This is a genomic window from Halomonas sp. IOP_14 (assembly GCF_021021315.1).
Lineage (GTDB): Bacteria > Pseudomonadota > Gammaproteobacteria > Pseudomonadales > Halomonadaceae > Vreelandella > Vreelandella titanicae.
The window spans coordinates 1-57,331 of sequence record NZ_JAINWD010000018.1 but is presented as its reverse complement, the minus strand read 5'-3'; the positions used below and the strand labels follow the sequence as shown (position 1 = coordinate 57,331).

Sequence of the window (57,331 nt, the reverse complement as noted above, 5' to 3'; positions counted from 1 at the left end):
CGATGCGGGCATGGAGATCAACGACGATCCAGATATGGAAGCCTTCCAATCTGCCGTTGCGCCGGTGTATGAGAAGTACGGCGAACAGTTCGGTGATTACCTGCCGCGCATCCAGGAAGCGCTCAAGTAATTCGCTTCCCATCGAGGCAGCCCGACATTAGATACAGTGCTTTTACAGCAGTGGCTGAGGGCTGTTCCCGCGCCGGGACGGCCCTTCCAACCAAGAGACACGCCTGATGGCTGACACCACCCATACGAAGCTGGCGAACAGGCTCAATAAGATAAATCTCAATTTACTATTGGTTTTTCACACGCTGTATTGGAAAAGGAGTTTGACGCTCACCGCACAAGCGCTCTGCCTGACGCAACCGGCGGTCAGCCACTCGCTGAAAAAGCTCCGCCTGTTAATGGACGACCCGCTTTTCATTAAGACGCTGGACGGCATGCAACCGACCCCGCTTGCCCGGCAGATGGATGCCGCCGTAGCCAAAGGGCTGTTCTACCTTGATCAGGCAGTTCACAGCAATAACGAGTTTTCGCCAGCCACATCAAAGCGGGAGTTTCGTGTCAGTTTGGTGGACTATGTCAGCCAACAGCTGCAACCCAAGCTTATCCAGCACTGCTTGGAACACGCGCCAGATTTGTGTTTCAACATGCTCTCCACGCGCATCGCAAGTGCAGAAGGCGCCCAACAAGTCCTTCAAGAGCACGATATCGACCTGGCAGTGGTGCAGTTCGAAACCTTGCCGCTCACCTCTCATCATGAATACTTGTTTGACGATGTGATTGGCTGTGTGGGCGATGCGACATTTCATGGCGAGAGCAGCGCCATTACCCTTGAGGCTTTTCTAAACTCCCCCCAGGTCGCTTTGTCCCATCGTGAAGACAGCCCGCTGTTAATCAATGAAAAACTGCGGGAGCTGGGGTTAGAGCGGAAAATCGTCGCCAAGACGCCCTACATCAATCCGCTGCAGGAAATATTGGCATCCACAGCACTGCTTTGTGTGGTGACAGAGAGCGCGGCCAGGGTCATTTGCCGCAACAATAGCTTGAAGTTCTACGCTCTGCCCCTGGACGTACCGGCGTTCAAAGTCTGCCTGTGCTGGGATGAAAGGAAGGATCACGATCCTGGCATACACTGGTTGCGGCAATTAACCCGGGAGCTGATGACACCAGCCCCCTCCGCCCTGGGCGACCCTTAATCAAACCTCCAAACTCACTCCACCGCCACGACTTTGCCTCGATTCAATAACAGCTTGGGATCCAGGGCGACTTTCATACGCTTCATTAAAGCGATCTCCTCGCTGGAGCGGGAAATACTTAGGTAGTCGCGCTTTTCGAGACCAATGCCGTGCTCGGCAGAGATCGAGCCGCTGTACTCTTTAAGGGGCGAGTAAACCAATTGCTCAACTTGGCGGCGGCTCTGCGAGCTGTCGTCGCGCACCGTGATCATGATGTGCAGGTTGCCATCGCCAAGATGGCCGAACACGATCATTTTTCCTGTTTGGGGAAACTGCGCCTTGAGGTTTTGCTCCAGGGTATCAACGTACGCGTCCATATGGGGAATCGGCAGGCTGATATCATAGGAGAACATCGGCTTCAGCTGGTGCACCAGCACTTCGATATCCTCTCGGATCGCCCAGATGCCCTGGCGCTGGGCACCGGAACTGGCCAGCACGGCATCGGTGATCAAGCCGTCTTCCATCGCCTTTTGCAGAATCTCAGAGAAATGCTCCGCATCCTGGGCGTCATCAAGCCCCAGGGTTTCGATGATCGCGTAGAAAGGCGAATCGTCGGCCAGCGGGGGCGCGTGCTTGCCGCTCTCGGTGGTCACCAGCTTGTAGTGGCTATTCCACAATGCCTCGAAGGCGCTAAGGCTATTGGCGAGCTCTTGGGAGACCCTGCGTAACAGCTGGGTCAAGGCATCGAAGGAGGGCACCGCAACCAATGCGGTTTGTTCGCTGGGCATATGTGGCTGCAGGCGGAGCACGGCGCGGGTGACGATACCCAGCGTGCCTTCGCTACCGATAAATAGCTGTTTGAGGTCATAGCCAGCGTTATTCTTGAGCATTTTGTTCAGCGAGCTGACCACGGTGCCGTCGCTGAGTACGGCTTCCAGCCCCAGCACTTGCTGGCGCATCATGCCGTAGCGAATGACCCGTATGCCGCCTGCATTGGTGGCAATATTGCCGCCAATGGTGCACGAGCCCCGGGCGCCAAGATCGAGCGGAAACTGCATATCGATCTCCGCCGCGGCTTCCTGCACACGCTGGAGCGTCACCCCGGCCTGAACCTGAATCGTAGAGCCGACCAGGTCGATCTCTTCGATCTGGTTCATCAGTTCCAGGGAAACCACCAGTTCCTCGGGGCTGGCTTCCCCACCGTGCACAATGCCGGTCATGCCGCCATGGGTCACCACCAGCTGGTCGGCCTGGTAGCATAAGGCCATCACCCGGCTGAGCTGTTCGGTATTGCGGGGCCTTACAATAGCCTTGGCACGACAGGGCGCCCCGGTAAACCAGTCGACGCTACGCTGGGAGACATCTTCACCGAGCAGCACACCTTCTGGGCCGACTACCGCTACTAGGTCGTTAAGCAACTTATCCATTGGTTATTCCTGTTTTAGCTGGCGTTGCCATGGTTAGTAAGAGCGTGGTTATAAAGAGCAAGGGTAGCAAGACTTAGCCACCGACTAGGCCTTACAATTACCTTCCAAGGCATTTAATCAATCGTAATGTTTGCAGGCTAGCGCTAACCATCACCACTCTCAAGCCCCAGATCTATAAAGATTTTTTGGATTATTATCGCGAATAGTGGAATGAAAATAAGTAATTTGCCCTGTTAGTTCGATGTGATATAGATGAAGCCCAATAAGATAATAAGAACAGCCATCACTAGGAGATAATGTGAATCACAACGCCCGCTTCACCGCTCACGCCGCATCCTGTTATACAAGTAAATTCAAACAGTTAAACTTAACATTGCTATGCGCTGGCCTGCTTGGTTTACCGCTCATGGCCCACGCCGAGGAAATAACGCCTACCAATCTGCGCTTAGCGACCGTGGTGAATACAGAAGATACTTACCATATCGCCGCCGAGCGCTTTCAGCAGTTAGTCAGTGAACAGACCGACGGTGCGGTCTCCGTAGAGATCTTCCCCAACGCCTCTCTGGGCGACGAGCGCACCATTCTGGAGGGTATGCAGATCGGCACTGTCGATATGGGCGTGATCACCAACGGGCCCGTGGCCAACTTCGTTGATGAATTCTCGGTTTTTGAGCTGCCTTTCCTCTTCCCTTCCGCCGAATCTGCCTACTCCGTGCTGGATGGTGAGATCGGCCAGGAAATACTGGGCAAATTAGAGGATGTGAACCTTAAAGGGCTGGCATTTGCTGAGCGCGGCTTTCGCAATATCACCAATAGCCAGCACGCGATTAATGCGCCTGAAGATCTCGACGGCCTGACACTGCGCGTCATCGAGAACGAGGTTTATGTGGATACGTTCCGGGAACTCGGCGCCAATGCCGTGCCCATGGCGTGGACAGAAGCGCTGACCGCCCTGCAACAAGGCACGATTGATGGTCAGGAAAACCCGGTTAACGCCATCCATGCCTTTAACCTGGCGGAAACCCAGGACTATCTCACCATGACACGGCATATCTATGCGCCAGCGATCTTCATTATGAGTTTACCCGCCTGGAACGGCCTTCAAGAGGAGGTTCAGGAGATCGTACTCGATGCCGCCAGCGAAGCTTCTAGCTATGCCAGAGAACAAAATGCCATCATGGAAGCCGAGCAGTTAGCCGAACTGGCTGAGGCAGGCATGGAAATAAACGAGTCGCCCGATATCGCCGCCTTCCAGGAAGCCGTTACCCCGGTGTATGAGAAGTACGGTGATCAGTTCGGCGACTATCTGCAACGCATCCAGGAGGAAGTGAAGTAAGTGCCCACTCACACGCATCCATTGGTAATGTTGCTACAGCGTACTGAACGCTTTCTGGACGCCATTCTACAGCCCGTGGTCTTTGCGGGCATGGCGGCGCTGATTGGGGTGATTACCCTGCAGATCGTCTCTCGTGTGCTATTCACCGCCGTCGGCTGGACTGAAGAGGTCGCCCGCTTTCTGTTGGTGTGGATCACCTTCTTAGCCGGCACCTTGGCGTTTCAGCGCGGGCGACACATTGCAGTGACCTTTGTGGTGGATGCCCTGCCCGGCCGCCTGCGCCAAATCGCACGTATTGCCGCCCTGCTGGTAGTGCTGGCGTTCATGATCACGCTGATCGTTATCGGCTACCGCTATATGCAGGTACAGAGCTTTCAGAAATCCGCCTCGCTGCGGCTTTCGATGACCTACGTCTACGCGGTGATGCCGATCTGCGCAGCGATTATGGCGTGGTATGCGCTGGTCGATATCATCGAGCTGCTGATTAACGGTGAAACCTCCCAACCCCAGGAGGAGTCGCTATGACGCTGCTGCTGTTTGGGTTGTTCTTCCTGTTTATGCTGCTGGGCGTGCCAATTGCCTTTGCGATTGGCGCCAGCACGCTCTATGCGCTCTATCAATCCGGCGTGCCGCTGATGGTGGTTACCCAGCAGATGTTCCAGGGCATCAACTCCTTTGCCCTGGTGGCTATCCCGATGTTTATCCTCGCTGGGGATTTAATGGCCCAGGGTAAGGTGAGCGAAAAACTGGTCAGCTTTGCCGATTCGTTAGTCGGTTTTATGCGCGGCGGGCTCTCGGTGGTCTCGGTGATGGCGGGCATGTTCTTTGCGGCAATCTCCGGTTCTGGCGCCGCGACCACTGCAGCGGTGGGTTCCAGTCTGGTGCCTGAGCTAAAACGCAAAGGCTATGACCCGGCATCGGCAGCCAGCTTGATCGCCGCCAGCGGCACCATCGGGGTGGTGATTCCGCCCTCGGTGCCGATGATCATCTACGCAGTGATCGCTCAGCAGTCCGTTTCCAAGCTGTTTCTAAACGGTTTTTTACCGGGTCTGGCGATGGGGCTAGGATTAATGGCCATTGCCATTGCTCAGGCGTATAAGCGCCAATACCCCAAAGGTACGCCGCTGTCGCTGGCAACCATCTGGACGACCTTTAAAGACGCCAGCTGGGGATTGATGACGCCGGTAATTATCCTCGGGGGTATCTTCTCGGGCATCTTCACGCCTTCAGAAGCCGCCGTGGTGGCAGTGAACTACGCCATGCTGGTATCGCTGTTTGTCTACCGCGACCTGACCCTGCCACAGATTTATAAGCTGCTGATCCGTTCGGCGATGACCACCGCGGTGATTATGCTGGTGATTGCCATGTCGGCGGTGCTGAGCTGGACGCTGTCTAGCTGGCAGGTGCCGGGAGCAATTGCCCAGGCCGTGTTGTCGCTGTCTACCAACCCTTACGTGATTATGCTGCTGATCGTGGGGATTATTCTGCTCACTGGGGTGTTTATCGAAACCGCCAGTGCGCTGATTATCCTCACCCCGGTGCTGTTGCCGCTGGTGCTGCAGTTGGGGATTGATCCGATCCACTTTGGTTTGATTATCGTGGTGGGGCTTTCCATCGGCATGATTACCCCGCCGGTGGCGATCAACCTCTATGTGGCCTCATCGATCACCCAGCTGCCGCTGGAGCGGATTACCCGGGCGATCATTCCTTACCTGCTGGGACTGATCGGGGTGCTGCTGTTAGTGGTTTACGTGCCGATTATGTTGGGTTGGTCGGGTGGTTAAGTCAGCGTTTGCACTTTTTAAAGAGAGCCTTATTGGCTCTCTTTTTAAGGTGACGCTTATCTAGCCTCAGTGCATTCATCGTGAATTCAAATAAGAAGTTCACATCGAATGTTCACCAGCTTGGCACGACTTTCGAAACTGTCCCGGTGTTACTTCAAAGAGCTGGTAAAAACAGCTGCGAAAATGAGAGATACTCACAAAACCGGTGGCAACTGCCACTTCGGCAACGGGCTTGTTAGTTTGCTGAAGAAGCTGACGCGCACGCGTTAGACGAAGTTCCATATAGTATCGAGAAGGACTAGCATTAACGTAATTACCAAACATACGTTCTAACTGGCGTCTCGAAATATTGACCCAATTAGCTATTTCAGATATGGATAAAGGCTCTTCAATATTATTTTTCATCAATTGCAGCGATATTTTCAATTTTTCTGGCAGAGTGAGGTTTTGATCGACACCTAACGTTGAAATATCTGGGGAGTCTAAGCCCTTATCACAGCTAAGCATCTCTTCAACTGCACTGACCACCTCATTGCCACAATCAGTTCTGACTACTTCAAGCATCATGCTCAATGAGCTACTCGCCCCGGCACAGCTGATACGATTACGATCCACAATAAAGCTACGGCTAGATACCGATACATCCCAGAACTGCTCTGCCATCATCGCGCGGCCATCAGGATGATAAGCACACTGGTAGCCGTTCAATAATCCCGCCTCTGCAAGGAAGTAGGCGCCGTTCCATAACCCTCCTAACATCATGTCTTTACTGTCAGCATGCCTCAGTTTGCTGCGCAGTAGGAGGGTTGTTTTAGGAAGTACACGCAGGCCACCGCATACAATCAACACATCAATATTGAGGCTTGTAGCATCAAACTGGTCTAACGAATAATCCGCGGCTACCTCAATACCTAAGTCAGAAACCGTTGCAGGCGCCTCGCTACCCACCACCAAGACCTCATACATCGTAGTAGATTGCATTAAATTCGTTGTAACGAGTGCATCCACAGCGCCAGTGAAAGCCATCATTGAAAAATTCTCTAGCAGTATAAAAGCTACTTTTTTTGTTATCTTAGGCTTCCCTAAAGAGTCAGTCGAAGAAATGTAAGCCATGTTTTTATTTTTCAATATGCTTGAGAATTTATCCTTCATGATGAACCTCAATTTTTTAAGTCATAGTTATTGTTAAGCAAAAATCACGCCTTGAAAAAATAAACCAATAAAATCAGGATAATTATAATTCACCAATACCACAAGATCTCAAACCCAACCATGTAAAACCTGCCCAACCTTGTATCAAGTTGAACAATTTACACGAACCCTACGTGACTGGTTAAAAATTAAAAAATAGTTATATTATTTAAAAACCTTATAGTAAAAGTACGAATTTCAGCCGTATTAGCCAATCGAGTATTACATCAGTCGGCTTTCACTGAACTTTTCGATATCGCACTGGGTAGAGATGGCTTTGTCATTTTCACTCATGAGCCTACTACTAACACAACCTTAGCCTCTAGCGTCCCGCGGCGCGAATCCTCCTCTCGCCTTACTTCGTCAGATAACAAAAACATACCCATCGCCACGTACTTTTTAAAAGTTCATCAAATGTCGCTATTTAGGCCCTTAGTGTCGCAAAAAATACCTTTTCGAAAGTCGTAACTGATTCAAGATGAAAATCCATCCCCCTGTCCTCTGAGAAATAAACTTATGAATAATCCTAAAAGCAAAAAAGTTACTCTGGGCGCTGCAACTCTTTTGTCCTTAACAACCATCGGGAGTGTCCAGGCAGAGAACATCTCGTTGAAATTCCATAGTGGGCTTTCACAATCTCGCCCTGAAGCAGAGCAGATCAACAGATTCGCTAGCTTAGTGAGTGAAAAGTCAGATGGCGAGCTTGACATCGAAGTCTACCATGCAGGCGCCTTAGGTCTTAAAGAAGCCGACATGCTGAGAGTATTGCAGCAGGGCATGGTCGATATGGCACTACTGTATGGTGAATATTACACACGTGATGCCCCTGCCTTGGCATCTGTATATGCTCAGGGCGCCATTACGGAATCTTCCCAACATGACGAAATTCTTGATGTAATCAGGGAACTCTATGAAGACGGCTTTTCAGATTGGGATATTCAAATCGTTGGTGGTGTCGTTGCTCCTATTTTCGATGTAGGTTTGCACTGCAAAGAGCCGGTAAACTCCTTGGCAGACCTAGAGGATAAAAAAGTCCGCGTCTGGTCCAGACACCTTGTGGATACTTTTGAATTATTGGGCATTTCAGCTCAAGTCATTCCGCAAAACGATATGTATATGGCACTTCAAACAGGCGTTGTAGATTGTGCCTATTACTTATCTACCGTGGCCCCCACCGTTTCGCTTCAAGAAGTCACCAAGTACGAGTCTTACTTACACCCTTGGGCAGCCTCCCCATGGCTCTTTGGTATCAGTGAACAAGCACTATCCCGCCTCAACGACAACCAACGTCAGGCTCTGGAAGAAGCCGGTGAAGAGATTTGGAACGAGACCCGCGCCACTGCGGTTGATCCAGAGCGCGAAGCGCAGGCGCGTCAAGAGCGTAAAGAATTGGGAATCACCATGCTTCCCGACTTCTCAGATGATGACGTCGAAACCTTTGTAGACGCCGCTTGGCAGGCGTGGCAAGCCATGGCGGAAAACGCAGGCGAGGACGGCACACGCTACTACGAGACAGTCACTCAAGCGATCTCCGAAGAGTAATGGGTACATAAACCAATCGAGAGCCAATACCTATTGGCTCTTTCTTCTTGGAGCTAGTCGTGATGATGAGAAAAATCAACACTGTACTGAACCATACCGCCTATGCCTCCTTTCTACTGGGCGTCATGAGCGGTATCGCAATGACGGCACTGATATTCGTCAGCACCTTGATGCGCTATCTGGGTGGTCATCCTTTGCGTTTTTCCGATGAGCTGGCGGGGCTGCTGTTCTTAACATTGACCTTCCTTTGTCTACCTTATGTGCTCAATAAGGGCCGCCACATACGCATAGAGATACTCGTCAACCTGATGCCAGCAGGGATCGCGAGGATAATGGACTTTATTGGCGTCGTCGTATTACTCACGTTCTGCGCCATCTTCGCCTTTGAGTCCTGGAATTTCATGAACTTCTCGTTCTCGCTCAATTCGCGTACGGATATCAGTAGCATTCTCTTATGGCCGTGGATGGCAATCATGCCTTTTTCCATGATGCTGTGCATCTTGATTCAGCTCAGCCATGGTTTTAAACAGCCCACGACAGACACTGCCTCAGCGGAGGATGCGATATGAGCTGGTTACTCTTGAGCGGGGCGCTAGTTCTATTTTTAACCAGTGGCGCAATCCTAGGGGCGGCGCTGGGGCTTACGGGTCTACTCCTGCTTCACTTTCAAGCTAACGGCGCCACCCCCTTGGCGATTAACGCAACTTGGAACATGCTAACGGATTTTACGCTAAGCGCAGTTCCTCTATTCATATTTTTAGGTGAAATACTTCTCGCAAGCGGCGTGTCAAAACGCGTCTATAACGGCCTAACCCCTCTGTTCGCGCGTGTTCCAGGGCAATTACTCCATACCAACATTGCCGTCTGCACGCTGTTTGGTGCGGTTAGCGGATCAAGCACCTCTACCGCAGCCGCCATAGGCGCAGTTGGCTATCCTGAACTGACAAAACGTGGGTATAAGCCAAGTGTAGTGGTGGGTACGTTAGCTGCAGGGGGCACCCTTGGGCTTCTCATTCCCCCCAGCTTGGCATTGATCATCTACGGAGCAACTCAAAACGTCTCTATCGGCCAGCTCTTTATCGCTGGTATGCTGCCAGGCTTGCTCATTGCTGCCGCCTTTTCCACATGGATCATGATCCGCTCTAAAATTGGCGAGCCAGTAACCCCTACGTTTAAAGAGAAAGTGACCTTCAAGCACGTAATAACTGGACTCAAGGAGATATGGCCTCTTCCCGTACTTATTTTCTTCGTGCTGGGAACTATTTACCTGGGGATCGCGACGCCTACGGAGTCGGCGGCTTTGGGCGTAGTGGCCAGTATCGTTTTAGGTTTAACATGGGGTGATTTAACCTTCAAAAGACTATGGCAGGCGTTTAAGCACGCCTCGATCATGTTTACCGCTATCGGTATGATTTTGATTGGTACAGTGATCCTTTCTCAAGCCGTCAGCCTACTAGGCATTCCTCGTACTGCAGTCGAAACGATTGGCAACTTTGGGCTAGGCCCATATGGCATACTGCTGATGATCGTCATCGTCTATATCGTGCTAGGTTGTTTCTTTGATGGCATATCACTGCTTCTCATGACTCTCCCCATCACCTTCCCGATGATCACAAGCTTAGGGTTCGACCCCATCTGGTTCGGTATTATTGTCACGCTACTTATAGAGATCGGTATGATAACGCCGCCCGTAGGACTCAATCTCTTTGTCCTATCATCCATTTCTAAAAATGAAGTTAATTTAACATCTGCTGCAAAGGCCTCCTTGCCTTACTGGCTTATTTTACTTGGCGCTATAGGCGTATTTACGCTATTTCCCAACATCATTTTGTGGGTCACTACCTTTTAGAATAACTGCAATCCACTAAATGATATTGCTGAACTATAGGCCCTCTCTAGCTACAGAGAGAGCCTATAGTTTAAATGCGATACTCATGATACTTAAACCGATGTAGCTACCTCTAGCACTCTTCCAATCAGCACGACCTTATAAAAAGCTGGCGATCTCAATCACGCAGCCACACTGGCTCGGGCTATAACCCGGCAGGCGCTGCACCGCCTCCTGGAAGGAAGCGCTGCGCAGCGCTTGCAAAAAGTCGTCAAATTTAGGCTCTTTCAGGGAGCGTTTGTGGCAGGCCAGCAAGTAGTCTTCGGTGGCCAGCGGCACAAAATCAAGTCCAAAGCGCTGCGCAGCTGCCTCGACACCGAAGCCTGCATCCGCCATTCCCGCCGCTACATAGGCCGCCACCGCCGAGTGGGTGTACTCCTCAATCTCATAACCGTTCACTTTGGATGCAGCAATACCCGCCTCGGTCAGCAGGCCATCCAACAGCTCCCGGGTTCCCGATGACGCCTGCCGGTTTATAAACGTGGCCGACCTGTCGGCCAGCGCTGCAACGCCATCAATGCCCAACGGGTTACCCGGCGCCACCATTAGCCCCTGTTGGCGGGCGATAAAACCTACCAGCCGATGATAGCGAGGCTTGAGCAGGCGGCGGTATTTGCGCCGCATGCTCTCACCCACCGCCCCTCTGGGAAGATGGCAGCCCGCAAGATCGCAGCTATTACGGTTAAGCGCCGCCAGTGCTTCCAGCGGGCTGCAGTACTGCAGGTCAAGCTGCAACTCCCCCAAATGCTGTGGCAGTAGCTCTATCGCAAAACCGTGACTGGCGTGGAGACGCAGAACCGGGTGCACGCCTTCCTGGTGCTGCTGAATGGCAAGATTGAGCTCTGAGCTCAGGCTATCAAGCTGCGGGCTTAACCGAGCGGTGGCGCGTTGTTCGGCCCATAGCAGCTTTTCACCCAGCGGTGATAATTGCGCCCCTCGCCCACGCGCCATGGCTACCAGGGAAACACCAAAAAACTCTCCGCCCTGGCGCAGTAAATTCCACGCGTGACGATAGGAAATACCCGCCTCTTCGGCAGCATGGGTCAACTTGCCATGACGATGCACCGCCCCCAGCAAGCGCAGAAGGTTGGTATCGAGACGGTGCCCCTCTTCATCACTAAAGCACCAGGTGGGCGTTACCTTGATCCGTTTCATAGGCACACTATTTCATATTTTTAAGTCGATAACTTGATGCTAGCTTTGTATTAACCGTGATGCACGTCTTTTTAAATATGAAAAGCAGTGCATATTTAAAACATAATAAGCAGTCGTGAGGAAGGCATCATGAACCATTCCCAGGAGTGGGCGCCGCAGGCAATTCAGGCCGAGGTCGACGCCCTGAAACACAAGCCCGGCGCCCTACTGCCGATCCTCCACGCCCTTCAGGATCGCATCGGCTTCATTCCCGAGGCAGCGGTGCCCATCATCGCCGATGCCCTCCACCAGACACGTGCCGAAGTGCACGGCGTCATCAGCTTTTACCACCACTTTCGCACCACACCACCGGGGCGCCACGTCGTGCACATCTGCCGCGCCGAGGCCTGTCAGTCGGTAGGGGCGCGCCAGCTCGAAGCCCACGCCAAGGCGCGTTTGGGGGTCGACTACCACCAGACCACGCCGGATCGCGAAATCACCCTCGAATCCGTTTACTGCCTGGGCAACTGCGCCTGCGGCCCGTCGATTCGCGTGGACGACAGCATACGCGGCCGCGTCACGCCGGAAGCCTTCGATGAATTGATGGATGAGCTACAAACCCGGCCGCTGGAGGTGATGGGATGAGCGTCCGCGTTTATGTACCTCGCGATACCACCGCGCTTTCGCTGGGCGCCGATACGATCGCCAGCCGGCTGGAGAGAGAGGCCGCCGCACGCGGCCAGTCAATCACGTTGGTACGTAACGGCTCCCGTGGCCTTGCCTGGCTTGAGCCGCTGGTGGAAGTCGACACCCCCATCGGCCGGTTCGCCTATGGCCCGGTAACGCTGGGGGATGTAGCGGCGCTGCTCGACAGTGGCCTGCTGGAAGGTAGCGTCAGCCACCCACTGGCACTGGGCCCAACGGAAGAGATCGACTACCTCGCCCGCCAGCAGCGTTTAACCTTCGCGCGTATTGGTATTACTGACCCGCTATCGATCGAGGACTATCGCGCCCATAACGGTTTTTGCGGCCTGCAGGCTGCGCTGCAACGCGAGCCCCAGGATATCGTCGAGGAAGTCAAAGCCTCGGGCCTGCGCGGACGTGGCGGGGCGGCCTTCCCCACCGGTATCAAGTGGCAGACGGTGCTCGATACGCCCGCCGACCAGAAATACATCGTCTGCAATGCCGATGAGGGCGACTCTGGCACTTTCGCCGACCGGCTGGCAATGGAGTGCGACCCTTACATGCTGATCGAGGGCATGACCATCGCCGGGCTCGCGGTGGGCGCCACCCAAGGTTATATCTACCTGCGCTCGGAATACCCGCTGGCGAAAGAGATCCTCGACGAAGCCATTTGCCGTGCTGAGACCACCGGGTATCTCGGCGACGACCTGCGCGGCAGCGGCCGCACCTTTCATCTGGAAGTACGTCTGGGCGCCGGAGCATACATTTGTGGCGAAGAGACATCGCTTCTGGAAAGTCTGGAGGGCAAGCGCGGGCTGGTGCGCTTCAAGCCACCGCTGCCCGCCATCGAGGGCCTGTTCGGCCGCCCTACCGTGGTCAATAACGTGCTCTCGTTTGCCGCCGTGCCGTTCATTCTGGCCGAGGGTGCCGAGGCCTACGCCAATCACGGCATGGGCCGCTCCCGGGGCACGCTGGCCCTCCAACTGGCGGGCAACGTCAAGCGTGGCGGTCTGGTGGAACTCGCCTTTGGCACCACTCTGCGCACGCTGATGGAGGATTTTGGCGGCGGTACGCTCACCGGAAAGCCCTTGCGCGCCGTTCAGGTAGGCGGGCCGCTGTGCGCCTACCTGCCCGAAAGCCAGTGGGATATGCCGCTGGATTACGAAACCTTCGCCGAGGTCGGTGCAGGCGTCGGTCACGGCGGCGTGGTGATGTTCGACGACAGCGTCGATATGGCCGAACAGGCGCGTTTCTCGATGGAGTTCTGCAAGGTGGAGTCCTGCGGCAAGTGCACGCCCTGTCGTATCGGCTCGACCCGTGGCGTGGAGGTAATCGATCGTATTCGCGCCAACGACAATCGCGAGGCCAACCTCGCCCTGCTGAGTGATCTTTGCGAAACGATGGTAGACGGCTCGCTCTGCGCCATGGGCGGCATGACCCCCTTCCCGGTGCAGAGCGCCCTGAAACACTTTGCTGAGGATTTCCAGCGGGCGGCGAACGGAGACAGATCATGATTCAGCACTTCGACCCCAGTCAGCATGCCAGCAACGCCGGGCATAGCAAAGACCTCGGCACGCCCTTCCCTGCTCAGGCCGTCGGCACTGCCTCGGTGAGCCTTGATATCGACGGCGTATCCATCAGCGTGCCGGAGGGCACCTCGGTACTGCGCGCCGCGGCCCTGGCGGATATCAACATTCCCAAACTGTGCGCCACCGACAGCCTGGAGCCCTTCGGTTCCTGCCGGCTGTGCGCCGTGCAGGTGGAGGGACGCCGCGGCCTGCCCGCCGCCTGCACCACGCCCGTTGCTGAAGGTATGAAGGTGACCACCCAGAACGAGCGGCTGGCCAAGCTGCGTCGCAACGTGATGGAGCTCTACATCTCCGACCACCCGCTGGACTGCCTGACCTGTCCGGCCAACGGCGACTGCGAACTGCAGGACATGGCCGGTAGCGTGGGGCTTCGCGAGGTGCGCTACGGCTTTACGGGCGAGAATCATCTGGAGGCGGTCAAGGACGAATCCAACCCCTACTTCACCTTCGATCCCAGCAAGTGCATCCTCTGTTCACGCTGCGTGCGCGCCTGCGACGAAGTCCAGGGTACTTTCGCGCTAACCATCGATGGCCGCGGGTTCGAATCCAAAGTATCAGCAGGCCAGAACGACGCCTTCATGGACTCGGACTGCGTCTCCTGCGGCGCCTGCGTGCAGGCCTGCCCCACGGCCACGCTAATGGAAAAAAGCGTGATCGACCACGGCGTGCCGGATCACAGCGTGGTCACCACCTGCGCCTACTGCGGCGTGGGCTGCTCTTTCGAGGCCCAGATGAAGGGCGACCAGCTGGTGCGCATGGTGCCCTACAAGGGCGGCGACGCCAATCACGGCCACTCCTGCGTGAAGGGGCGTTTTGCCTTCGGCTACACCACCCACCCGGATCGCCTGACCACGCCGATGATTCGTGACTCAATCGATCAGCCCTGGCGCGAAGCCAGTTGGGAAGAGGCGATCAGCTTTGCCGCGAACCGTCTCAAGTCGATTCAGGCCGAGCACGGCCGCGAGAGCATCGGCGGTATCACCTCCTCGCGCTGCACCAACGAAGAGACCTACCTGGTGCAGAAGCTGATTCGCGCAGCGTTTGGCAACAACAACACTGACACCTGCGCGCGGGTGTGCCACTCGCCCACCGGCTACGGCCTGAAGACCACGCTGGGTGAATCGGCGGGCACCCAGACGTTTGACTCGGTGATGAAGTCGGACGCAATTATCGTGATCGGCGCCAACCCCACCGACGCCCACCCGGTGTTTGGCTCGCTGATGCGCAAACGCCTGCGCCAGGGGGCGAAGCTGATCGTCGCCGACCCTCGCCGTATCGACCTTTTAAAGACCCCGCACATGAGCGAGGCCCAACATCTGCCGCTGCGCCCGGGCACCAACGTGGCGCTGGTCAACGCGCTGGGTCACGTGGTGGTGACGGAAGGTCTGGAAGACAAGGCGTTCGTGGCCAAGCGCTGCGACACCGATGCCTATAACAGCTGGCGTGAGTTTATTGCTGAACCGCGCCACTCCCCGGAGGCCACCGAAGCCATTACCGGCGTGCCCGCCGAGGCCGTGCGCCAGGCGGCACGCACTTACGCCACGGCGGGCAACGGCGCGATCTACTACGGGCTGGGAGTGACCGAGCACAGTCAGGGTTCCACCATGGTGATGGGGATTGCCAACCTGGCCTTGGCCACAGGCAATATTGGCCGCGAGGGCGTGGGTGTGAACCCGCTGCGCGGCCAGAACAACGTCCAGGGTTCGTGTGACATGGGCTCCTTCCCCCATGAGTTGCCGGGCTACCAACACGTGGCCGACCCCATCGCCCGCGGCCGCTTTGAGGCCGTGTGGGGTGTGAAACTGGACGACGAACCGGGGCTGCGCATTCCCAATATGTTCGACGCTGCCATCGAAGGCACCTTTAAAGCGCTTTACGTGCAAGGCGAAGATATCGCTCAGTCCGACCCCAACACCCAGCACGTCGAGGCGGCGCTCACGTCGCTGGACTGCCTGATCGTGCAGGATATTTTCCTCAATGAAACGGCCAAGTTCGCCCACGTACTGCTACCGGGTTCAAGCTTCCTGGAGAAGAATGGCACCTTCACCAACGCCGAGCGACGTATCAACCGGGTACGCAAGGTGGCAGCCCCGGTGGCCGGCAAGGAAGACTGGGAAGTCACCCAGGATCTGGCCAATGCGCTGGGCTACCCGATGCACTATACCCATCCCTCCGAAATCATGGACGAAATCGCCCAGTTGACGCCAAGTTTCGCGGGCGTCAGTTACGCCAAGCTGGAGGAGCGCGGCAGTCTTCAGTGGCCCTGTAACGCCGAGTACCCGCTGGGCATGCCGACTATGCACGAGGTTGAGTTCCCCATCGGGCTGGGACGCTTTGCAATTACCGAGTACGTGGCCACCGAGGAGCGGGCCAACCGCCGCTTCCCGCTACTGCTCACCACCGGCCGGATCCTTAGCCAGTACAACGTGGGCGCCCAGACCCGGCGCACCGACAACCAGCGCTGGCACGATGAGGACGTACTGGAGCTGCACCCTTCTGACGCCGAGCTGCGCGGCATCCGCGACGGCGACTGGCTGGGCATCACCAGCCGTGCCGGCCAGACGGTACTGCGTGCCCGGCTCAGTGAGCGCATGCAGCCCGGCGTGGTGTATACCACCTTCCACCACCCCGGCAGTGGCGCCAACGTCATCACCACGGACAACTCGGACTGGGCCACCAACTGCCCGGAGTACAAGGTCACGGCGGTGCAGGTGGAAAAAGTCAGCCAACCGTCGGCCTGGCAGCAACGCTTTAGCGCCTTTGACCTGGCCCAGCGTGATTACCTGGCCAAGGCCCAGCAGGAGGTTCCATGAGCATCCACCATACTCGCGACGCGGTAGCGCGCCAGCCGGTGGAGGTGCGCCGTGGCGCTAACGGCTGGTACACCGATACCCAGGAGGATCTACTGGCCCTGGAAAGGCCGGTGGCCCTGGTCTACAACGGCATCTCCCACGCGGTGATGATGGCCAGCCCGACGGATATTGAGGAGTTTGCCCTGGGCTTCAGCCTGTCAGAAGGCATCCTGGCCAACGTCGACGAGTGCTACGACCTCGATATCCACGAAGCACCCCAAGGCCTCACCGTTCACCTCACTATTGCCAGCCAGCGAATGGCCGAGCTCAAACAACGGCGGCGCAACCTGACAGGACGCACCGGCTGCGGGCTATGCGGCACCGAAGCCCTGGAGCAGGCCATCCGGCCAATTCCCCATGTCATGGCGCCGCAGTTGAGTGACGCCGCCATCCAGCGTTCCCTACGGGAGCTGTCCATCCACCAGCCGCTGCAGGGGGCCACTGGCGCCAGCCACGGTGCCGCCTGGTGCGATGCTTGGGGGAACATTAAACAACTGCGCGAGGATGTGGGTCGCCATAACGCCCTGGACAAACTGATTGGAGCCCTCGCCCGCGAGGCCAGCCCCCTCGGCGAAGGGTTCGCGCTGGTCACCAGCCGCGCCAGCTACGAGATGGTTCACAAGTGTGCCAGTGTCGGCATTGGTGCTCTGGTGGCGGTATCGGCGGCCACCGCCCTGGCCGTGGAGCAGGCCCAGGCATCGGGGCTGCTACTGGCAGGCTTTGCGCGGCCCGGCCGCCATCTGATTTACCATCGCCCCATGTCGGCGGCGATGGCACACGGCTGAGGAGGCACGCAATGTCGTCGAACCAAGATACTCACCTGATTCACATGACCAACCAGATCGCAGCTAACCTGGGCGGCGGTCGTGATGAAGAAATGGCAGCCGCGGCCACCTGTCGCCACCTGGAAACCTTTTGGGCACGATCAATGAAGCAGCGCCTAATAGCCACGCTGGAACGCGAGGATGCCGCGCTTTCACCACTGGCAAAGCGAGCCGTCATCTTGCTGGCTGAAGGACTGGCCAGGCGGCATGCCGTATAAGCATCACTGTCGTTAACGCAACGGGGCTTGCCAAATGGCAAGCCCCGTTTTTATACCCATCTTTCCCAAGCGCTGATATCACAAGCACTGGTAGTGAACGTTAGAACTCTTCCCACTCATCTGCAGCATGCTTTGCCGGTGAGGGCTTTGACGATGGCTGTGATGAGGAGTGCGATGAAAGCGCAGGGCGCTTCATGGCGCTATCACTGCCACGTTGCTGAGGGGCCGGAGACGCTAGCGCTTCGTGCCGCGGCGTGGGCTCATCGTCACCAAGTACGAAGGAGTTGATTAACTGATTCAGGTGCTCCGCATGGCGGCGCATATTGGCGGCGGCGGTGGTGGACTCCTGCACCATGGCGGCGTTCTGCTGGGTCATGGTGTCCATTTCAGCCACGGCAGTGTTGATCTGGCCAATACCGCTGCTCTGCTCTTTAGCGCCAGCGGTGATCTCACCGATTACATCGGTGACTTTCGCCACGCTGGAGACAATCTCACGCATGGTATCACCGGCGCTGCGTACCAGCTTCGCACCGGAGTTAGTGTGCTGAACCGATGCATCAATAAGCGCACGAATCTCTTTGGAAGCATCGCTGGAACGACTGGCCAGAACCCTAACTTCTTGTGCCACCACGGCAAAGCCGCGGCCATGCTCACCTGCCCTTGCGGCTTCCACCGAGGCATTAAGCGCCAAAATATTGGTTTGGAAGGCAATCGAATCGATCATGCTGATGATGTCACTGATGCGCGATGCAGAGTCGTTAATATCGCTCATGGTGCTTTCCACCTGCCCCATCGAGGTCTCACCTTCGCGGGCTACATCAGCAGTAGACTGCACCAGCGTATTGGCCTGCTGGGCATTGTCGGCGCTGTGATTAACCGTCGAGGTGATCTCTTCCATGGAAGCGGAGGTTTGTTGCAGGTTCGCGGCCGCCTGCTCGGTACGGGTGGCGAGCTCATCGGAGCTTTGTGAGATCTCCCCCGCCGCTTGGTGCACGCTGAGCGTACTGCTGCGTACATCACGAAGCGTGTTCTGCATCCGCGCTACAAAGGCGTTGAATTGAACGCTAAGCTCGCCAATTTCGTCACCGCTTTCAACTGCTAAGCGACGGGTTAAATCACCGCGCCCCTGGGCAATATCGTGCATAGCCGCAGTAGTGCGCTTGATCGGCCCCAGCGTGCGACGCACCAAGCCATACGCTATCAGTGCAATCACAATAAATAGACCCAGACCCAACAAGGAGGCAAATATAATGCCCTGGCGCAAATCGGCGGCAGCCGCGGCTTCAAGTTCGGCAATAGCATCGTCAGCATCGGTGACGTAAACGCCTGCACCAATGAGCCAATCCCATTTTTCAAGGCGGTCAACGAATGAGTGCTTGGGTTCTATTCTGTCGGTACCTGGGTAATCCCACATATAGCTGTAGAAGCCACCGCCACTCTGGGCGACCTTAATGATCTCGCGAATCAGGTAGGTGCCATCGGGGGTTTGCGCATCGATCATGTTGGTGCCTTCACGCTCCGGTGCAGGCGCCGTGACGATATTGTTACCGTCATAGTCGTAGATAAAAATGTAGTTGTTGTCTTCAAAGCGCATCGAACGCACAAGCTCAGCTACCTGCTGCTTGGCGGCCTCATCGTTGGCACCGGCTTGTTCGTAAATGGGCTCGATGGCAGAAGTCGCCATCTGGACGATATCGCGCACCGCATGGCGGCGCTCTTCAATCAGCATTTCACGCTGGTTTGCCAACGTATCGCGGGTGTCTTGGGCGCTGCTGTAGGCTTTAAACCCGACCAGCACAACCGTCACTAACAGAAGAGGGAGCAGTACCAGCATCAGCACCTTGGTTTGTAAACCAAGGGCTCGTTTGGGAGCAGAAGGAGTGGACATATGTGGGCAAGCTCCAGAGTCAGTCTTGAGTGAAGAGTTTTTAGTAGTTATAGGAGCCTTATCGACCTAAAGTGCACGAACTTTAACCATTTTTTAGTTTTTTTACTTAATATTCAATTAATTAGCATTTAATGATTAGCTTCATAACCTAAGTTAAGGTTATTCATAGAGTAAAGGTTCATTGTGAGGTTGTGGTGGCCAGGGATGGCCCGTTTTAAGCAAGTCGCTTAACCACAATCTTCGGTTGCCCTGGTCTCTCTACCGCCTGGTCAGGGCGACCTTTTTGTTTGTAGGGCGGCGAGTTAGCTTCTGCCTCTTACTACTCTCTCCTGAAGCCAGATCAGGCAATTCGGGACTTCCTTGATATTTGCCCTTGTTATTTGCCATTGCCATCAGCGTATCATGGCGATAGGGCCTAATGTCCAAGGAGAATAGCAAGCATGGTTCGAAACCACCCATTTGTTAGCGCTGTCTTGCTCCTGCTCCCTAGGTTGGTTCACTTTGCTTGGCGCGTATTACGCAATTTCCTGAAAAATCACGGTGTCCTGCTAGCCGGCGGAGTAGGCTACAACATTCTGCTCTCTATCGTGCCGCTTTTTGCCGTGCTCGTTGTGCTGTTAACCCAAGTCGTCGATCAGCAGCACTTACTCAATGTGCTGGCCGTACAGGCACGCCATATGGCGCCTGCCCACGCGGAAGTGTTGCTGGAGGCCGTTCGCAGCCTGCTGGAATCGCGAGATGTGATTGGCATTCTGAGCTTTCCCATTCTGCTCCTGTTCAGCTCATTCGCCTTTCGTATGCTGGAAGACGCCCTGGCGATCATTTTCCATGCGCCGGATAGCCCGCATATCAAACGCAGCGTTTGGGTTTCGGTAATGTTGCCCTACGCCTTTATGGTGGTACTGGGGGCGGCGCTTATGGTTCTCACGCTGGTAGTCACCCTGGCCAGTTCGCTCAATATGCTGGTAATGCTGCTATTTGAACGTGAACTACCGCTGGCGGGATTTTCAGAGCCGGTGCTTAACCTGGCCAGTTTCACTGGGGTGTTCCTGCTGTTCAGCGCTATCTACAAAGTGCTGCCGGTGGTGCGCATCGCCTTACGTCGGGCAATCGTAGGGGGCTTTGTGGCAGCACTGCTGTGGGAGGGGGTTCGCCTGTTGCTGGTTTACTATTTCGCCAATCTCTCGTTCGTTAACGCTGTCTACGGCTCGCTGGCAGCGCTGGTGGTCGTACTGATTAGCCTGGAAGTGGGCGCCATCATTTTACTACTGGGCGCCCAGGTGATTGCCGAATTAGAGCGCAATACCCGCCTTGGCTTGCCATGGCACGTCGACCCCACTCGCCAGCCAATTACGCGGGTCGATTGACGTTAGCTAGCGGTCACTTCGGCCTGCGGACGCCGCTCATCCAGCATCCCTTTATCGAGAATAAAGCGGATGATCTCCTCAAGCCCTACTCCGTCATAAAGATTGGTGAACACGAAGGGCCGCTCGCCGCGCATTTTCTTGGAATCGCGCTCCATGACCTCTAGTGAAGCGTGCACCTGCTCGGCGATATCGATTTTATTGATAATCAGTAGATCCGATTTGGTAATGCCCGGCCCGCCTTTGCGAGGTATTTTGTCGCCTGCCGAGACGTCGATGACGTAGAGCGTCAGGTCGGAAAGCTCGGGGCTGAAGGTCGCCGAGAGGTTGTCGCCGCCCGACTCGACCATGACCAGTTCCAGCTTCGGGTGACGCGCCTGGAGCTCATCAATGGCTGCCAAGTTCATCGAGGCGTCTTCACGAATCGCGGTATGCGGGCACCCCCCGGTCTCAACCCCTAGAATACGATCCGCCGGTAGGGCATCGTGCTTGAGCAAAAAGTCGGCGTCTTCGCGGGTGTAGATATCGTTAGTGACTACGGCGATATCGTAGTAATCACGCAGCGCTAAACAGAGTTGCTTGAGCAGCGCGGTTTTACCAGAACCAACCGGGCCACCCACACCAACACGTAAACAGTGAGTCATTGTTCTCTCCTCGTTAACTTCTAGGTCATCTAACTTCGAAACAGGCGCGAATATTGGGTTTCGTGCAAGGCGCTAGCCAGTGCCAGACCGGGCAGCACCGGGCCCAGCTCTTCATCATCCAGCGTAAGTGCCTGATTAACGGCATTCACTAGCGCGGGGCGCAGTTGTTCAATTACTCGCTGGGCAGCGGTGTGGCCAAGCGGCAAGGCTTTACAGGCCACCGCTAGCTGGTTCTCCATCCACGCCCAGGCAAACCCCAGCAGCGTTTGGCGAACAGACACGCCACGGACGTGGGCCGTGTAGGCAAACAGCGTTACATAACCTGCTTGGGGCGGAAGCAAGGGTGGGAGTAAGTCTTCACTTGGCAACTGCTGCTCTCTCGGCAATAAGTTCAAGCTGCCCAGTAGGCGTTTGAGCGAGGCGCCCAGCCTGCTATCTTCGGCGGCGAGCTCGGCGGTTTCCCGGGTGGCAGCCAGCCACTCATCCCACGCGGCAATTGATTTACGACCTTCTGCCATGTCCGCCTGGCCAAACGCCTGACCAAACGCATCGTGCAACCGCGCCAGCACTGGCAGTTCGCAGCGGGTTAAGCCATCTTCCAGCACACCGTTTAGCCACTCGGCGAGGCTGGCTTCATCGCGCACCCAGTCCAGCTCAAAGGCGCTTTCCAGACCTTGGGAAAAGGCAAAGGCGCCGATGGGCAACGCTGGGCTCACCAACTGCATCAGCCCTAGCAGCGCTAGCTCATCACTTTGGCTTTCTAGCGCAGTGAGTTCAGTGGGCATGGTGGTGCTCATGCGAGTGGTCATGATCGTGGTCGTGTGAATGACCGTGCGAATGACCATGTGAATGTCCGCCACCTACTTGGTTATAAGCACCCGGCTCCGGGTCGAACGTTGCGTTGTGGTGCTCTAGTTCGGCACCTAACAGCTCGGCGAGCTCTTCCAACACATGATCCGGCGGGAAGCGCACCCAGCCGCCCTTTTCATCTTCACCCAGCGCCAGCTGCACGTGGCGATTGCCCAGGTGGTAGGCCAGCCGCGCCAGCGGTAAGCCAGTACTCACTCGCGCGGTAACCACCGGTTCTACCGCGGCGCAGACACGCACCACTTCGCCGCTTTCGGCTTTTAGACCTTCGCCGCTGCGCAGCACCGGGCCGCGATCAAGAAACAACCCCAGCTCACGGCCACTATCGCTTTGGGCTTTTAAGCGCCCGCGAATACGTAGCTCAAAGGGTAGCGTGAGCGTATCGCTCGCCGCGCTTTCCTCTATCGGCCCTAAGCGTTCTATGAGTTTAAGCATTGGTATCATCCTGTTCAGAACCTGCAGTTAAGCACCCAGTAGCCGAGCCGGGGGTAGGTCGTAGTGAGGGTCTTTTGCCATGGATGGCAAAAGTAGCGTACAGGGATGTATTTACAGCGCCCTCACGTAGACCTACCCCCGGCACTGCACTTGCTGGCGGTCATAGTGCGCTATTCAAAATAAATGATAACGCTGAGCCAGCGGCAGTTCGGTGGCGGGCTCGCAGGTTAAAATTTCGCCATCGCAGCGCACTTCGTAGGTTTGCGGGTCGACGGTTAGTTCTGGGCAGGCATCGTTTAGCTTCATATCCTTTTTGCGCACTTGGCGCACGTTTTTGCACGCCGCCAGTTCGCTATTTAGCCCCAGTGTCTCTTTGATGCCCGCATCCAGCGCGGCCTGGCTGACAAAGCTGAGCCGGGTTTGGCTGGCCGCACGGCCAAAAGCGCCGAACATATAGCGGTAATGCACCGGCTGCGGGGTGGGAATCGAGGCATTAGGATCACCCATGGGCGCCGCCGCAATCATGCCGCCTTTGATCATCATCGCTGGCTTGACGCCAAAGAAGGCCGGTTTCCAAAGCACCAGATCCGCCAGCTTACCGACTTCGATGGAACCTACTTCGTGAGCGATGCCGTGAGTGATCGCCGGGTTGATGGTGTACTTGGCGATATAGCGCTTGGCGCGAAGGTTATCGGCACCCAGGGCTTCGTCTTCCGGCAACAGGCCGCGCTGCACCTTCATTTTATGGGCGGTTTGCCAGGTGCGGCAGACCACCTCACCGACCCGCCCCATGGCTTGGGAATCCGAGGCAATCATCGAGATCACGCCCAAATCGTGGAGGATATCCTCAGCGGCGATGGTTTCCCGGCGAATGCGTGAGTCGGCGAAGGCCACGTCTTCAGGGATATTGGGATCCAGGTGGTGGCACACCATCAGCATATCGAGGTGTTCGTCGATGGTGTTGACGGTGTAGGGCCGCGTTGGGTTAGTGGATGACGGCAGTACATAGGCTTTCGAGCAGGCAGTGAGGATATCTGGGGCGTGTCCACCACCAGCACCTTCGGTGTGGTAAGTATGGATACAGCGCTCTTTGAACGCGGCCAGGGTGTCTTCCACAAAGCCCGATTCGTTTAGGGTGTCGGTGTGGATCGCCACCTGCACATCATAGGCATCAGCGACGTTAAGGCAGTTATTGATCGAGGCAGGCGTGGTGCCCCAATCTTCGTGCAATTTGAGGCCCATGGCGCCTGCTTGGAGCTGGAGCTCTAGGGACTCAGGCAGGCTGGCGTTGCCTTTGCCCAGAAAGCCGATATTCATGGGCATATCGTCCACCGCTTGCAGCATCTTACCGATGTGCCAAGCGCCGGGGGTACAGGTGGTTGCGTTGGTACCAGTCGCCGGACCGGTGCCACCGCCCAGCATGGTGGTCACGCCGCTCATCAGCGCTTCTTCGACCTGCTGAGGGCAGATAAAGTGGATATGGGAATCTATACCGCCCGCGGTCAGGATCTTACCTTCGCCGGAGATGATTTCGGTGCCGGGGCCAATGACGATTTCAACATCAGGTTGTACGTCAGGGTTGCCCGCTTTTCCAATCGCGGCGATGCGGCCATTTTGAATACCCACGTCGGCTTTGACGATACCCCACCAATCCAGAATCAGCGCGTTGGTAATCACGGTATCCATTACCGTGTCGTCGGCGCGCTGGCTTTGACCCATGCCGTCGCGGATGACTTTGCCGCCGCCGAACTTCACTTCATCGCCGTAGTGGGTGGCATCCTGTTCGACTTCGATCCAAAGCTCGGTATCGCCCAGGCGCACGCGGTCGCCCACCGTGGGGCCATACATATCGGCGTAGGCTTGCCGACTGATCTTGTTAACCGGTTTCATTGTTTACCTCCGTCGAGCGCGCCCATGACATCGCCGCGAAAACCGTAAATTTCTCGCTTGCCGACATAGGGAATCAACGTGACTTCGCGGGTCTGGCCAGGCTCAAAGCGAATCGCCGTGCCTGCGGCCACGTCCAGACGAAAGCCTCGGGTTTTATCGCGATCAAACACCAGCGCCGGGTTAGCTTCGGCGAAGTGGTAGTGGGAGCCGATCTGGATCGGGCGGTCGCCGGTATTGGCCACCTCGACGCTAATCCGCTCACGCCCCGCGCACAGCTCGATATCACCTTCTTTTAACTTGTACTCACCGGGAATCATTTGGTTGCTCCTTTGTTTTTTTGTGAGGTGTTAGGCGAGAGGTGTGAGGTGTAAAGAGAGAGGTATGAGGGGTGCGTAACCCACTACTACTCACCCCTAACTATTCACTCCTCACCCCTCACAATCCACCCCTCACTCCTCACAATTAACCCCTCACACAATTGGCGTATGGACAGTGACCAGCTTGGTGCCGTCGGGGAAAGTGGCTTCCACCTGCACTTCGTCGACCATCTCGGCGACACCGTCCATCACATCCTCACGGCTAAGGATTTCGCGACCATAGCTCATTAAGTCCGCTACGCTGCGGCCATCCCGGGCGCCTTCCATAATCTCGAAGCTGATCAGCGCCACCGCTTCCGGGTAATTGAGTTTTAAACCACGCGCCTTGCGGCGCTCCGCCAATTGGGCGGCTGAGAACAGCAGCAGCTTGTCTTTGTCTCTTGGGGTTAATTCCATGGAATGTGTCTCCAGCAGTGCATCGCAGTGATGCTAATTAGGTTAGCCAAATTCGTGGTGTATGTGCTTCACGCTCGATCCAGCGGGGGCGCAGCAGTTGCCAAGCCTGTTCGCATAACGCCCAGGCTTCGTTACGCGAGTTGCCTAAATAGCGCAGCAGCAGAACACCGTGGCGGACGGTGACCGCCCAGCGCGGGTTATCCGGCAGCGCTTCACGCAAGGCTTCAATGGCAGCAGGCGCGTCGGCAATCCCCACTGCCCAGAGCGTGGCCTGCACCGTGGCACCGCCCTGCCCCCAGCGCCCGGCAAAGCGTGGGTGTAGTGGGTCTAGCGGTTGGCGCTCTAGCCACAGCGGTTTGCCATCCAGGGTTAAGCGGAAGTGCTGCTCAATACGCCCGGAAACATAGGGTAAGTCGCTGGCCGGGCGGCCCAGTGCCATCACTTCCCAGCCCAGGCAACGGGCGCTGCCGTGAAGGTCAATTTGGGTGCGCTGTTCACCCTTGGAACCATCAAAGGCGATGGTCTCCTGGGGCAGCCACTCCAGAGTCGCGCCATTTTCAACGCTCAACCGGGTATGCTGCGTCCATGCCACGCCCTGGCTGTCGGCTTTATAGAGTTTATTGGCAGCCGGAGTCGTCAGCAGCGCATGGGCACCGCTCTCTACATGGGCACTAATGGTAAGCGCATCGCCGCTGACTAACCCGCCCGGCGGGTGAAGCACATAAACATGACAAGCCTCACTACGCCCTTCGGGATAGAAAGGGCGCTGCACCCGCAGTGGTCCCTGATGACGCGCCTGCACCATGCGAGTAGCACTGCCCCGATGAGCGAAGGTGAGTGCTAACGAAGCTGCCCAATGGCGGCCTGCATCGAAGCGGTGGCCAGAGGCAATGTGTGGTTTGGCGAGTTCGCACAGGATCATGGGTTGCTACCGCTTCCTTTTCACTAAGCCTTTGACATAGGTAAGCAATTAATGCGCCAAAATGGTGAAAAGCCCTGCTGCGCGGTCAATGGTAGGGATGAACGGCGGTGACTGGCAGTGCTACGCATCTAGGCGCACCAAAACAGCACCACATCAGACCTCAAATGCACCAAATAAATGCACTCACTACTTGCTTAGTGCTCAGCCTGCACTCACTCTTCACACCATTACTGCACAACGACCCGGTCACGCCCACCGCGCTTCGCTTCATAAAGGGCCTGATCAGCACGCTGCAGGGAGTGGTGATAGTCTGGGTGACCATCGTGAAGCGTTACACCCACGCTAATCGTCACGTTAAGCAGCGTATCGGCACCGGCGAGCATCGGCTCCTTAGCCACCGATTGGCGTAAACGCTCAGCAAATAACCGGCTGCCGTCATGGTCAGTATTGACCAGCACAATCAAAAACTCCTCGCCGCCCATGCGAAACACGTAATCACCCCCACGGGTGGAGCGATCAAGGATGCTCGCCACCTGCTGCAGCACGTTGTCGCCGGCGTCGTGCCCATGGGTATCGTTGATCGATTTGAAGTGATCGATATCTACCATCAACAGCGCAAAGCAGTGCTCCGAGTGGCGGGCAATGTCTATTTCGCGACTAAGCACCACTGACAAAAACTTGCGGTTGAGCAACCGGGTTAAGCTGTCGCGCCCTGCATCCAAACCGGAGGCGCGCTCTAATACATTGTCGAGCAGCATCAACACCGTACGGGCGGCATCACGAATCTCGCCCAGCGCCTTAAGTCGCTGGCTAGCATCTTCATGCATCAGCACTTCCAGCCACTCACGATCCACTTGCTGAATATGGAGTGAAATAGTGGCAATCTCCGGCACGCCCTCGAACGCATGGCACGCTTTATGGAAGTACCACAGACCAAAATCGGAATTGGATAACCGCGGCAGCGTGGCGATATCCTGCTGGGCAGCTATGGCAAACATCAGCGCATTCTCCCAATTCAACAACGCCGAACGCTGGCGTTCACGCTCGTCGCCAATGCTCTGGGTGAGTGAAAACAGCTTGTACGCCTCTTCAGTGCGCGCATTACGGTCACTGGCCACCGAGTAGGCGTGGCTCATGATTTCCATGGCCATATCAATATGATCGGAGACGTACACCGAGGCATCCCCCGGCGATAGCGGGCTTTTGAACGTGGCGTTGATCTGTTGATAAAACACCTGCTTAAGCTGCCGCGCTCCACTTAGCACCAGGTTGACCGGAATATCGATGCGGGCATGCACCTGCCCCACTTTTTCCTGCTGCTCAACCAGGGACTCAAAATCGGCGTGCTCAACGGCAAACATGGCCTTCAGCCAGCGCTGCATTGAGGGGTGTAAACGCTGCTCCACTTGATCGTTGGAGAGAAACAGCGAAGCATGCGGGTCTTCCAACATCACCCGGTAAAAGTGGTCAGCAAAGCTTTGCCCGTGGTGCTCTACCAACGTCTCGACTGCTTGCCGCAACGGTTTGGGCGTACGCTCCAGAAGCGCTTGCCACTCGGCGGCGAGCTGATGTTTATCTTTATAGCGCATACCCCACCTGCTTCTTATTGATCAACAGCCAATATTACACGCAAAGCATTTTCGTCAACCCAACACAGAGCAGGGTTTTAGCGAATAAACCCACAAGCGGCTCGCATGGCGGCGCGGCAGCGGTGCTTCGCCATACTATAGGGCCAATCGGTAAGCGAGTGACGCTCCAAAACATAACCAAGGCCTGTTGATGCCTTACCTGGCGTAGAGGTACGTGAGTAGCGCACTTTGCGCTTACTCCCGCCATAACTCAGGCTCCCCTTTTCAGCTCACCTCAGCGTCTTTTATCCGCTTGACATTTCATGAATAGCGCCACAAACTTAGCCAAGGCTATACTTCTTTCCTCGGGACAATCAGTTTACACAAAGCAATTTCAGCCCATCTACCTCATGACGAGTCTGGAGCTAAATAATGGCAACAAAATATGCCGTGATTCTATTGGGAACGCTGCCTTTTAGTGCGTTGGCAACTGCCGATGAAACGCCCTTAAACGTGGTGGCAACGATTGGGATGATTGCCGATGTAGCGCAGGAAGTAGGCGGCGAATGCGTTAATGTGGAAGCCATGATGGGCCCCGGCGTAGACCCCCACCTGTATCAGGCAAGCGCTAGCGATGTGGCCTTGCTGCGGGGCGCCGAACACATTCTCTATTCAGGCTACTCATTGGAAGGACAGCTGGGGAGCGTGCTGGAGAATTTCTCGGCACGAACACCCACGCTTGCCGTGGCGCCCGCTTCCATTGATCCGGCGTCGTTGATCACCGCTCAGGATGTCTACGGAGTCGACCCTCACCTGTGGATGGATGTCTCTTTATGGGCCCAAACACTGCCCACCCTAAGCGATGCATTGAGCGAAGCACGCCCTGAGTGCGCCACGTCGATTGAAACCAATACCGAGCGTTATCAGGCTCAGTTGCTAGCCCTGCATGAGTGGGTTAAAGAGAGCATTGCCAGCATCCCCGAAGAGCAGCGTATTCTTGTCACCGCCCACGACGCTTTCAGCTACTTTGGCCGTGCCTATGACATTGAGGTGGAAGGGATTCAGGGCATCAGTACCGAAACCGAAACTGGGATCGCCGATATTCGCAGCATGGCGGATAGCGTTGTTGCCCGTAACGTGCCCGCCATATTTGTCGAGAGCACCATCAATCCACGCACCATTCAGGCAGTGATCGATGCTGCAAGGCAACGCGGCCATGATGTGACCATCGGCGGCCAACTTTATTCCGACGCCATGGGCGATGAAGGCACGGTAGATGGTACCTATATGGGCATGATCTACCGTAACACCCAGCACATTGTCGAGGCGCTAGGCGGTTCGCTGGCCCCGCTGCCAAAGGCACTGGATGACTGGGCCAGCGAGTGGCAACTCGCTCAATAAGCATTCGATAAGGCAGTGCATCCATGGCGATATTCAACCCTACAGACACCGCACTGAGCATTAAAAACCTGACGGTGAGCTACCATAACCAGCCCGTGCTATGGGATATCGATCTGGATATCCCCGCCGGTGTCATGGCGGGCATTGTCGGCCCTAACGGGGCGGGCAAGAGTACGTTGATCAAAAGCCTGCTTGGGCTGGTGCCGTCGTTGTCGGGAGAGGTGATGGTGCATGGACGGCCCTACGCCACACAGCGTAAACGGGTGGGCTACGTGCCCCAGCGCTCAAGCGTTGACTGGGATTTTCCCACCACGGCGCTGGATGTGGTCACCATGGGGCTTTACGGGCGCTTGGGCTGGCTCAAGAGACCGGGTCGCAAAGAGCGCCATGAAGCGCAGGAAGCACTTGAAATGGTCGGTATGAGCGCCTTCGCTGAACGACAGATTAGCCAGCTTTCTGGTGGCCAGCAGCAGCGCGTGTTTCTGGCTCGCGCGCTGGTGCAACAGGCCGATGTGTATTTTCTTGATGAACCCATGGCTGGCGTCGATGCCACCACCGAGCGGGCCATTATCGATATCCTGCGCCACCTGCGCGACGCGGGCAAAACGCTGATTGTGGTACACCACGATCTGCAAACGGTTCGCACCTACTTTGACTGGCTACTGCTACTCAACGTGCGAGTCATCGCCAGCGGCAAGGCCGAGGAGGTGTTCAAGATCGATCACCTGCGCCAGGCTTACGGCGGCCAAATCGCGCTACTTAACGACAATGAATCGTTAATGTTTTCCGCCTCAAAGGTGAAGTAACCCATGGTGTGGCTTGAGCTTTTATCTGACTACACCTTTCAGAATGTAGTCATTGGCGCCTCGCTGCTGGGGCTGATCAGCGGCCCGCTGGGCTGTTTTGCGGTGCTGCGTCGCCAAAGCCTGCTGGGAGACGCAATTTCCCACGCAGCCCTTCCCGGCATCTGTTTAAGCTTTATCATCACCGGCAGCCGGGATATTGGCGGGATTATTATTGGTTCACTGATCACCGGCTCCGCCGCCGCGCTGATTATGCTGATGCTGACGCGCTTAAGCCGCCTGAAAACGGACGCAGCCCTGGGCACCTGCCTCAGTATCTTTTTTGCCGTGGGTATCGTTCTGCTCACCTATATCCAGAGTACCAATAACGCCTCCCAGGGCGGTCTTGAGGCCTTTCTTTTCGGCCAGGCCGCCGCGACGCTGCGCTCCGATTTATGGGTGATGGGCAGCATTACGCTGGTTACGCTGCTGCTGCTTGCCGTCTTCTGGAAACAGGCCAAGCTGGTCACCTTTGATGCGGAGTACGCCCGCACGCTCGGCATGCCTATCACCGTGATTGAAGCATCGCTCACCGCTATGGTTGCGCTAGCGGTCGTCGTCGGCCTGCAGATGGTCGGTGTGATTTTGATGGCCGCCATGATCGTGGCACCCGCGGCCGCCGCCCGACAGTGGAGCCGCCACCTAGGCGGCATGCTCACCATCGCCGCAGGCGTCGGTATTGTCAGTGGTGTTTCAGGGGCAACCATCAGCACCCTATCGCGTGGCCTGGCAACCGGCCCGCTGATTGTCCTTACCGCAACCGCCATCGTGCTTATATCGTTGGCATTGGCGCCCGGCCGTGGCCTGCTGTGGGGTGTGATAAAGCACTATCGCCAGAAGTCAGCGCTGCAGAAACAGCAGCTACTTTATGCGCTATATAAACACTCGGCCGATCCCTCATGCGCCCCCTCAACACTCGGTTCACGCAGGATGCTCAACAAGCTTAAGCAGCAAGGCTACCTAATCCGCTCTCCACGCGGTGCCACCCCAAGCGACGACGGCTGGGGGCTAACGGCACAGGGCCAGGCGGAGGCTAGAAGAGTGGTCGCGGCCTTTGAGGAATTAGCATCATGATGGCAGAGCTACTGACCACAACTGCCCTGCCCATTATGCTAGTGGGCGCGATGGTAGGCATCGCCTCCTCGGCGGTGGGCACCTTTTTAGTGCTGCGCGGCAACAGCATGTTATCCGACGCAATCAGCCATTCGATTGTGTTTGGCATCGTCATCGTCTGGCTGCTGACCAAGCAACAGAGCGGGCCGGTACAACTGATCGGGGCCGCCCTCACTGGGCTGTTAACCGTCCTGCTCACCGAAGCCTTAGCGAGCACCAAACGGGTCAAGCAGGATACCGCTATCGGCCTGGTCTTCCCGGCTCTGTTCTCTATCGGCGTGCTGCTGTTGAATATTTATGCCAATGATGTGCATATCGACACGCATACCGTGCTGCTCGGTGAGATCGGTTTTGTCTGGCTGGATACACTCGACATCTTCGGCCTGCCCATCCCCCAGGCGCTGGTATCGATGAGCGTGATGACGGTGCTCAACTACGCGTTTATCGGACTCTTTTATAAGGAGCTGAAGCTGGCCACCTTCGATCCGGCGCTGGCCAAAACGTTCGGCTTTATGCCCTCGATTCTTTTCTATGTGCTGCTAATGCTAACTAGTTCCACTGCCGTGGCGGCCTTTGATGCGGTAGGCGCGGTGCTGTTTATCGCCTTTGCCATTGTTCCCGCCTCCGCCGCCTATTTGCTGACCGACCGGCTGTGGATGATGTTTATCATCGGTGCGCTAATTTCTATCGCCTCGAGTATTTCTGGCTACTACCTCGCAGTGTATCTCAACGTCTCCATTGGCGGCATGATGGCCGTCATGACCGGCGTATTCCTGATGCTCGCCTTTCTGGCAGGGCCACGCTACGGCGTGATTACCCAACTGGTCAAACGCCAACGGGCACGCCAGGCGCCGGTGGAACCGCCGCCCAGCGTTTGAAGCCCAGCTTTTGGAAACACCGCTCATCCGCGCGCAAAAAAGCGACCGCCTTTCGACAACCGCTTGGCCGGGCAGACGGTAACCGGGTGTGGATAACTTAAACCGTCAGATGCTGCTTGATCAGCTCATTGGAGAGCTCGCTGATCTCACCTTTGGCCACCGGTCGGCCGCGATCCATGATCACAAAGCGGTCGGCGTATTTACGGGCAAAGGGCAGCTTCTGCTCTACCAGTAGCACCGTTAGGCCATCTTCGTTGATCAACTGGCGAATCACCTGGCCAATCTGGGCGACGATATTGGGCTGAATGCCCTCCCCTGGCTCGTCCAAAATCAGTAGTTTGGGTTCGATGACCAGTGCGCGGCCAATCGCCAGCTGCTGCTGTTGCCCGCCGGAGAGATCGCCGCCACGGCGGTGTTTCATCTCTTTTAGCACTGGGAACAGTTCATAGACCCGCTCTGGGATTTTCTTCAGCCCGTCACTGCGGGCGGCAAGGCCGGTGCGCAGGTTCTCCTCTACGGTCAGCAGCGGAAATATCTGCCGCCCTTGGGGCACGTAGCCAATTCCCAACCGCGAGCGCGCCTCAACGGCTTTTTTAGTCAGCTCGATCTCGCCGGTCTCGGAGGTGTAGCGCAGCTCGCCACTTTTGACGGCCACTTCGCCCATCACGGCTTTCAGCAGCGTGGTTTTACCCACGCCGTTGCGTCCCATCACGCAGGTACACTGACCGGCGGGTACCTCAAGATCGAGATCCCAGAGGGTGTGGCTTTCGCCGTAAAACTGGTTGAGCTTTTCGATCGCTAGCATCAGGCGGCCTCCTCGTCATCGGCACCCAGGTAGACCTCGATTACTTTGGGGTCGTTGGAGACTTGATCCATGGTGCCTTCCGCCAGCACGCTGCCCTGATGCAAGACCGTCACCTGGCGGGCAATCGAACGCACAAAGCCCATGTCATGCTCGACCACCAACACGGACTGTTTACCGGCCAGCCCGGTGAGCAACTCGGCCGTGCGCTCCATCTCCTGCTCGGTCATGCCCGCCACCGGTTCATCCACCAGCAGTAAACGCGGACGCTGCATTAGCAGCATGCCGATCTCCAGCCACTGCTTTTGGCCGTGGGAAAGAATGCCTGCAGGTTGATGGCGCAGTGCTGTCAGGCCGATGGTTTCCAGTACTTCATCAATGCGGTCTTTGATCTCGCCGGTCATGCGGGCAGTCAGGGTAGGAAAAATCCGCTTGTCCGCCGCCATGGCCAGCTCCAGATTTTCAAACACCGAGAGCGCTTCGAAGACCGTGGGTTTTTGAAACTTGCGGCCAATGCCCAGGCTGGCAATATCAGGCTCGTTCATGTGTAGCAGGTTATGACGGCTACCAAACCACACGCTGCCGCTATTGGGGCGGGTCTTGCCGGTGATGATATCCATCATGGTGGTCTTGCCCGCCCCGTTGGGGCCGATAATGCAGCGCAGCTCGCCGTCGTTGATGGTCAGATTGAGGTTATTGATGGCTTTAAAGCCATCGAAGCTCACGGTGACATCTTCCATGTAAAGAATCGGCCCATGGCGAACGTCCACCGGCGAGGCTTGGGGCGCCATAAAATCGAACACCCGATCACGCTGTGTCAGCGATTGCAGAAAGCTCATGCGGAGGCCTCCTCGGGCGTGCTATGGGAATTATTAGGGTCAGAATTCGCCGTATCATCGCGCTTGCGACGCTTGAGGTAGCGAAACAGCCCCGCCACCCCTTTGGGCAGAAACACCGTGACCAGTACGAACATCGCGCCCAGGGCAAACAGCCAGGCATCGGGCATTACGCCGGTAAAGATGGTTTTGGCGTAGTTAACTAAAATGGCGCCTATCACCGCGCCATATAGCGTGGCGCGACCGCCCAACGCTACCCACAGCACAATCTCGATGGAGAAAATCGGCGAGAATTCGCTGGGGTTAATGATTCCCACCTGAGGAACATAGAGCGCGCCCGCCAGACCTGCGAGCATCGCCGAGACCACAAACACAAACAGCTGAAAGCGCTCGACCCGGTAGCCGAGAAAGCGCGTACGCGCTTCGGCGTCGCGGGTGGCCACGCTCACCCGCCCCAACTTGCTGGTCACAATCGCACGGCACAGGATATATCCCAGCGCCAGCGCAACGCCGGTGGCCAGGAACAACCCTAGGCGCGTGGCATCGCTGCGCAGGTCAAAACCGACGATTTCGCGGAAGTCAGTCAGGCCGTTATTACCGCCGAAGCCCATCTCGTTGCGGAAGAAAGCCAGCATCAAGGCAAAGGTCAGTGCCTGAGTGATAATCGACAGATATACACCGGTGACCCGTGAGCGAAACGCCAAAAAGCCGAATACCAGTGCCAGCAGCCCGGGGGCCAGCAGCACCATGGCAAAGGCGAACCAGGCCATATCGAAGCCGTGCCAGAACCACGGTAAGCTGTCCCAGTTCAGGAACACCATAAAGTCGGGCAACACGGGGTGGCCGTAGGTGCCGCGGTCGCCAATCTGGCGCATCAAATACATACCCATGGCGTAACCGCCAATGGCGAAGAAGGCGCCGTGTCCCAGACTTAAAATGCCCAGATAGCCCCACACCAGATCCACCGCCACGGCCAGCAACGCGTAGCTTAGGTACTTGCCGAATAGGTTAACGGTATAGGCGCCCACATGTAGTGGATTATCCGGCGGCACTGCCACGTGCAGGAGGGTGACCAGCGCCAGCGCGGCCAGTAGCACGCCGAGAAAAATCTGCGTAGAGCGTTCGCTGAATGGGCGTGTTAGCCAAAAATTGGTCGATGATTCGGTCGTTAAAGACATCGTTTAGCCCTCCGCAGCCCGGCCCTTCTGCGGGAAGAGTCCACGCGGGCGTTTTTGAATGAATAGGATGATAAACACCAGCACGATAATTTTGGCCAATACCGCGCCTGCCCAGGGTTCCAGCACCTGGTTAATGACCCCCAGCGATAGCCCGGCCACCAGCGTGCCCCACAGGTTACCCACGCCGCCGAACACCACCACCATGAAGGAGTCGATGATGTAGTTCTGCCCCAGGTTAGGGCCGACGTTGGTGAGCTGGGAGAGGGCGACACCGGCAAGCCCGGCCACACCCGAACCTAGCGCGAAGGTCATGATATCCACACGAGTGGCACGAATGCCCATGGAGCGTGCCATGGCGCGGTTTTGAGTCACCGCACGTACCTCAAGCCCCAGCCGGGTACGATGCATAATCAGCATCAGCCCGGCAAACACCACCAGCGCAAAGCCGAGCACGTACATGCGGTTAAGCGTTAATGACAACGCATCATTCACCACTAGCGAACCACTCATCCACTCGGGGGTGATGACGGTACGGTTAAGCGGTGAAATCACCGTGCGCACCAGCTGCTGCAGAATCAGGCTGATACCAAAGGTCGCCAGCAGCGTCTCCAGCGGGCGGCCTTTGAGGAACTGGATAACACCGCGCTCGATCGCCACACCCGCCAGAGCAGCGACCATAAAGCCCGCGGGAATCGATAGAATCAACGCCAGCCCAGGCTGGCCGGGCAGCAGTTGCTGCATCGCCCAGGTGGTGTAGGCGCCCAGCATCATCAGCTCGCCGTGGGCCATGTTGATCACGCCCATGACCCCGAAGGTGATCGCCAGGCCAATAGCAGCTAGCACCAGCACTGAGCCGAGGCTCAAGCCGAAATAGAGCGTTTCCAGACCACGATTGATTTTGAGCTGCTGCTCAATGCCCGCCAGAGAAGCGGCAGCGGCATTGGCGACGACGGGATCATCGCTATTGGCTGCCCGGCTCAATGCCACGCGGGAACGGGGGTGTAGGCTGCCGTCCAGCGCTTCGACCCCAGCCATTTCGCCCGCTTCGGCGCGGTAGATCGCCACGGCCTGGGTCAGCCGGTAACGCACCTGCTCGTCCTCTTCCTGTTCGATCAAGTCGTCGAGAGTGGGCACCAGCTCACCATCTACTTCCCCTAACAGTCGCTCGGCCGAGGTGCGGCGGCGCTCCACATTAGGCGAGTAAAGGTCAACTACCGCGATGGCACTGCGCAACTGATTACGCAGGTTGTTGTTGATGCCGATACGCTCCAGATCACGACGGGACATCTCGCCCAGCGCTTCGCCGGTTAGGACATCGGCCACCGGCCAGTCGCGGCCGCGGTTCTCTAGCACCAGCACGAACCGGCCGTCTTCGGTGCGCTGCAAGCGGCCATCCAACAGCGCTTGCAGCCAGTCACGGGCGCGCTCGTCGTCGCTTTGCAAAATCGCGGTAATCGCTTCGCCTTTGGCGGCGTAAGATTCAACGTCCAGCGCCGCCAACAGTTCGAGCGCGGCCGCACCGTCGGCAGTATTCATGGAGCTCGTTTGTGCTTGGGCGGTCACTGTGATGCTTAACAACAGTAGGCACAGCAGCCCTAAGGAAAGGAAACGCCTCATGGGGTTCTTCCTTTGGTTATCTAAAGAGGGGGAGTTAGCGTGCTCCCTCGCCACTTGGGCTTCAGCCTAGGGACGAGGGATCAGTATTACTCACTACAGGAGCTTTTACTCAGCGAGCGCCGCTTCGGCTTCTTCTGCTGCGGTGCTGCCACCGCACGAGCCGTTCACGACGTTGAAGTTGCCGCACTCCATCGGCTTGCGCCAATCGGCAATCAGGTCACGGGAGCCAGGTAGGTAGTCAGACCAGGCGTCGCCCGCCACGGTAGACGGTGTCTGCCAAACGATATCGAACTGGCCGTTGTCCTGAATCTCACCGATCAACACCGGCTTGGTGATGTGGTGGTTGGGCATCATCGCCGCATAACCGCCGGAGAGGTTAGGCACGGTTACACCGATAATGGCGTCTTTCACCGTATCGACGTCTGTCGTGCCCGCTTTGCGAACCGCTTCGGCCCACATATTGAAGCCGATGTAATGCGCTTCCATTGGGTCGTTGGTCACTGCCATATCGTCGCCGGTGTACTCAATCCAGGCATCGATAAAGTCGTAGTTGTCATCGTTATCGACGCTCATGAAGTAGTTCCAGGCAGCCAAGTGGCCTACCAGCGGGCCGGTATCAATACCGGTAAGCTCCTGCTCACCCACAGAGAAGGCGATGACGGGAATATCGGCAGCGTCGATACCCTGGTTGGAGAGCTCGGTATAGAACGGCACGTTGGCGTCGCCGTTAACCGTCGAGATTACGGCGGTCGGTTTACCCTCTTCACCGAAGCGGCGAATTTCTGCCACGATGTTCTGCCAATCGGAGTGACCGAACGGCGTGTAGTTGACCATGATGTCCTCATCCGCGATGCCGTGTTCATCCTTGAGGAAGGCCTCGAGGATACGGTTGGTAGTGCGCGGATAGACATAGTCGGTACCCACTAGCGCAAAGCGCTCGATACCGACTTCGTTGATAAGGTATTCAACCGCAGGAATCGCCTGCTGGTTAGGCGCTGCGCCGGTGTAGAAGACGTTTTCAGAAGACTCTTCGCCTTCATACTGCACCGGGTAGAACAGCAGCCCGTTGAGCTCCTCTACGACGGGCAGCACGGATTTACGCGAAACCGACGTCCAGTTGCCGAAAATCACGTCCACTTCTTCCTGGTCTAGTAGCTCCCGGGCGCGTTCGGCAAACAGCGGCCAGTTAGACGCCGGGTCAACCACCACGGCCTCTAACTGACGGCCCAGCAAACCACCGGCTTCGTTCTGCTGTTCGATAAGCATTTCGACGGTGTCTTTGAGGACAGTTTCACTAATCGCCATGGTGCCGGAGAGGGAGTGCAGGATACCAACTTTGATCGGGTCGTCGTCCTGGGCGATAGCCTGGGTGCTGACCCCCATGATGGCAGTGGTGAGTAAAGCGGTCGCGAAACGGCCACTTGAAAGGTATGGGCGAGGGTGTGTCGAGCGTTTGAGAGTGTGCATTGTTAATCTCCTTGCGCCCCTTATGACTGGGGTTTGTTATGACCGGGGCTTGATGATTGGCTTCGCACTTGGGGTGGTTGTGTTAGCTCCCCCCAATACGTCTACTAGCCAACAGCTCTTGCAAGGGGTGCGCCAGATTGGCACAAAGTTGTCTTATAGCTATCTAATCAGCCACTTAATAATCATCAGAAAATCTCGACTTTCTCAATATGCACCAAAATAAAGCGCAGAAAAGCAGCTAAAGCACCCTGCCAATGCACCAATAAGATTCGGTGCACCAATTAGATACGCGGGCTTTTAAAATACATAACAGCAACCCAGTGATTACTTATCAGTTACAGAACCACTCTTTGTTACCCGTCAAAAACGGAAATAAAAAAAGAGCGCCGACTTTCGTCGGCGCCCCGTTGCTCAACATTACTTCTTTAAGTATTTAATCGCTTTCAGGCGAACCTGAATTAGGGGTTGCCTTCATACCACGACGCAGCAGAGGGCCCACAATATAAGGCAGGATCAAGCCCAATCCAGCAAAAACCCAAAGGCCGATAGCCAGACCGCTATCCCAAAGAATCATCCAGTCGCCATCGGAGATATCCATGGCATGGCGCAGATTCTTCTCCATCTCTGGCCCCAACAACAAGCCAAGAATCACTGGCACCAGCGGAATCTCAAGCTTGCGCAGGACATAACCACCCACCCCAAAGGCCACCATAAAGTAGAGGTCAAAGATGGTGTTACTGATCGAGTAGATACCCACGAAGGCAATCATCGTGACGATCGGCAGCAAGTACATCGGCGGCACGGACAGCAGCTTGACGAAGATGCCCACCAACGGAATATTAAGGATCAGCAGCAAAAAGTTACCGATCAATAGTGCTGCGATCACGCCCCAGACGATGTCGGCATTCTGGGTGAACATCAGCGGCCCAGGGGTAATATTGAGCGAAATCAACAACGCTAAGAGTACTGCAGTAGTACCACTACCCGGCACACCTAGGGTTAGCATGGGAACCAGAGCACCGCTCGAAGCAGCGTTGTTGCCAGATTCTGGAGCAGCCACACCACGCGGGTCGCCTTGTCCAAAATAGCCTTTCTTACCCAACACACGTTTTTCAAGGGTATAGCTGATGAAGCTACCCAACGAAGCACCAGCACCAGGCAGCACCCCGGCGACAAACCCTAGCACCCCACCGCGAAAACTGGTGGGAAGAATTTCGCGGATATCTTTCCAGGAGAGCGAAAGTTTGTTGACCTTCATCTTCTCTTTACCACCGCCTGCACGCTCTTCGATGAAGAAGAGCAGCTCGGAAATGGCAAACAGACCGACGATAGCAATGATGAAGTCCACGCCTTCAAAAAGTTCGAGCACCCCAAAGGTGTAGCGCTGCACACCGGTATTGTCGATACCCACCGTGGCGATCATTAGACCAATACAGGCGGCAACCACTGTTTTGATGGGGTTTTTACCGGTAATACCGCCTAAGGTAGCGAACGCCAGCAGGAAGAGCGCAAAATATTCCGCAGGGCCGAACGTTAAAGCAAAGTTAGCCAACAATGGTGCCAGCAAGATCAAACCAATAGTGGCGATAAGACTACCGATAAAAGAGGCCACCGCAGAGATCGCCAGCGCCTCGGAAGCCTTGCCCTTCTGGGCCATAGGATAACCATCAAGACAGGTCATCATGGCCGGTTCATCGCCGGGAATATTTAACAGAATCGATGAGATACGCCCACCGTACATGGCACCCGCATACACTGACGTCAGCATAATCAGAGCCGTTTCTGGAGCGAGCCCTAAACTAAATGCCAGCGGTATCAGAATGGCCACGCCATTGGCAGGGCCTAACCCCGGCAAAGCGCCGATCAACGTGCCAAGAAAAGCACCTAGCAAGGCGAACATCAGGTTATGGGGTTGCAGAGCAACGCCAAAACCATCCATTAGGTAACCTAGAGTTTCCATCAGTTCACCTCCAGGAATGACAACAGACCCAGCGGTAAGGCGAGATCAAGTGCAAAACTAAACAGAAAGTACACGACTACTGCCGAGACTGCCCCGGTCATGTAAGCATTGAACGGCCGAGCCCCCATGCGCCAGCAAAGCGTTCCCACGGCAAGCGTAGTGCTAATAATGAAGCCCAGCGGCTGAAGCAGCATGGCGTAAAAGATCAGCACCACCACGGCGATGATTAGCTCGACACCCGTACGGCTCCAAGGCCAGGCGTTGTCGGGATCAGGGCGTACAATCAAATAAAGGCTGGAAATTGCCAGCACCACGGCCAGCAATTTCGGAAAAGTGTCAGGGCCGACGGCTTCGGCCCCACCAAACGGCTCCGGGAACTGAGTCGCGGCCCAGCCGTACGCAACGGCCAGGACGATCATCAAGACCCCAAAGATGCGGTCATTGAAAGTCATTACTGAATCAATCCAATATCTTTAGAGAGCTGTTCAATGTCACTGATCTGGTTGAGTACAAACTCTTCAAACTCACCAGCGGTCATGTGGAAAGGCATCAAACCGTTTTGAGCCATGACATTCTGCCACTCTTCACTCTGGTAAATAGTGTCCATGGCATCGGTCCAATACGCTTTAGCTTCTTCGGAGACATCCGCAGGCATATAAAAGCCGCGCCAGTTGGGGCCAAGGGCGTCGATGCCTTGCTCGCGTGCGGTGGGGATATCAGACAGGTCTCCCGGTAGGCGCTCTTCGGAGAGTACCGCTAGGACGCGCAAGTCGCCAGACTCCATAAACCCTTGGGCTTCGGTGATATCACCGGTAAAGGCGTCTACGTGCCCGCCGATCACTTGGGTTAACGCTTCACCACCATTGTTGTACGAAAGGTAGGCAATGCGCGGAAGATTCTCGACATCGGCTGCCTGAGCAGCAATCAACACTTTAAGATGATCCCAACCGCCCTTAGCGCTACCGCCGGCGAACTTGACACTACGCGGGTCTTCCTTAAGTGAGTCCATCAATTCATTCAGGTCATCGATCTCGGAATCAGCGGCTACGGCGATAATCCCGTAATCCGCACCTAGAGCACCGATCCAATTGACCTGATCGGCGGTCAGCCCAGGGAATTGTCCTTGAGCCAGACGAGTCGTAGTAGCCGTGGACGCCGCTACCAGCAGATGGTCGTCACCGGCGCGCTTGCTTATAGTATGAGCAAACGCCACACCGCCACCAGCGCCAGCCATATTGATGGTTTGTACATTCGCCGGTACTAGATCAAGCTCCTGCATGACATTACCCACACTGCGGCAGGTAAAGTCCCAGCCGCCGCCTGGATCGGACGGAGCGATACATTCCACCTTACCCTCCGGTTCGAAGGCAGCGGCAGTGCTAGAGAAGGCTGTAACAGCCGCCAGTGGAAGGGCCAGCAGGGTTATATATTTAAAGGCAGGCTTGAGAATCATGGCGTTCTCCACGTATCAGTTTTGTTGTGTGATGAGTTTGTTGTTTAAAGCTTCTTATTAGACTGCACGCCGCGAACGTTAGAAGACCACTACCCTGACCGACAAGCTTGTGCGCATAAAAGACAAAAAGTTCTTTATGGCTATTTTGTTCATTTTGTTCACGCGCGCCTAATTACCACATTCCTTTATAGAGTGTTGAGCCACTCGTGTGCTGCCTCCAACAGCCGATAGCGGCGCTCAGGCCGCCCTACATCACCATAGCCCAGCTCCGCACTCACCGCCTGCTCGGCAACTAAAAACTCTAAATAACGGCGGGCGGTTGAGCGACTGGCACCCATGATGCGCGCCATCTGCATGGCGGTGAGCGAGTCGGGTGCGTCGGCCAGGGCATCAATCACCCGGCGCAGCGTCAGCCGATCAATACCTTTAGGCAGGGTTTGGCTTTTAGCACGCAACGGCTCGCCGGGCTTCAGGCGCGCCAGCACGGAGTCCAGTTCATCCTGATTCATCTCGGCACGGTTAGCCAAGGCTTCACGCTCGCGACGGAAGCGAGTCAGCATTTGCGTCATTCGCGCGGCTTCAATGGGCTTGATCAGGTAGTCGAATACCCCACCACGCAGCGCCTCGCTGATGGTTTCTACTTCCCGGGCAGCGGTAACCATGACGATATCCACATGCACGTAGTCGCGGCGAATCGCCCATAGCAGCTCCAGGCCTTCAACATCGGGTAGGTAGGCGTCGAGCAAGATCAACTGGATGTTGGTGGCCTGTTCCGCCATGATCGCCTTGGCTTCGCTACCGTTGCGCGCCATGCCCACCACATAAAAGCCGTCGCTCTGTTCAATAAAGGCCCGGTGGATATCGGCAATGCGAAAATCGTCTTCAATGACCAAAATGCCGTACTGCCCATCAGACATTGCGTTCCCCCCTAGCCGTCGTGGTCACTGTTTTTGAAATTGTTGATGAAATTGTTTTTAAAATTGTTGTTGAGACTGCTGTTGGTCTTGCTGCGCACACAGCGAGCGGTCGAGCACCGCGATAAAGCATGCGCCCCCCAGCTCGCTCTCCTCCAGGGTCACGGCGCCGCCGTGCTGGCGGCAGAGCCTGGCTACCAGCGCCAGGCCAATGCCCTGGTGTTTGCCCGTTTTGGTCGAAAAGCCTTCCTGGAAAATCGATTCGGCGAGCTGGGCAGGTACTCCGGGCCCGTTGTCCTCCACTTCGATCAACAGCTGCTCCCCCAAATCGGTGAAAAACAGGCGTACTTTGGGCGCTTTACTCGGCCCATTCAGCGCTGCATGGCAGGCGTTGTCCAGCAAGTTACCCACCACGCTCATCATCACTTCTTGGCCGGTGGGCGTTAGCGGGCAGGAGAGCGAGCTTTGCTCATCGACTTCCAACGCTACGCCCAGCTCCCGCGCCCGGGTAAGTTTACCCAGTAGCGTACCGCTAAGCACGGCGTCGGCCACGTTGCGCATTAAAAAGCTCATCTGCGCCTGGGCGCGTTCGGTTTCTTGATGGATCAGCGCGAGGGCTTCCTCGATGCGTTCTAACTGCAGTAATCCTGAGATGGTATAGAGCTTATTGGAAAACTCGTGGGCCTGGGCACGCAGCATATCCACATCACGGCTGGCTTGGGTAAGCGCATGGGAAAGATCGACAATTTCGCGACGGCTGCGGAAAGTGGCCACCGCCCCCTCAATCTCGCCTTCGTGCAGAATCGGCACGCGGTTGACCACTACCGGGTGATCGCCCAGCCACATCTCCTGGTCGAACTCCTGCTCTCCGCGTCGGAGCACCTCCAATAGCCGCGAATTGGGCACGACCTCGCGGATGGGCTGCCCCAGCAGCACATGCTCATCGTCCAGGTTGAGAAAGCGCCGCGCCTGCTGGTTGACCAAGGTAATATGACCTTCACGATTAACCGCCAGAATGCCCTCATGGATCGACTGCAAAATGGCCTCTTTCTCCATAGCCAAGCGGGCAATCTCGTAGGGTTCCAGGCCTAAAATGACCTTTTTAAGATGCTGCGATAGCCAGTAAGCACCGGCAAAGCCGAGACAAATCATCAGCGCCACCAGCGCCCAGCCAAAGCTGTTGTAGCGGGCTACGTCCATGGCCACGCGATCCATCATAAAGCCGACGGACACCAGGCCAATGATATTGCCCTCTTCATCCCAAATGGGCGCTTTGCCACGAATGGCAGTGCCCAATGACCCGGTTGCCTCGGATACATAGTATTGGCCATGAATCAGCGCCTGGTCATTATCGCCCCCCACCATTGGCTTCCCAATCCGCTCCGGCACGGGGTGGGAATAGCGCATACTTTGGGCGTTGCCTACAACGACATAGCGCGCGCCCGTTTCATGGCGAACGCGCTCTGCGAGGGGCTGAATAATGAAAGAGGGGTCGGGAATTGAAAAGGCGTTGATAATTTGCGGCATCGACGCCACCGTTTTGGCCACCGCCAGCGCTCGCTCGCCCATCTGCTGGCTAATAATTTCTGCCTTGCGGTGATTGAGGTAGGTGCCCTGCGCCAGTAGCATGCCTGCCAACAGTAGTCCGACTAACAGCATTACCTGAAGGCGAAAACTGCGTTTATACCAGCTGCGCCTTGCGCGAGTGCGGCGCCAGCGCTGCAGGTCGGCTAACGTTCGGGGGCGGGAAGCGCTCATAGGTAGACTCGAAATGCGTGACCGCGCCATTATGGCACGCGCCAGCCAACGGCGTTAATCGCCGTCACCCCAGAGTCATCGTTCGCTGATATAATGGCCCAATGCCGAAATCAAGGAGGGATGTAGTGGCGATCGTTAGATGGATACTCTTGCTGGCCTGCTGGCCGCTATGGCTAACCGTGGCATATGCCAACCCGTTCTACGCTCCACCGCCTCCCCAGGAAGATGCGCCCGTGTTCAGTGGCGATGCTGAACTGGGCTTTACCCGCCTCTCGGGCAATACCGATAGCCAGACGCTGATCGGTAAAACGCTGCTGACGTGGCTTACCGGTAACTTCACCTACTCGCTGCGTGGTGAAGTGCGTAACGTCACCAAGGATGACAAAACCAGCGCCGAGCAGTACTTAGTCGCAGGACGCGAACGCTATGAACTGGATGGCCCCCACTATCTGTTTGGGTTTGCCCGCTGGGAGAAGGATCGCTTTGCCGGTTACGACCAGCAGCTTTCTGCCATCGGTGGCTATGGGCGTCAGATTTTAGAGAACGATACCCATGTTTTTTCGCTGGAGGCAGGGCCAGGCTATCGTCATGACCGACTACGCGAACATGGCGATTATCGGTTAGCAGTGGCTTATACAGCGTTGGATTATCAATGGTTTTTTTCTGACTACGCCGATATTCAGCAGGAAATGTCGTTTGAGTACACCGACCAAAATACCACGTCGCGGTCGCTTACAGCGCTCACGGCAAGGCTCAATTCAAAGCTGTCGCTGCGCTTATCTCATGAAATCAAGCACAACTCCCAACCGCCTGACGACACCAGCGAGCGCACCGACAACACCACCAGCGCTTCACTGCTTTACCGCTGGTGAGTTGCGCACTGGCCCTAGCGATTCTGACCACGGTGCGCCCAGCCGGTCATGCGTTTTTCCAGTTGGGCAAATAGCTCGTACATCACCATGGCCATGGCGCTGATCACCAGCAGCCCGGCAAAGACCAGCCCCATGCGCATTTGCGAACCGGCGCTCATCATCAGATAGCCAATGCCCTGATTGGAGGCGACCGTTTCTGACACTACTGTGCCTACAAACGCCAGAGTAATAGCGACTTTTAGCGAGGCAAAGAAATACGGCAGCGAGCGTGGCAGGCCCACTTTCAGCAACACATCGATACGCCGCGCGCCCAGCACTCGCAGTACGTCTTCCATCTCAGGCTCCAGCGTGGCTAAACCGGTAGCCACGTTCACCACAATAGGGAAGAAGCAGATTAAAAAGGCGGTGAGTATCGCCGGCACCGAGCCAATCCCAAACCAGACAACCAGGATGGGCACGAAAGCCACTTTGGGAATGGCATTAAAGCCGACTAACAGTGGGTAGCAAGCGTTATATAGAAAGCGTGACGAGCCGATAATAAAGCCCAACACCAGCCCCACGGCCACACCCAATCCAAAGCCAATCAGCGTTGTCCAGAAGGTTTGCCAGGAGTGCATGGCGATAGGCTCGGAATAAGTTACCAGCGCCTGGGCCGTCTCCAAGGCACTGGGGAAGATAAAGCTGGGCACATCAAACACCCGCACCGTTACTTCCCAGATAACAACCAACGCGACCACCGCTATCCACGGCGCCAGTCGTTCAATTAACTGATTATTTTTCGTCATAAGTGCGCCTTTCATCAGGTGCTGGGGGCTTTTATTAAGTGCTGCGCACTTCGCCAATTTGAGCCCGCAGCTCCTGAACCAGATCAATAAAGGGTTTTTGGTAAGTGGTTTCCAGTGCACGGGGTCGCGGCAACTCTATTTCACGGCGCTCAATCACCCGTCCGGGGCGGCGGCTCATGATGTAGACGGTATCGGCCAGAAACGCCGCCTCGCGGAGGTCATGTGTCACGAGTACCACTGTAAAGCGCTGCGCTTCCCACAGATCGCGCAGCACGCACCACAGCTCCTCGCGGGTAAACGCATCCAGCGCGCCGAAGGGTTCATCCAGCATTAGCAGGCGCGGCTGGTGAATCAGCGCCCGGCAGATCGATGCCCGCTGCTGCATACCACCGGAAAGCTGCCACGGATACTGCTCTTCGTAGCCTTCAAGCCCCACGGTCTTGAGCAGCTTGCGCGCCCAGCCGACAAACTCTTCGCGCCGTTTACGAAACTGATGGCGGTAGGGTTTAACGATCTCCAACGGCAGTAGGACGTTATCCAGTGTGGTGCGCCAGGGCAGCAGGTTGGCGTTTTGAAACGCCATGCCGGAGATCTTCAACGGCCCGGTGACCGGTTCTCCATCCACTTGCACGGCACCAGTGGTAGGCGCATGCAGCCCGGTGCAGAGCTTCATAAAGGTCGATTTACCGCAGCCGGAGGGGCCCACGAAAGCGACGAACTCGCCTTCGTGGATACTCAGGTTGATATCCTCAATGGCGTTACCCGACGCATCGTAGGCCAGGCTAACGTCATCAAAGGTGACAAATGCTGCCGACATGCTTATTCGCCCTCTGCCGAAAACAGCCTGCGCTCTTCCTGAGCAGGTAAGTAGCTTGAGTTAAACACCTGTTCTGGCGAAGGCACAGCGGGCAGGTCATAGGCATCGGCAACCAGTTGAATCGCCTGAGCCAGGCGCTCGTCATCCACTCCGCCCACGCCATTTTCGTGCACTTCAGGAGTGTCGACGACGCCATCCAGAGCAAGTTTTAAGCGCCGAGTCTCCATTTCCACATCGATCAGGCCATCGCGGTTTTTAACATACTCAATGGCAGCCTCGGGATCGGCAATAGTGTCGCCCAGGGCGCGGTTGAAGGCGCGCAGAAAGCCCTGCACGGCTTCCGGATTTTCTTCGGCGAAGGATTCACTAGCGATAATGGCGTTGCCGTACAGGGGCACGCCGTAGTCTGGGAACGGCATAATAGTCAGCTCGTCTTCGCTCATTCCCCGCTCTTCAAGATTGAGCAGGCTGGTGAAGTAGAAGCCAGTGATTGCATCCACATCGCCCCGGGTTAGCAGCGTTTCGCGCAGCGTAGGGTCGACGTTTTGCCACTCCACCGCGTCGGCGTCCAGATTATTAGCCGCGGCAAACACGCCCCAGGCGCGGTAGCCGGTATCGAAGGTGGGGGCGGCGATGGTTTTACCGGCTAAATCAGCCGGGCTCTCGATGCCGCGGTCTTTGCGGGCAAACACCGCCGCGGGGGTGCCGTCGTAGACGATATAGACGCCTTGGATACCGGGGCCATCGGGGTTTTCGGCGAGAAACTCGACCAGCGCATTAAGATCGCCAAAGCCCATTTCATAGGCCCCGGACGCCACGCGATTAATCGCACCCGCCGAGCCGCTGCCAGAATCAATCTGAACGTCCAACCCTTCGTCGGCGAAGTAGCCTTTCTCTTCAGCCATCAAAAACGGCGCGGAGGGGCCTTCAAAGCGCCAATCCAGCTGAAAACGTATTTGGGTATCGTCGGCGTAACTGATAGCCGGTATTAACATCAGCGCTGCCGCGCAGCCGGTGAGCAGGCGCGCCGTAGAAAAACCTGGTGTTGCAGTGGGAAAGCCTAGTGTTGAAGTAGAAAAACGGCGTTTAGAAGTGGAGGTCATCATCGTGAGCATACCTTGTATACAAAATATGCTTTAGCATTGCAGCAATACTGCCATTATTGATTTTTTATTTAATTTTCATGCTATTAGGTAGACAGCTAAGTGCCGCCGCCCTCCGCTATATGGCCAAAATGGTGCATTTGCCCCTGAGCAACGCACCAAGTTAAAACATATTAGACGTTGGTCTAAATTGGCGATATACTAAGCTCAGTTTCCTGTCTTGCGCCATTCCTTGAATGGCGCTTTTTTTTACCTGTAATTTCGCCTGCTTCAATCACCAACTTCTGAACGCTCATGTGGCGTTACACCGCTTAACGGCACGCTTTAATAGGCTGCTATTTCAGTTTCTCGCTCCCCATAAGGTATTTAACATGACCCACCCCAGCCCCAATTCTGAGGGCTCTCAGCGGTTTTCGCTCGGCGACCCTATTGTATTGATATTAAGTATCGGCTTTATCGTTGCCTTTCTCGCACTGTCGCTTTACGACGTAACTCTGGTAGCTGACAGCATCAGCGCTGGCTTCGCCTGGACCGCGCTAGTGCTGGGCAGTTACTTTCAACTGCTGCTCCTGCTGACGTTCTTTATCGCCATCGGTTTGGCCATAACCCCAGCCGCTAAAGCTAAAATCGGCAATTTAGATGCACCAGAAATGAGCACGTTTAAGTGGCTCTCGATCATTCTGTGTACGCTGCTGGCAGGCGGTGGCGTATTCTTTGCCGCCGGTGAGCCGGTATACCACTTTGTGGTAACGCCTCCCGCGTTTGATAGCGAAGCAGGCACCGCTGACGCCGTTTCCGGCGCCTTGGGGCAGTCCTTCATGCACTGGGGCTTTATGGCTTGGGCGGTACTGGGGTCGCTAACCGCCGTGGTGCTTGCCCATGCGCACTACGTGAAAGGCCAGCCGCTTCAGCCCCGCACCCTGCTCTACCCCGTACTGGGTGAGCGACTAATGCGCGGCCCGCTGGGCAGCATCGTCGATGCCTGCTGCGTAATTGCTTTGGTTGCGGGCACTGTGGGCCCAATTGGTTTTTTGGCCACCCAGGTCAGCTTCGGCCTGCACGAGCTGTTTGGCTTACCGGAAGGTTATCCCGGCCAGTTGATCATTCTAGCCGTACTCGGCAGCATCTACGTGCTCTCTTCCATGAGCGGCGTACACAAAGGCATTCAACTACTTAGCCGCTTTAACGTGCTACTGGCGCTAGCCATTGGCGCGGTCATTATTGTTTTTGGCCCCACACTGTTTTTGGTCAATAGCTACGTTTCAGGCATGGGCGCGTATGTCAGCGAATTCTTTACCATGGCGACCATGACCGCAGAGACCGCTCCGGCGTGGTGGATGCAGTGGTGGACAGTATTCTTCTTTGCCTGGTTTATTGGCTATGCGCCGCTGATGGCGATTTTTGTGGCGCGTATTTCCCGCGGTCGCAGCATCCGCGAAATGATCATCGCGGTAGCAATCCTGGCACCGATTGCCACCACCGTGTGGTTTACCCTGCTGGGCGGCTCAGGCATTTATTATCAACTCACCGGGGTGATTGATTTAACCGAGGCGCTGAACAACTTCCAGTTTGATGTAGCCACCTTAACCATTGCCCAAGCACTGCCCGGCGGTACCTGGATGGCACTAGCGATCCTGCTTCTGACCACCATTTTCGTTGCGACCACCGGCGACTCAATGAGCTACGCCATTGCGGTAGTGGGGGCGGGGCACGATAACCCCAGCCCGGTCATGCGGGCGTTTTGGGGGATCGCCATGGCGTTGATGGCAGCGGTACTGCTGTATATGGGCGCAGGCCAGATTGGCGCGCTGCAGCAGTTCATTGTTATCACCGCGATTCCGGTCTCGTTGATACTGCTGCCGTCACTCTGGAATGGCCCACAGGCAGCCTACGCCATGGCCCGTGAACAGGGCATTATTGAGTGACGCGTAATATTGAGTGACCCATAGTGCTAAGCAGCTAGTTAAGCTGTTTAGCATTTAACTTAGAGCCGCGCTTTAATCCATTCAGTAAATGATTTGACCTTATGCAGGTCAGCCATATGTTCTGGGTAGGCCATATAGTAAGCATCCTGGCTGTTCAGTGAGAACGACCAGGGAATGACTAACTTCCCTTCATCAAGCTCTTCTTGGGCTAGAAATCTTGGCACTAACGCGACTCCACAGCCTGCTCGCGCTGCGCGAAGGGCCATATAAAAGGTATCAAATCTTGGCCCATGGTAGCTGTGCTCGGTATACAGGCTCTGGGCTTCAAACCAGTCGTGCCAAGCTTCCGGGCGCGTCGATACCTGCAACAGGATCATCTTGGTGAGCGCGAGTGGGTCATTGACTTCGGTTTGCTCCATCACGCCAGGCGCGCAGACAGGCACGACTTCCTCATCCAATAACTTGACGCATTCGGCACGCGGCCATACTCCATGGCCAAAAAAGAAGGCAATCTCAATGCGCTCCTTTTGCATGTCAAACGGCTCGGCTCGATTCGAAATATTGAGGTTAATGCTTGGGTGTTTAAAACGAAATCCGTTCAATCGAGGGATGAGCCAGCGCGCACCAAAAGTAGGCAAGGTGGCAACATTCAATACATCGGACTCCACCCCATAAGACTGCATATAGCGCGTCGACATCTCCACCTGAGCCAGGATTTTGCGCGCTTCACTCAAGTAAACCGCCCCTTCTGGCGTTAGGTGCAACCGCTTCCTTACCCGCCTGAATAGCGGATGTTGCAACGTCGCTTCCAGATGAGAGACCTGCTTGCTCACGGCGCTCTGGGTCAAGCTAAGCTCATCCGCTGCACGGGTGAAACTGAGATGACGTGCAGCTGCTTCAAAACAGTGCAAGCCGCTTAATGAAGGCAAATGTCGACGTCGCATCACAACCCACCTCATGAAATAAAGGAATGATATTTTTCATAAACATCGTTTGATGGCTCACCAATACCCTAGCAATACTGGCCCCGTAACCAATTTACTCACAACTCAACATTTGGTGAAGCAATGATTCATTCCCTGATGGAAAAAATGGGCGTCGCAAAAGAGCAGTATCAAGGCGGTGACCTCGTTGTTACTACCCCCATTGATGGCAGCGAGATTGGTCGTCTAACAACCTCCTCCAGCAGCGAAGTGGATACCGCTATCGCGAATGCAGAAAAAGCTTTTTCAGCCTGGAAGCGTGTACCAGCACCCCGTCGTGGTGAATTGGTTCGCCTGTTTGGCGAGCAACTACGCGAACATAAACAATCATTGGGTGAGTTGGTCACCTGGGAGTGCGGCAAAATCCTTCCGGAAGGACTGGGCGAAGTTCAGGAAATGATCGATATTTGCGATCTCGCCGTTGGCCAATCTCGCCAGTTGTTTGGCCTGACCATTGCTTCCGAGCGCCCCGGCCACCATATGCGTGAGAGCTGGCATCCATTAGGCCCAATTGGCCTGATTACCGCGTTCAACTTCCCCGTTGCTCCCTGGGCATGGAATTCAGCCCTGGCACTGGTATGTGGCAATAGCCTGCTATGGAAGCCTTCTGAAAAAACCCCGTTAACGGCACTCGCCTGCCAAGCGTTATTGGATCGCGCGATAGAGGCGTTCGGTGATGAAGCACCCAAGCATTTAAGCCAAGTGATTATTGGTGAGCGGGCAGCAGGCGAGCAGTTAGTGGATGACTCACGAGTGGCGCTTATCAGTGCCACTGGCAGCACCCGCATGGGTCGCGAAGTCGGCCCCAAAGTGGCGGCGCGCTTCGGTCGTAGCATTCTCGAGCTGGGCGGCAACAATGCGATGATTTTGGCGCCGAGTGCCGATCTGGACATGGCGACGCGCGCCATTCTCTTCTCCGCGGTCGGTACGGCGGGCCAGCGCTGCACCACGCTACGCCGCTTGATCGTTCATGAGTCCATCAAGGATGACGTGTTGGCGCGGCTGAAAAAGGCTTACCAAGGGGTGAGCGTTGGTAACCCACTGGAAGGCAAACTGGTAGGCCCCTTGATCGATCACCAGGCCTTCGACGCCATGCAGAGCGTACTGGCCAAAGCGCGTGAGCAGGGTGCGAATGTCTTCGGGGGAGAGCGTGTCGACGTTGCCAGTAACGATGGTGGCTACTACGTGGAACCCGCCATTGTTGAGGTAACCGAGCAAAATTCGCTGGTCAAGCACGAAACCTTTGCGCCCATTCTCTATGTGCTCACCTATCAAGAGCTGGATGAGGCCATTGCCACCAATAATGACGTTCCCCAGGGGCTATCCTCCTGCATCTTTACGACCGATGTACGTGAGGCTGAAACCTTCGTCTCCGCAGTCGGCAGTGACTGCGGCATCGCTAACGTCAACATCGGCCCCAGCGGCGCGGAAATTGGCGGCGCTTTTGGCGGCGAGAAAGAGACCGGCGGCGGTCGTGAGTCAGGGTCTGACGTCTGGAAAAGCTATATGCGTCGCCAAACCAACACCGTGAACTACTCCCGTGAACTGCCGTTAGCTCAAGGCATTAAATTCGACTAACCCTTCCCCATCAAGCAAGGGCTCTTATGTAAAGAGCCCTTACTAACAACATAAAAAAAGAAGGTGATGTATGCGTGACGATGTCCAAATCGGCCCGACGCCGGGCCTCGCGATGGCGCTACTTCCGCTGCTGGCCACTACCGCCATTCTTATACTGCAGTTTTTTATCTTCTCTGACTTTACTCCCCATATTCCGTTAGCCTTCGGCATTATGATTTGCGCCATGTGCGGCCGCATACGCGGCGTTCCCTGGGAAAAGATGGAAGCCTCAATGCTGGAGGTGGTCAAGCTAGGCATGCCCGCCATTTTTATTCTCTTGGCGGTCGGCATGGTGATTGGCACCTGGATTCTTTCCGGCACAGTGCCCACGCTGATGTATTATGGTTTTCAACTGGTTTCGCCCTCCTATTTCCTCGTCGCTACTTGTGTAATTAGTGCCCTAGTATCCCTCGCAACGGGCACTTCTTGGGGTACCGTCGGGACACTCGGGCTTGCCCTAATGGGGATCGGGGAAGGGTTGGGTATTCCCATGCACCTGACCGGCGGCGCGTTGGTATCAGGTGCCTTCTTTGGCGACAAGATGTCACCGCTATCGGAGACGACCAACCTAACACCGGCCGTCTGTGAAACGGATTTATGGAGCCATATACGCAGCATGATGGCGACTACGGTGCCCGCTATGTTGATAGCGCTGGTGCTCTATGTATGGCTCGGCGCTGGCTATGGCGGTCAGTTCGAGCGCAGCACCGATATTGCCACCTTTCGTCAGGCGCTTGATGACACCTTTACCCTTTCTTGGATAACGCTTATCCCACCTTGCGTGGTCATTGGTCTAGCACTTGCCAAGTTTCCTCCTTTTCCAACCATTTTTACCGGCGCGGCTATAGGCGGCCTAGTGGCTATAGGTGTTCAAGGCGAAACCTTACACGCGGTGTTTGATGCCATGCAGAATGGTTTTAGCAGCGATACTGGAAATTCGGCGATTGATGCACTGCTAAGCAGTGGTGGCGTGCTCTCCATGACCTGGGTGGTTACCTTAACGTTCTTTGCGTTGGGTTTCGCTGGCATGCTGGAAGCCTACGGCACCGTTGATGCGATCATTAAACAGCTGATGCGGTTAATCAAAGGTCGTTTCAGCCTAGTGGCGACAAGCTCCGGCACTACGCTTGCAGTGAGTACTATTATCGGCGATGTGTATACAACGCTGGTGTTGCCCGGCCGTTTGTTAAAAGGTCAGTATCAAGCCATGGGCTATAAAACCTGTACGCTGTCGCGCTCGATCGAAGACAACGGCACGCTTTCTTCTCCATTGATTCCTTGGAACATGGGCGGCGGTTTTGTGTCATCGACCATTGGTGTACCCACACTGGCTTATGCACCTTTCGCTTTCGCTTGCTGGCTATCGCCGCTATTCGGACTGCTTTGGGCACTAACCGGCCGCTTTATTCCCCGCGACGAACCTGAGCAGCCTGAAACAAACGCTACTGATGCACCACACTCCGCGCCCACCTCTCAACAACCTACTTCATAGCCATACAAGGTCGGCCTTGGGCCGGCCTGCGCTTCTTTTTAAGGAGGTACTAAAATGCCAACGACCCTCTCCGAGCGCTGCCTTTGGCCCCAAACGAGTGCCGAAACGCCGCTAGACTATCCCGTGCTAGCCAGCCATGAAGAGGTCGATGTGTGTGTGGTGGGCGGCGGGATTACGGGCCTCTCCACCGCGTTGCATCTGGCCGAGAAAGGTATCAAAACAACCTTGCTGGAGGCAGGAGATATGCCCAGTGGCGGGTCAGGACGCAATGTTGGTCTAGTGAACGCCGGGCTTTGGATACCCCCCGATGACATTGTGGCCGCGCTAGGCAAAGAGAACGGTGAGCGGGTTAATACTATTCTAGGCGGCGCGCCGTCAAAGGTGTTCAATATTATTGAACGCCATGCCATCCAGTGCGATGCCACCCGAACAGGCACACTGCACCTTGGCCATAACGCCAAAGGCTGCCAAGCGCTCGCTCGCCGTCGCGATCAGTTGCAACACCGTGGGGCGCCGGTGACGCTATTGGAAGGAGCGGCATGCGAGCTTGCAACCGGCACGTCCCAGATACAGGCCGCACTTCTGGATGAACGCGCGGGCACTATCAATCCTTGCGCCTATACGCGGGGGCTTGCCCGCGCGGCGGCCAACTTAGGCGCCAAGCTTTACTGCCACAGTGCGGTTAAAGGTATCGAGCGACAAGGAGATCGCTGGCGCTTATTGACCGAGAGCGGTAGCGTCACAGCCAATAAAGTGGTGATGGCCACCAACGCTTATACGGAAGATGACTGGAACGAGGTTCGTCAACACTTCTTTACTGGCCACTTCTATCAACTAGCGTCAGAACCTCTTACTGGCGAAGCCGCCGATGCGATTCTTCCTGAGAAACAAGGCGCCTGGGACACTCGCACAGTACTTAGCAGCATTCGTCGCGACAAGGAGGGTCGCCTGCTGCTGGGCAGCCTGGGTAAAGGAGAAGGCAAGCCGCTGGCCTACCTGACCCGTTGGGCCGATACGATACAGAATCACTACTTCCCTGCGCTCGGCAACGTTCGCTGGGAATACACCTGGACCGGCAAGGTTGCTTTCACACCGGATCACACCTTACGTATTTTTGAACCTGCCCCTGGGATTCTGTCAGCCACCGGTTACAACGGGCGCGGCGTTACCACTGGCACCGTAGTTGGCGAAGGGTTTGCCCATTACATTGCAAACGAGGATGACAGCCTGCTGCCTCTTCCGTTATCGCAGCCCAAACCCATTCGAGCACGTCCGTTATGGAGCTGTGCCTATGAAAGCGGTTTCTCGCTATACCATGCGGGTCAGTGTTTACGGGTACTCATCTAATCAGAGTGTCACTACTTAACATCCTTTAAGTAAAAACATGCGCCACGAGTTAACCGTAGGCGCACGTTTTTATGTTTAACTTATTGTCTAAACGCACCCCTTAAACTTAAAGAAAACTGCCGCACCTCCGTGTGCTGCATGCAGATTCTAAACGAGTATTTCACCTTTTAGCGTTGCCAACACCTTGGCTTTAGAGGCGTTTTCGCGCTCTGCATAGAGTGATAGTTCATCCGTTACTTGAGTACCCAGCGCTTTCTCAAAGGCATCACGATTAGCGTTCCCCGCATAGGCCTCGTTCTGCCCTCCCCCCAGATTCGATTGGAAAATGCCCGCCGCGCTGACCGGTAGAAAGTCTTCATAGGTAATTGGCTGGGCTTCCACTAGGCCTTGTTCGATCAACGCCTCAATATCGCTACTAGCACTCTCTTTAGCGGCCTGACCTGCTGCTGTCAGGTGATAGTGAAAATACGCCAAGCCTTCCTGGCGCATTGCCTCATCGTTATCCGGGAACTTGGCAAAGACGTTTTTCATGACCGTTTGGTGTGCGTCGTTATCCAGCCCCGCGGCTTGTTTGCGACCTTCTTGAAGCAACTGGTCATATAGCGCGCGACCTTTCGGTGTGAGCGCCACTCCACGCTGCTCAATTTCACCAAAGCGCGCCGTGTGGGTACCTTGGGCATCACCGGCAAAGCGGATTGATTCTTCTAACGCCTTAAAGCTGGTTTGGCGCAACAAAATGGGGCATTCACGACGCGGTGGCCCTTCAATGACGGCTTTAGGGTTCATGCCCATTTCAGGCATGCGGCGCTGCACTTCGTCGATATCCAAGGTTCGCGGCGTCAGGTGATTAATATGCGGCCCGCGGAAGCACACCACATCGGCAATCAAACGGTGCTCATCATGAAGCGCATGATAGGTATCCAGATCAACCGTCGCATCCTGGTGCCAACGGAAAGTTTCCAGGGCTTCTTTTACAAACTGGTCGGCCTCTGCTCTGGTTAATCCCCCCTGAGTTTCATGACGTTCAATAAGCTCACGTGCCCCTGGAGTAAAAATATCGCGCTTCGCCAGAATTTCTTCTGAACACTGGCGCAGCGCCTCACTTTCAATGAGTTCTAAACGCAGTAGCGAGGTAAAAACGCGGAAAGGGTTCATCGCCAGCGCGTCATCGTCGATAGGCCGGAAGGCGGTTGAGTGAACCGGCACTCCCGCTTCAGAGAGATCGTAATAACCCACCGGATACATGCCCATGACAGCAAACAGGCGGCGCAGCATGAAAAGCTCGTCGGTTGTTCCTACACGTATCGCACCATGGCGCTCTACACTCAAACGTGCCAACTCGCCCTGGGCTTCCAGGCGGCGATGCAGTTCAGGTCGCTGACTAAGCGTTTCCTGGTTAACGCTTTCCACGAGTTCAAGCAGCGTACCGTACTGCGGCACTTCTGTTTGATACATGGCCGACATGGCCTTAGAGAAACGGTCGCGAACATCATTGGTTGAAAGAAGATCTGCTTGAGTCATTTTATTGCTCTCTTGCCTATTGTTGGTTAACGATGAGATACCGACTTCAATTGTGCCAATAGTGCCTGTAAGGGGTGGTGCAACGTTTGCGATGAGTAACGCTTCACCTGGCTGCGGCAGGAATAGCCTGTGGCTAATAGTTTGCCGCTGTTCTCCACTGCCTCCACCTGGGGCTGCCACGACTGGGCGTAGATAGTTTTGGACGTAGCGGCGTTGCGGGTTTCGTGGCCGTAGGTGCCAGACATACCGCAGCAGCCGGTGGCCATCAGCTCAAGCTCTAACCCAAACGCCGCAAATACCTGCTGCCATGCTTTAGGGCTACCCGGTGCATTGGTTTTCTCGGTGCAGTGGGAGAGCAGCTTAAAGCCAGGGTCGGTTAGCTTAAGTTGGTTGGGCGCTAGCGTATTGATGCGGGTCGTGAGCCACTCCTGCAGCATCAGCACCTCCGGCACCGCCTCATTACCTAGCGCTTTGACGTACTCCTGGCGATAGGTGAGCGTCATCGCCGGGTCGATACCCACCAGGGGGATATCAAAGCGGGCCAAGGTGCGTAGCCGCTCGGCCTGCTTGGCGGCGGTACGTTCGAAGGCGCCCAAGAAACCCTGTACCTGGAGTGGCTTGCCGTTCGCCGAATAGGGCATCACAAACA

The 57,331-nt window shown here is 56.0% G+C and carries 51 protein-coding genes (1 of these 51 cut by a window edge); 23 read left to right on the top strand and 28 right to left on the bottom strand.

The features are described 5' to 3' along the window. Both K7H09_RS13915 and K7H09_RS13910 read left to right on the top strand, forming a co-directional pair. A protein-coding gene (locus tag K7H09_RS13915) for a TRAP transporter substrate-binding protein (RefSeq protein ID WP_230804969.1) crosses the window boundary here: on the top strand, positions 1-130 show its end. 866 nt of this gene lie to the left of the window's left edge; 130 of the gene's 996 nt are visible here — the last part of the coding sequence; its start codon lies off the left edge, out of view; its stop codon occupies positions 128-130. A 106-nt stretch (positions 131-236) separates the two neighbouring features. Next, positions 237-1,202 (top strand): LysR family transcriptional regulator, encoded by a 966-nt coding sequence (locus tag K7H09_RS13910; protein ID WP_269064009.1) that lies wholly within the window; start codon positions 237-239, stop codon positions 1,200-1,202. Between the two features lie 14 nt (positions 1,203-1,216). Here the strand turns inward: K7H09_RS13910 and K7H09_RS13905 are convergent, their stop codons facing one another. Further along, on the bottom strand, positions 1,217-2,608 hold the full coding sequence (locus tag K7H09_RS13905) for an FAD-binding oxidoreductase (protein ID WP_141440421.1): 1,392 nt from the start codon (positions 2,606-2,608) through the stop codon (positions 1,217-1,219). 298 nt (positions 2,609-2,906) lie between these two features. Between K7H09_RS13905 and K7H09_RS13900 the strand changes: the two genes are divergently transcribed. The 3 genes from K7H09_RS13900 to K7H09_RS13890 are packed head-to-tail and all read left to right on the top strand — an operon-like array spanning position 2,907 to position 5,728. Continuing rightward, positions 2,907-3,944 (top strand): TRAP transporter substrate-binding protein, encoded by a 1,038-nt coding sequence (locus K7H09_RS13900; RefSeq protein WP_141440420.1) that lies wholly within the window; start codon positions 2,907-2,909, stop codon positions 3,942-3,944. A 27-nt stretch (positions 3,945-3,971) separates the two neighbouring features. Beyond that, a complete protein-coding gene (locus tag K7H09_RS13895) occupies positions 3,972-4,469 on the top strand; it encodes a TRAP transporter small permease (RefSeq protein ID WP_141441498.1) in 498 nt (165 codons plus the stop codon). Beyond that, positions 4,466-5,728 (top strand): TRAP transporter large permease, encoded by a 1,263-nt coding sequence (locus K7H09_RS13890; protein ID WP_141440419.1) that lies wholly within the window; start codon positions 4,466-4,468, stop codon positions 5,726-5,728. Before K7H09_RS13895 ends, K7H09_RS13890 begins: the two co-directional genes overlap by 4 nt. Positions 5,729-5,827: 99 nt before the next feature. On the opposite strand, the gene K7H09_RS13885 is transcribed toward K7H09_RS13890, so the two are convergent. Further along, positions 5,828-6,880 carry a GlxA family transcriptional regulator gene (locus K7H09_RS13885; protein ID WP_141440418.1) on the bottom strand — a complete coding sequence of 351 codons (1,053 nt, stop codon included), beginning with the start codon at positions 6,878-6,880 and terminating at the stop codon, positions 5,828-5,830. Between the two features lie 555 nt (positions 6,881-7,435). Between K7H09_RS13885 and dctP the strand changes: the two genes are divergently transcribed. The 3 genes from dctP to K7H09_RS13870 all read left to right on the top strand — a co-directional run bounded on the left by dctP (position 7,436) and on the right by K7H09_RS13870 (position 10,310). Continuing rightward, entirely contained in the window at positions 7,436-8,461 is a 1,026-nt protein-coding gene (gene dctP / locus K7H09_RS13880; RefSeq protein WP_141440417.1) for a TRAP transporter substrate-binding protein DctP, read from the top strand. A gap of 62 nt (positions 8,462-8,523) precedes the next feature. Continuing rightward, positions 8,524-9,030, top strand: coding sequence for a TRAP transporter small permease (locus K7H09_RS13875; protein WP_141441497.1), 507 nt, complete (start codon positions 8,524-8,526; stop codon positions 9,028-9,030). Then, a complete protein-coding gene (locus K7H09_RS13870; protein ID WP_009286147.1) occupies positions 9,027-10,310 on the top strand; it encodes a TRAP transporter large permease in 1,284 nt (427 codons plus the stop codon). The genes K7H09_RS13875 and K7H09_RS13870 overlap by 4 nt, the downstream gene beginning before the upstream one ends. A 138-nt stretch (positions 10,311-10,448) precedes the next feature. On the opposite strand, the gene K7H09_RS13865 is transcribed toward K7H09_RS13870, so the two are convergent. Further along, positions 10,449-11,504, bottom strand: a complete 1,056-nt coding sequence (locus tag K7H09_RS13865) for a substrate-binding domain-containing protein (protein ID WP_141440415.1) — start codon at positions 11,502-11,504, stop codon at positions 10,449-10,451. A 129-nt stretch (positions 11,505-11,633) separates the two neighbouring features. Here K7H09_RS13865 and K7H09_RS13860 point away from each other — a divergent pair, with 129 nt between their 5' ends. From K7H09_RS13860 to K7H09_RS13840, 5 genes are read left to right on the top strand one after another with little or no spacing between them, the layout of a single operon-like run. After that, positions 11,634-12,128, top strand: coding sequence for a formate dehydrogenase subunit gamma (locus K7H09_RS13860; protein ID WP_230804966.1), 495 nt, complete (start codon positions 11,634-11,636; stop codon positions 12,126-12,128). Further along, positions 12,125-13,681 carry a formate dehydrogenase beta subunit gene (locus K7H09_RS13855; protein ID WP_141440413.1) on the top strand — a complete coding sequence of 519 codons (1,557 nt, stop codon included), beginning with the start codon at positions 12,125-12,127 and terminating at the stop codon, positions 13,679-13,681. The genes K7H09_RS13860 and K7H09_RS13855 overlap by 4 nt, the downstream gene beginning before the upstream one ends. Then, entirely contained in the window at positions 13,678-16,569 is a 2,892-nt protein-coding gene (fdhF, locus tag K7H09_RS13850) for a formate dehydrogenase subunit alpha (RefSeq protein ID WP_141440412.1), read from the top strand. Before K7H09_RS13855 ends, fdhF begins: the two co-directional genes overlap by 4 nt. After that, complete coding sequence (gene fdhD / locus K7H09_RS13845; protein WP_141440411.1) at positions 16,566-17,393, top strand: formate dehydrogenase accessory sulfurtransferase FdhD; 828 nt, start codon at positions 16,566-16,568, stop codon at positions 17,391-17,393. The genes fdhF and fdhD overlap by 4 nt, the downstream gene beginning before the upstream one ends. Before the next feature lie 11 nt (positions 17,394-17,404). Beyond that, positions 17,405-17,650 carry a formate dehydrogenase subunit delta gene (locus tag K7H09_RS13840; RefSeq protein ID WP_230804964.1) on the top strand — a complete coding sequence of 82 codons (246 nt, stop codon included), beginning with the start codon at positions 17,405-17,407 and terminating at the stop codon, positions 17,648-17,650. Positions 17,651-17,750: 100 nt separating this feature from the next. Here K7H09_RS13840 and K7H09_RS13835 read toward each other — a convergent pair whose 3' ends face one another. Further along, positions 17,751-19,538, bottom strand: a complete 1,788-nt coding sequence (locus K7H09_RS13835) for a methyl-accepting chemotaxis protein (RefSeq protein WP_141440409.1) — start codon at positions 19,536-19,538, stop codon at positions 17,751-17,753. Positions 19,539-19,978: 440 nt separating this feature from the next. Here K7H09_RS13835 and K7H09_RS13830 point away from each other — a divergent pair, with 440 nt between their 5' ends. Continuing rightward, positions 19,979-20,905, top strand: coding sequence for a YihY/virulence factor BrkB family protein (locus K7H09_RS13830; RefSeq protein WP_141440408.1), 927 nt, complete (start codon positions 19,979-19,981; stop codon positions 20,903-20,905). Between the two features lie 2 nt (positions 20,906-20,907). Here the strand turns inward: K7H09_RS13830 and ureG are convergent, their stop codons facing one another. The 8 genes from ureG to K7H09_RS13790 all read right to left on the bottom strand — a co-directional run bounded on the left by ureG (position 20,908) and on the right by K7H09_RS13790 (position 28,022). Continuing rightward, complete coding sequence (gene ureG / locus K7H09_RS13825) at positions 20,908-21,546, bottom strand: urease accessory protein UreG (protein ID WP_009286151.1); 639 nt, start codon at positions 21,544-21,546, stop codon at positions 20,908-20,910. Between the two features lie 29 nt (positions 21,547-21,575). Further along, positions 21,576-22,331, bottom strand: coding sequence for an urease accessory protein UreF (locus K7H09_RS13820; protein WP_230804989.1), 756 nt, complete (start codon positions 22,329-22,331; stop codon positions 21,576-21,578). Continuing rightward, the gene (gene ureE, locus K7H09_RS13815; protein ID WP_041157485.1) at positions 22,321-22,848 is read right to left on the bottom strand and encodes an urease accessory protein UreE; all 528 of its coding nucleotides are present in this window, start codon (positions 22,846-22,848) and stop codon (positions 22,321-22,323) included. The genes K7H09_RS13820 and ureE overlap by 11 nt, the downstream gene beginning before the upstream one ends. Positions 22,849-23,022: 174 nt before the next feature. After that, complete coding sequence (gene ureC, locus K7H09_RS13810) at positions 23,023-24,738, bottom strand: urease subunit alpha (RefSeq protein WP_141440407.1); 1,716 nt, start codon at positions 24,736-24,738, stop codon at positions 23,023-23,025. After that, positions 24,735-25,055, bottom strand: a complete 321-nt coding sequence (locus K7H09_RS13805; RefSeq protein ID WP_022521354.1) for an urease subunit beta — start codon at positions 25,053-25,055, stop codon at positions 24,735-24,737. Before K7H09_RS13805 ends, ureC begins: the two co-directional genes overlap by 4 nt. Positions 25,056-25,208: 153 nt before the next feature. Further along, positions 25,209-25,511 carry an urease subunit gamma gene (locus K7H09_RS13800; RefSeq protein WP_022521353.1) on the bottom strand — a complete coding sequence of 101 codons (303 nt, stop codon included), beginning with the start codon at positions 25,509-25,511 and terminating at the stop codon, positions 25,209-25,211. A 37-nt stretch (positions 25,512-25,548) separates the two neighbouring features. Beyond that, complete coding sequence (locus K7H09_RS13795) at positions 25,549-26,433, bottom strand: urease accessory protein UreD (protein ID WP_141440406.1); 885 nt, start codon at positions 26,431-26,433, stop codon at positions 25,549-25,551. Positions 26,434-26,660: 227 nt separating this feature from the next. Next, positions 26,661-28,022, bottom strand: coding sequence for a diguanylate cyclase (locus tag K7H09_RS13790; RefSeq protein WP_141440405.1), 1,362 nt, complete (start codon positions 28,020-28,022; stop codon positions 26,661-26,663). Between the two features lie 411 nt (positions 28,023-28,433). On the opposite strand from K7H09_RS13790, the gene K7H09_RS13785 reads away from it, so the two are divergent. The 4 genes from K7H09_RS13785 to K7H09_RS13770 are packed head-to-tail and all read left to right on the top strand — an operon-like array spanning position 28,434 to position 32,235. Then, the gene (locus K7H09_RS13785; protein WP_141440404.1) at positions 28,434-29,402 is read left to right on the top strand and encodes a metal ABC transporter solute-binding protein, Zn/Mn family; all 969 of its coding nucleotides are present in this window, start codon (positions 28,434-28,436) and stop codon (positions 29,400-29,402) included. 23 nt (positions 29,403-29,425) lie between these two features. Beyond that, entirely contained in the window at positions 29,426-30,208 is a 783-nt protein-coding gene (locus K7H09_RS13780; protein WP_041157262.1) for a metal ABC transporter ATP-binding protein, read from the top strand. Positions 30,209-30,211: 3 nt separating this feature from the next. Next, positions 30,212-31,318, top strand: coding sequence for a metal ABC transporter permease (locus K7H09_RS13775; RefSeq protein ID WP_035539242.1), 1,107 nt, complete (start codon positions 30,212-30,214; stop codon positions 31,316-31,318). Beyond that, positions 31,315-32,235, top strand: a complete 921-nt coding sequence (locus K7H09_RS13770; RefSeq protein WP_009286158.1) for a metal ABC transporter permease — start codon at positions 31,315-31,317, stop codon at positions 32,233-32,235. Before K7H09_RS13775 ends, K7H09_RS13770 begins: the two co-directional genes overlap by 4 nt. Positions 32,236-32,332: 97 nt before the next feature. On the opposite strand, the gene urtE is transcribed toward K7H09_RS13770, so the two are convergent. The 10 genes from urtE to K7H09_RS13720 all read right to left on the bottom strand — a co-directional run bounded on the left by urtE (position 32,333) and on the right by K7H09_RS13720 (position 44,220). Further along, entirely contained in the window at positions 32,333-33,040 is a 708-nt protein-coding gene (gene urtE / locus K7H09_RS13765; protein ID WP_027957898.1) for an urea ABC transporter ATP-binding subunit UrtE, read from the bottom strand. Continuing rightward, the gene (gene urtD / locus K7H09_RS13760) at positions 33,040-33,876 is read right to left on the bottom strand and encodes an urea ABC transporter ATP-binding protein UrtD (RefSeq protein ID WP_141440403.1); all 837 of its coding nucleotides are present in this window, start codon (positions 33,874-33,876) and stop codon (positions 33,040-33,042) included. The genes urtE and urtD overlap by 1 nt, the downstream gene beginning before the upstream one ends. After that, the gene (gene urtC, locus K7H09_RS13755) at positions 33,873-35,051 is read right to left on the bottom strand and encodes an urea ABC transporter permease subunit UrtC (RefSeq protein ID WP_141440402.1); all 1,179 of its coding nucleotides are present in this window, start codon (positions 35,049-35,051) and stop codon (positions 33,873-33,875) included. The genes urtD and urtC overlap by 4 nt, the downstream gene beginning before the upstream one ends. Positions 35,052-35,054: 3 nt before the next feature. After that, positions 35,055-36,668: an urea ABC transporter permease subunit UrtB gene (urtB, locus tag K7H09_RS13750; protein ID WP_230804962.1), complete on the bottom strand. Its 1,614-nt coding sequence runs from the start codon at positions 36,666-36,668 to the stop codon at positions 35,055-35,057. Between the two features lie 105 nt (positions 36,669-36,773). Beyond that, a complete protein-coding gene (urtA, locus tag K7H09_RS13745; protein ID WP_027957902.1) occupies positions 36,774-38,135 on the bottom strand; it encodes an urea ABC transporter substrate-binding protein in 1,362 nt (453 codons plus the stop codon). A 433-nt stretch (positions 38,136-38,568) separates the two neighbouring features. Next, positions 38,569-40,095 carry a tripartite tricarboxylate transporter permease gene (locus K7H09_RS13740; RefSeq protein ID WP_027957903.1) on the bottom strand — a complete coding sequence of 509 codons (1,527 nt, stop codon included), beginning with the start codon at positions 40,093-40,095 and terminating at the stop codon, positions 38,569-38,571. Beyond that, on the bottom strand, positions 40,095-40,547 hold the full coding sequence (locus K7H09_RS13735) for a tripartite tricarboxylate transporter TctB family protein (RefSeq protein ID WP_027957904.1): 453 nt from the start codon (positions 40,545-40,547) through the stop codon (positions 40,095-40,097). The genes K7H09_RS13740 and K7H09_RS13735 overlap by 1 nt, the downstream gene beginning before the upstream one ends. Continuing rightward, on the bottom strand, positions 40,547-41,548 hold the full coding sequence (locus K7H09_RS13730) for a Bug family tripartite tricarboxylate transporter substrate binding protein (RefSeq protein WP_051430621.1): 1,002 nt from the start codon (positions 41,546-41,548) through the stop codon (positions 40,547-40,549). Before K7H09_RS13730 ends, K7H09_RS13735 begins: the two co-directional genes overlap by 1 nt. 185 nt (positions 41,549-41,733) lie before the next feature. Continuing rightward, entirely contained in the window at positions 41,734-42,465 is a 732-nt protein-coding gene (locus tag K7H09_RS13725) for a response regulator (protein WP_141440400.1), read from the bottom strand. A gap of 57 nt (positions 42,466-42,522) precedes the next feature. Then, on the bottom strand, positions 42,523-44,220 hold the full coding sequence (locus K7H09_RS13720; protein WP_230804960.1) for an ATP-binding protein: 1,698 nt from the start codon (positions 44,218-44,220) through the stop codon (positions 42,523-42,525). Positions 44,221-44,321: 101 nt separating this feature from the next. On the opposite strand from K7H09_RS13720, the gene K7H09_RS13715 reads away from it, so the two are divergent. Then, positions 44,322-45,092, top strand: coding sequence for a DUF481 domain-containing protein (locus tag K7H09_RS13715; protein ID WP_009286167.1), 771 nt, complete (start codon positions 44,322-44,324; stop codon positions 45,090-45,092). 14 nt (positions 45,093-45,106) lie between these two features. On the opposite strand, the gene K7H09_RS13710 is transcribed toward K7H09_RS13715, so the two are convergent. The 3 genes from K7H09_RS13710 to K7H09_RS13700 are packed head-to-tail and all read right to left on the bottom strand — an operon-like array spanning position 45,107 to position 47,800. After that, positions 45,107-45,877 (bottom strand): ABC transporter permease, encoded by a 771-nt coding sequence (locus K7H09_RS13710; protein ID WP_022521337.1) that lies wholly within the window; start codon positions 45,875-45,877, stop codon positions 45,107-45,109. A gap of 34 nt (positions 45,878-45,911) precedes the next feature. Beyond that, positions 45,912-46,694 carry an ABC transporter ATP-binding protein gene (locus tag K7H09_RS13705; protein WP_022521336.1) on the bottom strand — a complete coding sequence of 261 codons (783 nt, stop codon included), beginning with the start codon at positions 46,692-46,694 and terminating at the stop codon, positions 45,912-45,914. Between the two features lie 2 nt (positions 46,695-46,696). Continuing rightward, entirely contained in the window at positions 46,697-47,800 is a 1,104-nt protein-coding gene (locus tag K7H09_RS13700; protein WP_230804958.1) for an ABC transporter substrate-binding protein, read from the bottom strand. Positions 47,801-48,168: 368 nt separating this feature from the next. Between K7H09_RS13700 and K7H09_RS13695 the strand changes: the two genes are divergently transcribed. Continuing rightward, positions 48,169-49,722 (top strand): BCCT family transporter, encoded by a 1,554-nt coding sequence (locus K7H09_RS13695; RefSeq protein ID WP_230804956.1) that lies wholly within the window; start codon positions 48,169-48,171, stop codon positions 49,720-49,722. Between the two features lie 59 nt (positions 49,723-49,781). On the opposite strand, the gene gcvA is transcribed toward K7H09_RS13695, so the two are convergent. After that, the gene (gcvA, locus tag K7H09_RS13690; protein WP_141440397.1) at positions 49,782-50,666 is read right to left on the bottom strand and encodes a transcriptional regulator GcvA; all 885 of its coding nucleotides are present in this window, start codon (positions 50,664-50,666) and stop codon (positions 49,782-49,784) included. Between the two features lie 123 nt (positions 50,667-50,789). Here gcvA and amaB point away from each other — a divergent pair, with 123 nt between their 5' ends. The 3 genes from amaB to amaA all read left to right on the top strand — a co-directional run bounded on the left by amaB (position 50,790) and on the right by amaA (position 55,161). After that, positions 50,790-52,283 (top strand): L-piperidine-6-carboxylate dehydrogenase, encoded by a 1,494-nt coding sequence (gene amaB / locus K7H09_RS13685; protein WP_141440396.1) that lies wholly within the window; start codon positions 50,790-50,792, stop codon positions 52,281-52,283. Between the two features lie 70 nt (positions 52,284-52,353). Then, the gene (gene nhaC / locus K7H09_RS13680) at positions 52,354-53,814 is read left to right on the top strand and encodes a Na+/H+ antiporter NhaC (RefSeq protein WP_230804954.1); all 1,461 of its coding nucleotides are present in this window, start codon (positions 52,354-52,356) and stop codon (positions 53,812-53,814) included. Positions 53,815-53,868: 54 nt separating this feature from the next. Then, the gene (gene amaA / locus K7H09_RS13675; protein WP_141440394.1) at positions 53,869-55,161 is read left to right on the top strand and encodes an L-pipecolate oxidase; all 1,293 of its coding nucleotides are present in this window, start codon (positions 53,869-53,871) and stop codon (positions 55,159-55,161) included. A gap of 147 nt (positions 55,162-55,308) precedes the next feature. Here amaA and hglS read toward each other — a convergent pair whose 3' ends face one another. Together hglS and K7H09_RS13665 are read right to left on the bottom strand one after the other, a co-directional pair. Continuing rightward, positions 55,309-56,682: a 2-oxoadipate dioxygenase/decarboxylase HglS gene (gene hglS, locus K7H09_RS13670; protein WP_141440393.1), complete on the bottom strand. Its 1,374-nt coding sequence runs from the start codon at positions 56,680-56,682 to the stop codon at positions 55,309-55,311. A gap of 26 nt (positions 56,683-56,708) precedes the next feature. Then, positions 56,709-57,331: (Fe-S)-binding protein (locus tag K7H09_RS13665; protein WP_230804952.1), on the bottom strand; the 623-nt coding region annotated here is incomplete at its 5' end.

What these genes read in the sequence shown, in the direction of transcription:
- K7H09_RS13725 (WP_141440400.1), bottom strand. Translation starts at nt 42,465, where the DNA reads ATGTCTGATGGGCAGTACGGCATTTTGGTCATTGAAGACGATTTTCGC.
- K7H09_RS13835 (WP_141440409.1), bottom strand. Translation starts at nt 19,538, where the DNA reads ATGTCCACTCCTTCTGCTCCCAAACGAGCCCTTGGTTTACAAACCAAG.
- urtC (WP_141440402.1), bottom strand. Translation starts at nt 35,051, where the DNA reads ATGTCTTTAACGACCGAATCATCGACCAATTTTTGGCTAACACGCCCA.
- K7H09_RS13740 (WP_027957903.1), bottom strand. Translation starts at nt 40,095, where the DNA reads ATGGAAACTCTAGGTTACCTAATGGATGGTTTTGGCGTTGCTCTGCAA.
- gcvA (WP_141440397.1), bottom strand. Translation starts at nt 50,666, where the DNA reads ATGCGACGTCGACATTTGCCTTCATTAAGCGGCTTGCACTGTTTTGAA.
- K7H09_RS13820 (WP_230804989.1), bottom strand. Translation starts at nt 22,331, where the DNA reads ATGCCCACTGAACTCACTGCGCTAGAAAGCCAAAGTGATGAGCTAGCG.
- K7H09_RS13805 (WP_022521354.1), bottom strand. Translation starts at nt 25,055, where the DNA reads ATGATTCCCGGTGAGTACAAGTTAAAAGAAGGTGATATCGAGCTGTGC.
- K7H09_RS13870 (WP_009286147.1), top strand. Translation starts at nt 9,027, where the DNA reads ATGAGCTGGTTACTCTTGAGCGGGGCGCTAGTTCTATTTTTAACCAGT.
- K7H09_RS13775 (WP_035539242.1), top strand. Translation starts at nt 30,212, where the DNA reads ATGGTGTGGCTTGAGCTTTTATCTGACTACACCTTTCAGAATGTAGTC.
- K7H09_RS13785 (WP_141440404.1), top strand. Translation starts at nt 28,434, where the DNA reads ATGGCAACAAAATATGCCGTGATTCTATTGGGAACGCTGCCTTTTAGT.
- nhaC (WP_230804954.1), top strand. Translation starts at nt 52,354, where the DNA reads ATGCGTGACGATGTCCAAATCGGCCCGACGCCGGGCCTCGCGATGGCG.
- hglS (WP_141440393.1), bottom strand. Translation starts at nt 56,682, where the DNA reads ATGACTCAAGCAGATCTTCTTTCAACCAATGATGTTCGCGACCGTTTC.
- K7H09_RS13730 (WP_051430621.1), bottom strand. Translation starts at nt 41,548, where the DNA reads ATGATTCTCAAGCCTGCCTTTAAATATATAACCCTGCTGGCCCTTCCA.
- K7H09_RS13840 (WP_230804964.1), top strand. Translation starts at nt 17,405, where the DNA reads ATGTCGTCGAACCAAGATACTCACCTGATTCACATGACCAACCAGATC.
- K7H09_RS13795 (WP_141440406.1), bottom strand. Translation starts at nt 26,433, where the DNA reads ATGATCCTGTGCGAACTCGCCAAACCACACATTGCCTCTGGCCACCGC.
- urtB (WP_230804962.1), bottom strand. Translation starts at nt 36,668, where the DNA reads ATGAGGCGTTTCCTTTCCTTAGGGCTGCTGTGCCTACTGTTGTTAAGC.
- K7H09_RS13910 (WP_269064009.1), top strand. Translation starts at nt 237, where the DNA reads ATGGCTGACACCACCCATACGAAGCTGGCGAACAGGCTCAATAAGATA.
- K7H09_RS13860 (WP_230804966.1), top strand. Translation starts at nt 11,634, where the DNA reads ATGAACCATTCCCAGGAGTGGGCGCCGCAGGCAATTCAGGCCGAGGTC.
- amaB (WP_141440396.1), top strand. Translation starts at nt 50,790, where the DNA reads ATGATTCATTCCCTGATGGAAAAAATGGGCGTCGCAAAAGAGCAGTAT.
- K7H09_RS13700 (WP_230804958.1), bottom strand. Translation starts at nt 47,800, where the DNA reads ATGATGACCTCCACTTCTAAACGCCGTTTTTCTACTTCAACACTAGGC.
- K7H09_RS13875 (WP_141441497.1), top strand. Translation starts at nt 8,524, where the DNA reads ATGATGAGAAAAATCAACACTGTACTGAACCATACCGCCTATGCCTCC.
- K7H09_RS13830 (WP_141440408.1), top strand. Translation starts at nt 19,979, where the DNA reads ATGGTTCGAAACCACCCATTTGTTAGCGCTGTCTTGCTCCTGCTCCCT.
- K7H09_RS13855 (WP_141440413.1), top strand. Translation starts at nt 12,125, where the DNA reads ATGAGCGTCCGCGTTTATGTACCTCGCGATACCACCGCGCTTTCGCTG.
- urtE (WP_027957898.1), bottom strand. Translation starts at nt 33,040, where the DNA reads ATGCTAGCGATCGAAAAGCTCAACCAGTTTTACGGCGAAAGCCACACC.
- urtD (WP_141440403.1), bottom strand. Translation starts at nt 33,876, where the DNA reads ATGAGCTTTCTGCAATCGCTGACACAGCGTGATCGGGTGTTCGATTTT.
- fdhF (WP_141440412.1), top strand. Translation starts at nt 13,678, where the DNA reads ATGATTCAGCACTTCGACCCCAGTCAGCATGCCAGCAACGCCGGGCAT.
- dctP (WP_141440417.1), top strand. Translation starts at nt 7,436, where the DNA reads ATGAATAATCCTAAAAGCAAAAAAGTTACTCTGGGCGCTGCAACTCTT.
- K7H09_RS13710 (WP_022521337.1), bottom strand. Translation starts at nt 45,877, where the DNA reads ATGACGAAAAATAATCAGTTAATTGAACGACTGGCGCCGTGGATAGCG.
- K7H09_RS13895 (WP_141441498.1), top strand. Translation starts at nt 3,972, where the DNA reads ATGTTGCTACAGCGTACTGAACGCTTTCTGGACGCCATTCTACAGCCC.
- K7H09_RS13715 (WP_009286167.1), top strand. Translation starts at nt 44,322, where the DNA reads ATGCCGAAATCAAGGAGGGATGTAGTGGCGATCGTTAGATGGATACTC.
- K7H09_RS13865 (WP_141440415.1), bottom strand. Translation starts at nt 11,504, where the DNA reads ATGAAACGGATCAAGGTAACGCCCACCTGGTGCTTTAGTGATGAAGAG.
- K7H09_RS13890 (WP_141440419.1), top strand. Translation starts at nt 4,466, where the DNA reads ATGACGCTGCTGCTGTTTGGGTTGTTCTTCCTGTTTATGCTGCTGGGC.
- ureC (WP_141440407.1), bottom strand. Translation starts at nt 24,738, where the DNA reads ATGAAACCGGTTAACAAGATCAGTCGGCAAGCCTACGCCGATATGTAT.
- fdhD (WP_141440411.1), top strand. Translation starts at nt 16,566, where the DNA reads ATGAGCATCCACCATACTCGCGACGCGGTAGCGCGCCAGCCGGTGGAG.
- ureG (WP_009286151.1), bottom strand. Translation starts at nt 21,546, where the DNA reads ATGACTCACTGTTTACGTGTTGGTGTGGGTGGCCCGGTTGGTTCTGGT.
- K7H09_RS13720 (WP_230804960.1), bottom strand. Translation starts at nt 44,220, where the DNA reads ATGAGCGCTTCCCGCCCCCGAACGTTAGCCGACCTGCAGCGCTGGCGC.
- ureE (WP_041157485.1), bottom strand. Translation starts at nt 22,848, where the DNA reads ATGCTTAAACTCATAGAACGCTTAGGGCCGATAGAGGAAAGCGCGGCG.
- K7H09_RS13735 (WP_027957904.1), bottom strand. Translation starts at nt 40,547, where the DNA reads ATGACTTTCAATGACCGCATCTTTGGGGTCTTGATGATCGTCCTGGCC.
- amaA (WP_141440394.1), top strand. Translation starts at nt 53,869, where the DNA reads ATGCCAACGACCCTCTCCGAGCGCTGCCTTTGGCCCCAAACGAGTGCC.
- K7H09_RS13905 (WP_141440421.1), bottom strand. Translation starts at nt 2,608, where the DNA reads ATGGATAAGTTGCTTAACGACCTAGTAGCGGTAGTCGGCCCAGAAGGT.
- K7H09_RS13770 (WP_009286158.1), top strand. Translation starts at nt 31,315, where the DNA reads ATGATGGCAGAGCTACTGACCACAACTGCCCTGCCCATTATGCTAGTG.
- K7H09_RS13695 (WP_230804956.1), top strand. Translation starts at nt 48,169, where the DNA reads ATGACCCACCCCAGCCCCAATTCTGAGGGCTCTCAGCGGTTTTCGCTC.
- urtA (WP_027957902.1), bottom strand. Translation starts at nt 38,135, where the DNA reads ATGCACACTCTCAAACGCTCGACACACCCTCGCCCATACCTTTCAAGT.
- K7H09_RS13800 (WP_022521353.1), bottom strand. Translation starts at nt 25,511, where the DNA reads ATGGAATTAACCCCAAGAGACAAAGACAAGCTGCTGCTGTTCTCAGCC.
- K7H09_RS13705 (WP_022521336.1), bottom strand. Translation starts at nt 46,694, where the DNA reads ATGTCGGCAGCATTTGTCACCTTTGATGACGTTAGCCTGGCCTACGAT.
- K7H09_RS13885 (WP_141440418.1), bottom strand. Translation starts at nt 6,880, where the DNA reads ATGAAGGATAAATTCTCAAGCATATTGAAAAATAAAAACATGGCTTAC.
- K7H09_RS13780 (WP_041157262.1), top strand. Translation starts at nt 29,426, where the DNA reads ATGGCGATATTCAACCCTACAGACACCGCACTGAGCATTAAAAACCTG.
- K7H09_RS13790 (WP_141440405.1), bottom strand. Translation starts at nt 28,022, where the DNA reads ATGCGCTATAAAGATAAACATCAGCTCGCCGCCGAGTGGCAAGCGCTT.